Below are 56,145 nucleotides of genomic sequence, written 5' to 3'. Positions count from 1 at the left end.
ACGGCGTGTGCCAGCACCTCCCGGCGCTGGTGGTGGTCGACCTTCTTCGGCATGGTGACATCGTGCCACAGGGCTCCCGCCGAACTTGCCGGACAGCTCGGCGTGCTCAGTCCCCGCGGCGGGCCGCCACGCCCGCCAGGAGGCGCCGGGCGGTGGGGGAGTCCACGCCGGGGGCGAGGCCCAGATAGTGCGGCGCCAGGTGATCTGAGGTTCCGCCGTCGCCGGAGGCGTCGTCGGCCCCGTCGGGCAGTCCCACGTAGGTGCCGCCGGCGCGGCGGAGGATGTGCATCCCCGCCGCCACGTCCCAGGGGCAGGTGTCCACGCCGAGGACGACGTCGGCCCAGCCGGCGGCCGCATGGCAGAGCTCCAATGCCCCGGACACCAGCCGGCGCACCGTCGCGAAGGTCGTCACCGCTTCGGCGAAGGTCACCAGGGCCGCCTGGCCGTCACGCTGCAGCGCCTCGGCGGAGGGGTAGCTGGTCACCAGGTTCAGCCGACGGTCGTCGGGGCCGAGAGCTCCCTGGGTGCTCTGCCGGCCGGTGAGGGCGCGTTCGACGCCGGCCGGGCCGCCCTCACGCAGCCAGGCGCCGTCGTCGTCGGCGGAGAAGGTCACCTGATTGACCGGATCATGGACCACTCCGGCGACCACGACGCCGTCGACGGCCGCTGCGATGGACACGGAGAACATCGCGAATCCATGGGCGAAGTTCGAGGTGCCGTCGATCGGGTCCACGATCCACTCCACCGCGCCGGAGCCCTGGGAGCCGCCCTCCTCGCCGGTGATCCGCGAATCCGGCACGGCTGCTGTCAGCAGCTCCACCAGCCGGACCTCCGTGGCGGAGTCGTAGTGGGTGACCAGGTCGTGGGCGCTGGTCTTCTCCTGGGTCTCCACGGCCGTGCGGAAGGCCGCGGCCAGGGCCGGGCCGACGTCGTCGGCGGCGCGCATCGCCGCATGGCGCAGCAGCGCGGGGGTCAGGCGCGAGTCGCCGTCGCGGTGCGCGGCGGTCGCATCGGCAGAGGAATCAGGGCGGGGGGAGGAGTGCGTCACGGCGTTCAGCCTAGCTCTCCCCGCCGCGCCTGTTCGTCCGACGTGTCCGGGGCGGCAGATCAGCCGGTGTGGTGCACCTCCGCCTGCCCGTACACCGGGGTGTCGATCTGCTCGTACCTGGCCTTGAGCTGCAGCGCCAGGTACAGGGAGTAGTGCCGGGACTGGTGCAGGTTTCCGCCGTGGAACCACAGGGCCTCCTGCGCGGTCGGCTTCCACATGTTCCGCTGCTCGCCCTCCCAGGGCCCCGGATCCTTGGCGGTGTCCGAGCCCAGGCCCCAGCATTTCCCGACTCGATCGGCCACCTCTGGGGAGATCAGGTCCGCTGCCCACCCGTTCATGGAGCCGTACCCGGTCGCGTAGACGATCAGATCCGCCGGCAGAGCGGTTCCGTCGGCCAGCACCACCGAGTCCTCGGTGAGGTGACTGACCTCCCCGTGGGCGAGGCCCACCTTCCCGTCGGCCACCAGCTCGGCGGCGCCGACGTCGATGTAATAGCCGGAGGCCCGGCGCAGGTACTTCATGAACAGTCCGGAGCCGTCCTCTCCGAAGTCCAGCTGGAACCCGGCAGCCTCCAGCCGCTGGTAGAAGTCCCGGTCCTTCTCGCGGATCCGGTCGTAGAGGGGGATCTGGAACTCGTGCATGATGCGGTACGGGATGGAGGCGAAGATCAGATCCGCCTTCTCCGTGGTGACCCCGGCGGCCAGGGCCCGCTCTGAGTACAGGTCGCCGAGTCCGATCTCCATCAGGCTGTCCGACTTCACGATGTGGGTCGAGGAGCGCTGCACCATGGTGACGTCAGCGCCGGTCTCCCAGAGGGCCCCGCAGATGTCGAAGGCGGAGTTGTTGGACCCGATGACCACCACGCGCTTGCCCGCATAGGCGTCCGGGCCAGGGTGCTCGGACGAATGCTGCTGCTCGCCAGCGAAGACCTCCATCCCTGGGATCTCGGGGACGTTGGGCTTCCCCGACATCCCGGTGGCCAGCACCAGCTGGGTGGGCCTCAACGTGACTGCTCGCCCGTCACGGACCGCCTGCACCGTCCACCGACCCTCGGCCTCGTCGAAGGCCGCGTCGCGCACCTCGGTTCCGCCCCACCAGGGCACCTCCATGATGGAGGTGTAGGCCTCCAGCCAGTCGGCGATCTTGTCCTTCGGGGCGAAGACCGGCCAGTTGTCCGGGAACTTCAGGTAGGGCAGGTGGTCGTACCAGACGGGATCGTGGAGGCACAGCGACTTGTACCTGCTGCGCCACTGGTCGCCGGGCCGGGCATGCTTGTCGACCACCAGGCTCGGCACGCCCAGCTGCCGGAGCCGGGCTCCCAGCGCGATGCCGCCCTGCCCTCCGCCGACCACCAGCACGTAGGGCTGCTGCGACTCGCCCAGCTCACGCCGCTCCTGCTCGCGCCGCTCCGACCAGGTCTGCCGATCCGGATTGATCCCGTGCTCCGCTCCCTTCGGCCGACGTGTCCCGCGCGGCTCCTCATGACCCCGGAGCTCCTGCAGCGCGGTCATCATCGTCCAGCACCGCAGCTCGTCCCCCTGGCCGCGCAGCCGGGCCAGGCCCTTGCCGCGACCCGCCGCGGTCTCGAAGGTGAACCAGGCGGTGACGACGTCGCCGTCGTCCTCGGCCGGTTCGGCGAGCCTGAAGCCGCCCGGTGCTGTGGTGGACACCGCGTGACGGAGCATGTCGGCCACTCCGTCGGGGTTCTCCACCGTGGCCATGTTCCAGGTGAGGGAGACCAGGTCACGCCAGAAGCTGCGAGTCTCGAAGAGACCTGCGGCGGTCTCGGCGTCTCTGGCCCGCAGGGCGGCGTTGAGCTGGTCGAACCAACGCTGGGCGCGTCCGCTGGGGTCGCTGGTCCCGGACGGTGCGGCGACGTCCGGGCGGTTGATCGTCTCGGTCATGGTGTCCTCCTGGGCTGATTCTCAGGATCTGCAGGTTGCTGCCGATAGGATTGTGGTGACCATCACACCGCGCGCCGTGGGGGTGCACTACCGTTGCAGGAGGTTGCACATGTCGGACCTTCGGCCGGAGATCGCTGCCTCATGGCGCCGGCTTCAGCACCTCGGTCTCGACCGTGACGGTCCTGCCGTGCTGCGGCACCTCTCTCAGGAAGAGGTGGCGGAGCGGCGTTCCCGTCACCCTTTCGCCTCCTGTCTGGAGCAGTTCGCCGAGCTGTTCCGGCCGGTGGTGGACTGTGGTCATCTCGTCGTCCTCTCCGACGCGGAGGGGCGCGTCCTGTGGCAGTACGGGCATTCCGGTGTGCGCAGCCGGGCAGACAGGCTGGGATTCGTGGGTGGTGCCGACTGGACCGAGACCAGTGTGGGGACCAATGCCATCGGTACTGCCCTGCAGCTGGGCCGGCCGGTCACCATCCGCGGCGGCGAGCATTTCGTCGCCGCGCACGCCGCCTGGGACTGCACTGCCGCTCCCGTCTGTGATCCCGACACCGGTCAGACGCTCGGAGTCCTGGACGTCAGTGCGCACAGCCCAGGCCGCCATGCCGTCCATCCGGCGGAGGCCTCTCTGGTCCAGGCTGCCGCTCGGATGGTCACCATGGAGCTCGCTCAGGCCCGCAGCCATCGCCTCGAGAGACTCCGCGCTCAGGCTTCGCCGCTGTTGGCGCGAGTGGGTGGACGTGCGCTTGTCACCGATCCGGACGGCCGGGTGGCCGCAGTCGTCGGGATGCCCGCCCCCGCCGCTGTGTCGCTGCCTTCGGTGCCGGCTCATGGAGTGGCGCAGCTGCCCGGCCACGGGCTCGCTGCACTGGAGCCGGTGCCGGGAGGGTGGCTGATCCGTCTCGACGCCGATGGCTCCGCTCCTGCCGCGCCCTCAGCTGTGGTGCTGGATCTGCGGGGTGCGCCGCGACTGTGCGTGCGTGACGGAGAGGCTCCGTGGGAGCACGACCTGACCCCTCGGCACGCGGAGCTTCTGTTGGCTCTGGCTCAGTCCGGCCCCGAAGGGTGTACAGCGGAGGAGCTGTCCTGCGCGGTCTTCGACGAGCCCTCATCGCGCGTGACCGTGCGGGCCGAGATGTCCCGGCTCCGTCGGGTGCTGGGACCGCTGGTGCTCTCCCGGCCCTATCGACTGGCAGTGCCCTGCGAGATCACGTGGCCCGCAGATCGGGCGTTGCTGCTGCCCCGCTCGGTGGCGCCGGTGGTCCGGGAGCTGCGTGGCCGGACCTGAGCCGCCTGCGCAGATCTGAACTTCTGATATTGGCGCTTCCGCCCCGCGGCGACTAAGCTCGTTGACGGATGCAACTAAAGTCAGCGAGTTCCCGTCCCCGACGGCGCCCGCCGCAGACCACGCCAGAGGGCATGTCGCGGCGCGATGTCGGCTGGGCGATCGCGGGGATCCTGATCGTGTTCTTCGCCGCGATGCTGGCGATGAACATCGTGGTCACGGCGCTGCCGGTGATCGTCGGGGACCTCGACGGCACCCAGATCCAGTACAGCTGGGTGGTCGCCGCGACCCTGCTGGCCAACGCCTCCTCCACCCCGGTGTGGGGGAAGCTCGCCGACATGGTCTCCAAGAAGCGGCTCTTCCAGCTGAGCAACATCATCTTCGTGCTCAGCTCGCTGGCCGCAGGGTTCGCCGTCTCCATGGAGATGCTCATCGCGGCACGCTTCGTCCAGGGCATCGGTCTCGGCGGCCTCGGAGCGCTCGCCATGGCCATCATGGCCTCGATCGTCTCGCCGCGGGAGCGGGGCCGCTACGCCGGATACATCGGTGCGGTGCTCACCACCGCCACGGCGGCAGGGCCGCTCATCGGCGGCCTGACCGTGGACACCATCGGCTGGCGCTGGTGCTTCTTCGTCGGCGTCCCGCTCTCCCTGGTGGCCCTGGTGCTGGTGCACCGGACGCTGAAGCTGCCCCATGTGCGCCGGAAGGTGCGCATGGACTACGTCGGGGCGCTGCTTCTGGTCACTGCGTCCTCGCTGCTGCTGATGTGGCTCTCCTTCGCCGGGACCCCGGAGTTCTTCGACTGGGTGTCCTGGGAGTCCGGGCTGCTGCTGGCCGGCGTCGCGGTCATTCTCACGGCCTTCGTCCTGGTGGAGCGGCGCAGCGGCGAACCCGTGGTGGCCCTGCGCATGCTCATCAGCCGCACCACGCTGCTGGCGGTGATCTCCTCGGCCTCCATTGCGGTGTGCCTGTTCGGCATGCCGGCCTTCCTGGGGCAGTACTTCCAGATCGGCCGCGGGCTGAGCCCCACCGCCTCCGGGATGATGATCCTGCCCCTGGTGGTCGGCAACCTCATCGGCTCGCTGACCTCCGGGCGACTCATCACTCGCTACGGGCGCTGGAAGATCTACCTCGTCATCGGCTCGCTGCTGCTCTCCTCGGCCATGTTCGGGCTCTCCACGGTGGACTCGCACACCGATCTGCGCCTCGTCATGGGGATCATCTTCATCGTCGGGCTGGGCTTCGGGGCGCAGATGCAGAACCTCATGCTGGCGGTGCAGAACACCGTGGCGGTCACCCGTGTCGGTCAGGCCAGCGCCCTGGTGGCGTTCTTCCGAGTCTTCGGCGGCGCCGCCGGGACCGCCATCCTGGGCTCGGTGATGGCCCTGCAGGTGGCCGGCATCTCGGTGGGGCAGGTCAACGAAGCGGCGGGCACCGCCACCCCTGAGTTCGCCGACGGGTCCGGGACGATGTTCCTCGTGGCCGCCTGTATGACCCTGCCGGCCGTGGTCGCGAACCTGCTGATCCGCGAGACGCCGCTGCGGACCACCATCTGAGGAGGAGGGGCCGCCAGTGCACCGCGCTGGTCGGGCAGGGCTGCCTGCAGCGCCCGGGGCGTGGTGGACGGAGCGCTGTGCCGGGGAGGGGTGGGCCTCCTGCGGCACTGGTGCGCGTTGGTTCGGGGGCCCGCGCCGACCATGGCAGGATGGGAGTGTGACCGAGGTGGCCCAGAACGACGATGCCGTGCGCCGTCAATACTCCGACCCGCACCGGAACCCGGCCATGAAGGCCGAGGACCGGTGGCATCGGTTCCGCCTCCGGATGGCCCAGCGCCGTCGGCAGCACGTCACGGTCCTCTCCCTGACCGGGTACGGCACCCAGCGCTGGGTGCGGGTCTTCTCGCGCGTCGTGATGGCCCCGGACTCGCACTTCGAGAACGGCCGCCGCGTGGCCAAGGTGATCGCCGACGGCGTGCGCGGCTGGCGGAACTTCATCTCCGCCCCGGTGCCCTTCGCCGAGGTCAGCATCACCGTGGGAGGCCAGACGGTCGACGTCGTCGCCGACCGAGGCGGGATCGTCGACGCCGTCATCGACGTCGACCTCGAGCCCGGCTGGCAGCCTGTCACGCTGCGGGCCCACGGCGCCCAGCCCACCCGCGCCGAGGTGCAGATCATCGCCGAGACCGCCCGCACCGGGGTGGTGTGCGACATCGACGACACCGTGGTGGTCACCAAACTGCCCCGTCCGGTGCTCGCCGCCTGGAACTCCTTCGTGCTCGATGAGCACGCACGCACCCCGACCCCCGGCATGGCGGTGATGATGGAGCGGCTGCTCCACCGGCACCCGGGGGCGCCGGTCATCTACATCTCCACCGGTGCCTGGAACGTCGCCCAGACGCTCACCCGGTTCCTCACCCGCAATCTGTACCCGCACGGGCCGCTGCTGCTCACCGACTGGGGCCCCACCGAGGACCGCTGGTTCCGGTCCGGCAAGCAGCACAAGGAGGAGCAGCTCGAGCGCCTCGCCCAGGACTTCCCCGACGTCTCCTGGGTCCTGATCGGCGACGACGGCCAGCACGACCCCACCATCTACGCCGACTTCGCCCGTCGCCACCCGCAGGCGGTCACCGCGGTGATCATCCGGCAGCTCACCTACTCGGAGGCTCTGCTGGCCGGTGGACGCGCCAACGACCCGGACAGTGAGACGCTGCTCGGGGCCGGCGGAACCCACCCGCCGACCGGCTACCAGGAGGTGGAGGGGCGCAGCATCCCGTGGATCTACGGCCCTGACGGCAAGGACATCGTCGCCAAGCTGCAGGCCCACGGGCTGATGGACTGATCAGCCCCGGTTCTTCGGCGCTCCCAGCGACGGCGGGGTCGCGGCCGGGGTCTGCCGCAGCCGCTCCAACGCCTCGGCCACCGCACGGTCCAGCTGCGGATCGTCCTCGGAGAACCAGACGCTCGGGTCGTGGACGACTTCGATGTCCGGGTCCACGCCGTGGTTCTCCACGCCCCAGCCGTAGCCGTCGATCCAGAACGAGTACTTCGGCTGGGTGACCGTGGTGCCGTCCACCAGGGTGAACCGGCCGTCGATCCCGATCACCCCGCCCCAGGTGCGCTCGCCGATCACCGGACCGAGGTCCATGGCCTGGGCGGCGGCGTTGACGATGTCCCCGTCGGAGCCCGACCATCGGTTGGCCACGAACACCACGGGGCCGCGCGGCGCCGAGGACGGGTAGGGCTCCACGCCGGTCTCCCAGCGGGCGGTGGCCCAGGCCACCAGCTGTTTGGAGAGCCGCTGCAGCACCATCTGCGAGGTGTGGCCGCCGCGGTTGTAGCGCACATCCACCACGATGCCCTCATGCTCCGCGGCCAGACGCAGGTCCCGGTGAAGCTGCGCCCACCCGGGGGAGGACATGTCCGGCACATGCACATAGCCCAGCCGCCCCTGGGACGCCTGCGCCACATACTCCCGGCGGGAGCGCACCCAGTCCTGGTAGCGCAGCTCCTCCTCGCTGGCCAGCGGCACGACGACGACGCGGCGGGTCACCCCGCCGGCGGCTCCGACCGCACCGTCCTCGCCCGAGCCGCGTCGCAGGTCCAGCAGCACCGGCTTGCCCGCGGCCCCGGCCAGCTGCGCGTTCGGCCCGGCCACCGGGTCCACCGGGCGGCCGTCCACCGCGGTGATCAGGTCCCCTTCGCGGGCGTCCACGCCGGGGGCGCGCAGCGGGCAGCGCGCCTCGGGCTCGCTGGACTCCGAGGGCAGGATGCGGGTGATGCGCCAGCCCTGCGCTCCGGCGGGCTCGAGGTCCGCCCCCAGCAGTCCCAGCTTCCGTGCGGAGCCGGGGGCGTCGCCCTCGGCCGGCATCACATAGGCGTGGGAGGTGTTCAGCTCTCCCACGGTCTCCCAGAGGACGTCGTGCAGGTCGTCGTCCGTGCGGACCTTCGCCACCACGGGGCGCCAGCGGTCCACCACGGCATCCCAGTCGACGCCGTCCATGTCCTCGCGCCAGAACTGCTGACTCATCAGCCGGCAGGTCTCCTCGAACATCTGGGCCCATTCGGCGGAGCGGTCCACGGTGAGCCGCAGTCGCTCCAGGTCGACGGTGACGCTCTCGGCGTCGTCGTCCTTCTCCACCTTCCGGGTGGACGGCACCGCGGTCACCTTCTCCCCGGCGCGGACCACCAGCCGGGATCCGTCGCCGGAGACCGCATAGGAGTCCACCTTGTCCACCAGGGTGGTGGCCTTCCGGGCGGCGACGTCCCACCGGATCAGCTCGTCCCCGGCGGCCTCCCCGGAGACCCCGGCCCGCCGGGTGCCCAGCTCGCCGGTCTCCTGGGCTGATCTGATCCACAGCACGCCGCCTTGGGCTGTCCGCAGGTCGCGGTATGAGGCTGACGGCACGGGGAACGGCACGATGCGCTGTTCGGCGTGCTCGGCGTCCAGATCCGGGCTGGCCGGGGCGTCCGTGCCGCCGGTGCCCGCCGTGGCTGAGTCTGCGGCGTCGCCGGTGCGTCCTCCGGAGACCGGCCAGCCCTCAGCGCTGGGGCCGAACGGCGCCGGCTCCGCGGCCGAGAGCGGCAGCAGCCAGGGCCGCACCGACCCGGCGAAGGACAGGTTGAACTCGTGGTCGTCATAGTGCGGATCCAGCGTCCGGGTGGACAGGAACGCGATGTGCTTCCCGTCCGCGGTGAACGCCGGGGAGGAGTCATGGAAGACCCCTCCGGTCAGGGCCACCGGCTCGGACTCTCGGGACGTGTCAAGCACCATCAGCTGATGGACCTGCGACTCCACCACCGTCGGGGACGTCCACAGCAGGTAGCGGCCGTCCGGGGAGAATGACGGCGAAAGCATCTCCCCGTGCTCGGAGCGGTGGATCTGCCGCACCTGCGGCGAGGCGTCGCCTGCCGCGCCGTCCCCGCCCCAGGTGACCAGCCGCAGCGAACCGTCATGGGAGATCACGGCCAGGCGCTCGCCGGCCGGGTCCGAGGCCAGGTGGAGCACTCGCCCCAGCTGCCCGCCCAGCACCCGCCGGGGCCCGCCGTCGATCGGGATGATCTCCAGTGCATCCTCGCCCTCGGCATCGGTGGCCACAGCCACCCGCCCGGTGCGGCCCAGCAGCACCGGCTCCCGGGTACGCACACCGGAGACGGCGGCCAGCGCGCGGGCCGGGCCCTCCCGGTGGGTGAGCCAGAACGTCGCGCCCCGCCAGGAGACCACCGAGGCGTCGCCGGTGTGGTCCGGGACGACGGCGTCCAGATTCTGCGTCGGTGAGACGGTCAGCGGCGCCGCGGAGGCACCCGGCAGGGTGACCTCCAGGCGGCGCGGCTCGGCGTCGAGGGAGTTGAGCACATGGATCTCCCCACGCGAGTGCCAGGTGATGCGGGTGCCGTCCGTGGTGGCGTCGCGGACGTAGCCGGCGCCCTCGCCCTGGAATGTGAGCTGCCGGGGCTCAGCCTCGCCGGTGGGGGCGTCGTCGTAGATCCACAGGTTGGCCTGCTCCCGGGTGCGGTCCGGGAACGACGCCGCCCGGTCCGAGGAGAACACGAGTTTCCCGTCCACCCACATCGGGTCCAGCAGGCCCGCGTCGTCGTCGGGCAGGAGGCGCTGCCAGTCGCCGGCGGTCCCCGGGCCGTCGACGCTCTCGGTGCCGAGCCACAGCATCCCGGCGACTCCTCCGCGGTACCGCTTCCAGTGCCCGGCCGGGCGGGTGGGTGGAGTCGCCAGCGCCACCGCACCGGTGGCGCTGATCGCCAGCCCGCCGGCGGATCCGTAGCGCAGCCGTTCGGTGCCGCCGTCGAGGGAGACCGCGTGGACCACCTGCTCGCGGATGCTCGCCTCCACGGCGTGCGTGGCCACCAGCAGCCGGCCGTCCGGGGCCCAGCCGAGGACGGCCGCCTTGGAGGCGCCCCACCAGGTGAGCCGCCGGACCTCACCGGAGTCGATCGTGGCGGCGTACACCTCGGGGTGCCCGTCGCGGGTGGAGATGAACGCCACCTGAGTGCCGTCGGGGGAGAGGCGCGGGGTGCGCACCGGTGTGCCGTCGCGGGTGAGCCGCCAGGCCCGGCCGCCGTCCGCGGGGGCGAGCCAGACGTCGTCGGCGGCCGTGAACGTGATGAGGTCACCCTGCAGGTGGGGGTGCCGCAGATATGGAGTGATGGAGGTCATGACTCCACCCTAGGGAGGTTGCCTCAGGCAAGCATCAGCTCCGGATCGGCTGTCAGCGTAATCCTCCCGCGAGCCACGCCTGCTGCCGGATGAAATCCTTGGCCTGCTGGCGCTGGAGGCGCTCGGTGACGTCGATCGCTCGGGCATAGTGGCCGATCAGCTGATTGCAGATCGCCTCCCACGTGCGGCCCTGCACCGAGGCGGCCGCGTCCCGGGCGAACCGGGCGCGGGCGTCGTCGTCGGACACCAGGTGCGCGACCGCCGAACGCATACGGGCCAGGTCCCCGGGGCGGTAAAGCCACCCGGTGCGGCCCTCGTCCACCAGGTCCAACGGGCCGCCCCGCCCGACGGCGACCACCGGCACGGCGGCGGCCATCGCCTCCTGGATGGTCTGGCAGAAGGTCTCCGCCTCGCCCGGGTGGACGAAGACGTCCAGGCTGGCCACGTGCCGGCCGAGGTCGTCGCCGCTGCGGAACCCGGCGAAGTGGGCGCCCGGCAGGCGGCGGCGCAGCTGCTCCTCCGCCGGCCCGGAGCCGATGATCACCAGCCGACTGTCCGGCAGGCTGTTCAGCGCGGCCAGGTCCTCCACCTGCTTCTCCGCGGCCAGCCGGCCGACGAAACCGATCAGCCTCTGCCCGCCCGGGGCCAGCTCATGGCGCAGCGTCTCGTCCCGGCGCGCAGGGGAGAAGCGCCGGAGGTCGACGCCGCGCCGCCAGGTCTTCAGCCGCCGGATGCCCCGGCGGCTCAGCTGGTCCTTGCAGAAGCGGGACGGCACCAGGGTCAGGGTGGAGGAGGTGTGCATGCGGTCCACGTGCTGCCACAGCAGCTCCTCCGCCCAGGGCAGGCGGTAGCGGGACGCATAGGTGGGCACCTCGGTCTGGTAGACGGAGACGGTCGGCAGGCCCAGCGACCGGGCCGCCTGGATGGCCCGCCAGCCCAGCACGAACGGAGAGGCCACGTGGACGACGTCGGGCCGGAGCTCCGCCAGCAGGTGCCGGATGCGCGGCACGAAGCCTGCCGCCACCCGCACCTTCGGGTAGTCCGGGAACGGCAGGGAGGGCACCCGCACCACCGGGAAGCCCTCGCACAGCTCGGCGTCCTGCCCGGCGTCCAGCAGGGAGGAGGACGGGGCGATCACCGTCACCTCGTCTCCGCGCCGGCGCAGGTGGGCGAGCACATGCAGCACGGAGTTCGTCACCCCGTTCATGTGCGGGAGGAATGATTCTGCGACCACCACGACCTTCACGGCACCAGCGTGGCGGCTGAAGGTGCCCTGGCGCCGTCGTGGTCATGGAGGGCAGGTGAACCCCCGAAGAACCCTGCCGGAGCGGGTCATCCGCGGGGTGAGACGGCAGTCACTGCATTCTGCAGGACTGTGGACCGCGGCGTAGAGTCTGCTGGTGGTCCTGGCAGCCGCGCGCGCGGCTGAGCGGAGGGGAGGAGCAGCATGGGCATCGCGATGGCCGTCGGCGTGGTGGCATTCGTGCTGCTGGCTGCCACCATCCAGCGGATCGCCGGGCTCGGCTTCGGCATGATCCTGGCGCCGTTCCTCGTGGTGCTCATCGGTGCCCACGAGGGCGTCATGCTGGTCAACTTCCTCTCCATCATCGCCCCGGTGCTGGTGCTGCCGCGCATCTGGGACGACATCGAATGGCGCAAGGTCCTGTGGCTGGGCATCCCTGCGGTGCTGGTGATGCCGGCCGCCGCCTGGGTGTCCGTCGTCTCCCCGGCGGGCCCGCTGTACGTGGTGGTGGCCGCCCTGGTGCTCTTCGGGCTGATCACCTCCATGCTGCTGAGCCGGATCAGCTCCGCCGTCGACGGCGACGGCCGCACAGCCCAGATCCTCACCGGCCTCGGCTCCGGAGTGGGCACTGTGCTCGGCGGGGTCGGGGGACCGGCGATGACCATCTACGCGGTGGTCTCCCGGTGGCCCGTGATGCGCATGGTCGCCACCCTGCAGCCGCTGTGGATCCTCATCTCCGCCTTCTCCTTCGGCATCAAATGGGCCTTCGACGACGGTCAGATGCCGGACATGCCCTGGTGGGCCTGGGCCGGGTGCGTGGTCTCCATCGTGCTGGGCATCTGGGTCGGCGAGTGGATCCAGCGCCGGGTGGACGACGCCACCGTCCGGAAGTTCGTGATCGCGCTGGCCATCCTGGGATCCCTGCTGGCGCTGGGCACCGGCATCCGGCTGCTGATCGGAACCTGAGAGTTCCGTGGACGCCGGTCTGTTGCGGCGCTGATCCGTGCCCCCGGCTGGCACGATGGACCCGATGACCCCCTCCGAAGCCGACACCCGCACCCCCGGCGACCCCGGAAGCGCCGACGACGGCGGCGACCGCCCTCGTCGCCGGTTCCGCCTGCCCGCTCCGCCCCTGTGGCTGCTGGGCCTGCTGGAGGCGGTGCAGGCGCTGCTGGCCACCGTGCTGCTGGTGGCGCTGCCGGTGCTCGCCGTGGGGCTGGCCGGAGGGTTCACCCGGATCGACCTGGAGTTCGTGGCGAGGTTCTCCGCCCAGGTGTGGCTCATCCTGCATGGAACCCCGGCGGAGCTCGCGGTGCCGGTGCCCGGGGACGTGCTCGGCGAGGGCGTGACGCTGGCGGAGGGCTGGCTCCACCTGCTGCCCATGGGGCTGACTCTGGTGCCCCTGGCCTTGGGGTGGCGGGCCGGAGGGCGGCTTGCCCGCGGCGCCTGGTCCGATCAGCTCTGGCAGGGACTGCTCGCCCTCATGGTGGTCTACGCGGGCGCCGGCGTCGGGATCGCGCACCTGGGGCAGGCGGAGGGTTTCACCGCGCAGCTGCACTGGGCGGGGCTGTGCGCCGCCGGGGTCATGGCGGTCGGGGCGCTGGCCGGCAGCTATGCGGAGGCCCGCTCGTGGGCCCGGCTCATCGGGGTGGACCTGGAGGACCGGGTGGAGCGGCTCTCCCAGCGGCTGAAATGGGCGGGAAGCTACCTGTGGGGTGTGCTGCGTGGCGGGCTGATCGCCGTCGTCGCCGCCGTGGGCCTCTCCGCCGTGCTGCTGGCTGTTCAGCTGGGGGTCTCCTGGATGGAGATCGCCAACACGTACCAGCAGCTGGACCCCGGGGTGTGGGGAGTGGTCGGCCTGACGCTGCTTCACTTGGGGCTGCTGCCCAACATGGTGCTGTGGACGCTGTCCTACACCACCGGTGCCGGGTTCGCACTGGGCACCGGCACCACCGTGGCCCCGCAGGCCGTGGAGCTCGGACCGGTGCCGGCCCTGCCCGTGCTCGGCGCGCTGCCGAGCGGCGCCGGGGAGGCCTTCCTCGCGGTGCTGGCCGTGCCGCTGCTGGCCGGGATCATCGCCGGCTGGTGGCTCATGCGGGAAGGGGAGAACCACCTGGACGATTGGTTCGTCCTGCGCATCTCCTGGCGCCCGATCTCCCTGACGCTCTCCACCCTGGTCCTCGGGCTGCTCACCGGAGTGGTGGCTGCCGGCGTCGCCGTGCTGCCGCTGTGGCTCTCGCACATCTCCCTGGGCATCGGCCGGCTCACCGACATCGGCCCGCATGCGCTGCTGGCGGCCGGGCTGCTGGGCGCGTGGGTGTGCGTCGGGACGATCCTCGGCTATCTGATCGCCCCGGCGGCGCATTCGGCGCGCCGCCGACGGTCCGCGGAGGACCCTGCGGAGCCGGGGGAGGGGCCGGACGGTACCGAGGAGTGAGGGCCGTGGCGGGACTTCCGCTCTCCGCGCCCCGGGGTGCCGTTCAGCACTTCGCGTCGCGCGTCGAGGAGTCATTGTCCCGTGCATCATCCCGAGCTGAAGCGCATCACCCGAGGAGAGATGTGCCGGAGAATGACTCCTCGATGCGGGGTTCCAGGGAGCGGGTGCCGACGCCTGGGGCAGCCGCTCAGGCGGACCGCAGCTCCGCCAGCTCGGCGGTGAGGTTCGCCCGGGCGGCGCTCTCCCAGAGCTGCTGCCCCGCGGGGGTGTGGAACAGGCGGGGCCGTTCCAAGAGGGTGGCCAGCACGCGGGCCCGGCCCTCGCGAAACAGGGGCTCGGGCACGTGGTCGAAGTCCCTGCGCACCTGGGCGGTATAGCGCCGGTAGGCCGCCGGGGCACGCCCCAGCACCTCCAGATCGGCGTCCACCAGGACGGCGCCTGCGGCATCCCCGGGCTCCGGGGCATGGGTGGCGGTCAGGCGCACCAGGCGGGCCACCTCGGTGACCTCCTCGGCGGGGAGCAGGCCAGCCAGTCGCTCCTCCGCCAGTCGGGCGCTGTCCTCCTCGTCCTGGCCCGCGGCCCCGGCGTAGACGGCGTCGTGGAACCAGGCGGCCAAGCGGGCCGGGCGGCGCCGCTCGGCCGGCAGCTCTCCGGCGCGTTCCAGCACGCCCACGGCGTTGAGCACCGCGGCCAGATGGGCGGGCGAGTGGTAGTGGCGGTGCGGCTCCGCCCAGCGATCCAACAGTTCCTCGCCCAGCACGGCGGCGTCGGATGTGTCCAGCAGCCGCTCCCAGGCGCGCAGCAGCCGGGCACGGACCTTCGTCGGGCGCTCGACGCTGCGCACCCTCAGCCCGCAGGAGGCCAGGATCCTGGCCAGCTCGGTGCCGCTGACCGGTGTGGCGCCGGCGGCGATGAGGTCACGGTGCCGGTGCTCCGGGACGTCGTAGTGGTCCTCGTCGAAGGCCTGGCGCCGGATGCCGGTCCGCGCGGCGAAAGTATGCAGCTCTTCCAAGGAGGAGTCGGAGATCAGGTGCGCGAACACCGTCCCATGGGCGGGCCACACGGGCGGGTCGATGTAGATGGTCACGAGGCGGCGTTCACGAGCTCGGCAGTCCGATCCGGCCGTCGGCGATGCCGGCGATGGTCTCCACGAGCAGTCGGCGCTCCTCGACCTTGATCCGCTCGTGCAGCGTGTCGACGTCGTCATCCGGCAGCACCCGCACCGCCTCCTGCGCGAGGATCGGACCGGTGTCCACCCCGGCGTCCACCTGGTGCACAGTGCAGCCGGTGATCTTCACCCCGTGCTCGACGGCGTCACGGACCGCGTGAGCCCCGGGGAAGCTGGGCAGCAGCGCCGGGTGGGTGTTGATGATCGGGACCCCGACGCCGTCGAGGAACTCCGCGCCGAGGATCCGCATGAAACCGCTGGAGACCACCAGGGCCGGGCTGAAGCCGCGGACCTCGTCCCGCAGCCGGGAGTTCCATGCGGCACGATCGCCCCCGCGCGCCAGCGGCACCGCGAAGGTCGGGATCCCGGCCCGCTCGGCCCGTTCCAGGCCGCCGCAGCCGGGGACGTCGGAACCGACGGCGGCGATCTCCACGGGCAGGGAGCCGGCGGAGACGGCGTCGATGACGGCTTGGAGATTCGTCCCCGAGCCGGAGACCAGAACCACGATGCGCATGGACTCCACCCTACTTCCCCGGGCGGGGCCCGCGCCGCGTAGGCTGGTGGGCTATGAGCGTCACTCCACCTCAGCAGCAGCCCCCGCAGAACGGGTCCGCGAGCGGCGGGCCCGACGGCGGCAAGCCGGGCCGCCGTCGGGCCGTGGATCTGGAGCCGGAGACCTTCCGTCGGTACGCCCGCTTCACCGGGTGGCTGGTGCTCGCGCTGATCGTGTCCTATATCGGACTGCAGACGCCGCTGCCCTACCGGCTGCTGGCCGTGGTGGCTGGACTCGTCGGGACGACGGGCGGGGTGATCCTTCTGGTGCAGGCCATCCGGAAGAAGCTGCCGGCCCTCATGCATGTCAGTGCGGCGGCGGCGATCGTGTGCTGCGGTCTCTTCGCGGTCACAGCCACCGCCCAGGCGCTGTTCTGGGGTGCCACCGTCGAGTTCGACCAGTGCCGCACCCACGCGCTCACGGAGCGCTCCATGACGCAGTGCTACCTCGATTACGAGGACGACATGCTGACCACCATCCCCGGACTCCCGGGAAGCCGCTGACCGTTCAGAGGCCGGGAGGCTGCTGGATGGTCTGACCCAGGTTGCTGGACGGCACCCGGGGATTGGACATCGCGTGGGCCGGGCTCCGGTCGCCACGTGCCGCGGCGCGATGCGACCGCACATAGGCCGACGCCGAGCGCGTCCACAGGGACGACGACGGCCGGCCCGGCGCCTTCGAACAGGCGCCCGGCCGGCCGTCGTGACAGGTGGTTCTCCCGGCTCAGGAGGAGTAGGGTCCACCCGGCTGCTGACCCGGCTGTCCGGGGTGCTGACCGGGCTGCTGGCCGTAACCGCCCTGGGGAGGCTGACCGTAGGGATTCTGCCCGTAGGGATCGGGCTGCTGACCCGGCTGACCCGGCTGACCCGGCTGACCCGGCTGCTGCCCGGGCTGGACGTACCCGCCGGTGCCGTATCCGCCCGTGCCATACGTCCCTGGTCCCTGGCCCGGAGCGCCCGATCCCTGCTTCGCCCCGCGCACCTGCTGCACATAGGTGTTGCTGGCGGGCAGCCACAGCAGCACCAGGGCCACCAGGCTGGGCAGGACGACCAGCAGCAGGTTCAGCAGGCCGAAGAACACGGAGAAGATGCTCAGCGCCAGGTAGATCGTGGCCAGGATGCGGCCCACCTGGGAGCCCCGGGTGCTCAGGAAAGCCAGGGCGAAGTACGGGAGGGCCAGGACCACGGCACCGATGATGAGGGCGACGCCGAAGATCGCCATGAACTCCTGCGCCTCAGCGATGGAGACGTCCGCAATCTCCTGCCACTCCTGCTCAGGCAGCAGCTGGGTGGGGTGGGCTCCCATGATCCTCACGCCGGAGATCACCCCGGCGACCGCCAGCAGGAGCCCGGCCAGCAGCTGGAAGACCATGGACAGCGTCATCGTCAGTGGACGGGTCGGCTTCTCTGTCGTGACCGTCGGCTGACCGGTCGGGCCCGGCCCGGCAGGCGGCTGGCCGGGCGCCCCGTAGGGGCTCTGACCTGCCGGCTCATAGGGGCTCTGCTGCCCGTACTGGCTCTGCTGCCCGTACTGGCTCTGCTGCCCGTACTGGCTCTGCTGCCCGTACTGGCTCTGCTGGCCGTACTGGGGCGGCTGTCCATAGCCGGCGCCATAGGCCGGAGCGCCGGGCGCAGACCCGGCGGAGGGCGCCGAGCCGTGCTGGCCCTGCTGCTGGCCCTGCTGCTGCCCGTACTGCTGCCCGTGCTGGGGCTCCTGCGGTGGCTGGCCCTGCGGCTGCTGCGCCCCGTCAGGATCCTGCGGCCCGCCCTGGTTCTCATCACCGGTGGTGCTCATCGTCGTCGATACCTCTCGCCGTCGGGGTCGTTCAGCGCTCGTTGACAGAACCCTATCGCTCTGAGCGGGGGAAAGGCAGGGTGCGGCTCCGTGACTCTGCGACACTGGTGCCCATGGCATCCAGCACCACCGCGCAGACCACGGCCACCGTCCACCTCGTCCGTCACGGGGAGGTCCACAATCCTGAGAAGGTCCTCTACGGCCGCCTGCCGGGGTTCGGGCTCTCCGAGCTCGGCCATCGCATGGCCGCCGGCATCGCGGACCATTTCGCCGCGCGGGCGGAGGCCGGGCATCCGGTCCACCTGCTCGCGGCCTCGCCGCTGCAGCGCGCGCAGGAGACCGTCGCCCCGCTGGCCGAACGGCTGGACATGCCGGTGCTCACCGAGGAGCGGGTCCTGGAGGCCGAGAACGCCTTCGAAGGACTCTCCCGCGTCAAGCAGCAGCTGCGCAGTCCCCGCTGGTGGCCCCTGCTGGTCAACCCCCTGCGCCCCTCCTGGGGCGAGCCGTACGCCCAGCAGGTCAGCAGGATGCTCGCCGCGGCCAAGGACCTCTCCGAGCTGGCCGTCGCCGAGCATGGCGACGGCGCTGAGGTCGTCGTGATCTCCCACCAGCTGCCCATCTGGGTCACCCGTCTGTGGGCTGAGGATCGCCCGCTGTGGCACGATCCGCGACGCCGCGAATGCTCCCTGACCTCCATCACCAGCCTGCACATCGGTCCCGACGGGGTGGAGTCGGTCAGCTACGCGGAGCCCAACAAGGAGCTCCTCAAGGACGCCATCGCCCTGCCCGGCGCCTGATCAGGCGGACGCCCAGGTTCGGCTGATACCTTTCCCGACGGCGCCGGACCGTTCCCGGCGTCGGCCCGCAGGGTCGGTGCGGGTGGCGTGGTCATATGACGACGCCGCCAGCGACCAGGATTACTACACGCTGTAGAATTATGCCGACGTCCGCGTCAGCGCCCCTGCGCGCCGCCGAACAAGCGACACCACCACGCGTCACCCCGTAAGGACCGCCCCATGAGTTCACCTGACTCCGCCGCGCATCAGCCGGACCGTCTCCGGCCGGTGATGGGACGCCGTGCCCTGATCGGTGCCTCCGGGCTGATGGCGGGGCTGCTCGCGCTGACCGCCTGCAGCTCCGAGAACGACCGGCTCGCCGAGCAGGCCGCCAACGACGGCAGCAACTACGTGGCCGGCGACGGATCCGTCCAGGAGTTCGCCCCCGAGGAACGCGGCGAACCCGTGCACTTCGAGTCCACCCTCTTCGACGGCTCCACGGTGGAGCCCTCCCGCTGGGAAGGTGAGGTGGCCGTCATCAACTTCTGGTACGCCGCCTGCGCACCCTGCCGCGTGGAGGCCCCCGACCTCGCCGAGATCCACGAGGAGTTCGCCGACGACGGCGTCCAGTTCTACGGCGTCAACACCCGCGACACCCAGCCCACCGCGGAGGCCTTCGAGCGACGCTTCGGCATCGGCTACCCGTCCATGGAGGACCGGGACGGGCAGGTCATGCTGGCCATGACCGACTATGTCCCGCCGTCGGCGGTGCCCACCACCCTCGTGCTGGACCGCGAGGGTCGGGTCTCCGCACGCATCCTCGGCATCGCCGAGCCGGGCACCCTGCGCGCCCTGATCACCACCGCGCTGGAGGAGTCCGCGGAGGCATGATCGCCGACGTCGGGCACGCGACCCTCAGCGCGGCCAACCCTCTGGGTGCGGTCAACAACCGGTTCGCGGAGATCGTCTTCGACGGCTCTCTGCTGATCTCTGCCCCGGTGGCGCTGCTCGCCGGGCTGGTCTCCTTCCTCTCGCCCTGCGTGCTGCCCCTGGTGCCCGGCTATCTGGGCTACGTCACCGGGCTCTCCGGGGTGGACCTGGCCGCCCGGCGTCGATCCCGCATGGTGCTGGGCGCGACCCTGTTCGTGCTCGGCTTCTCCGTGATCTTCGTGCTCATCGGCGTCCTGTTCACCCAGGCCACCGTGTGGCTGCGGGTGGAGGGAGGCTGGCTGACCCAGCTGCTCGGCGCCGTCGTCGTGCTCATGGGCCTGATCTTCATGGGCGCGTTCAGCATCTTCCAGCGGGAGCGGAAGATCGAGCGCCGCCCGCCCGACGGTCTGCTCGGCGCCCCGCTGCTGGGCGCGACCTTCGGCATCGGCTGGGCTCCCTGCATCGGTCCCACCTTGGCCGCGGTGCTCGCCCTCTCCACCCCGGTGGGCGGGGACCCCGCCCGCGGTGCCCTGCTGATGCTGGTCTACTCCCTCGGCCTGGGCATCCCCTTCATCCTCATCAGCTTCGGCATTCAACGGGGCATGAAGGCGGTGTCCTTCTTCCGGAAGCACCGGGTGGCCGTCATGCGCATCGGCGGCGGTGTGCTGATCGTCGTCGGGCTGCTGATGCTCTCCGGCGTGTGGAACATGTGGGTCTACGCGCTCCAGGACTGGTTCGCCAATGAGGTGAGGATGCCGATCTGATGACTCAGCCCCCTCAGCCGTCCGCACACCGGGACAACGCCCGGGAGGACGCACTCCACGAGGCCACCGGGGACGCGCCCCGCCAGGAGGTCGCCCCGCCGGCCCTGGGGCTCACCGGCATGCTGCGCTGGGCCTGGACCCAGCTGACCAGCATGCGCACCGCGCTGATGCTGCTGCTCCTGCTCGCGGTGGCGGCCGTGCCCGGCTCGCTCTTCCCGCAGCGGGTCCAGGACGCCTTCGCCGTGCAGACCTGGATCGACGACAACCCCACTGTGGGTCCGATCCTGGACACGTTCCAGGTCTTCGACGTCTACTCGTCGGTCTGGTTCTCGTCCATCTACCTGCTGCTGTTCATCTCCCTGATCGGCTGCATCATTCCGCGGGCCCGCAAGCACATCCAGCAGATGCGCTCGGCCCCGCCGCGCACCCCCGCCCGGTTGGAGCGGCTGCCGGAGTACGGAGCCCTGGAGCTCGACGACGGCGGCCCCACCCCGGAGCGGGCCCTGGAGGACGCCGCGGACGTGCTGCGGAAGCGCCGCTACCGCGTAGACGTGCGGGAGGCCGGTGAGGACTCCCGCGGGCGTCCTCGGCGGGCGTCGATCGGCGCGGAGAAGGGGTACCTGAAGGAGATCGGGAACCTCCTGTTCCACGTGGCGCTGGTGGGTGTGCTGATCTGTGTGGCGCTGGGGTCGATGCTCAGCTACCGCGGGCAGAAGGTGATCATCGAGGACGAAGCCTTCGTGAACTCGCTGGTGGCCTACGACAACTTCTACCCGGGCACGTGGTTCGACGAGTCTCGGCTGCACCCGTTCTCCATCCGCTTGGACAGCTTCGAACGGGTCTTCGACCGCGACTCCGCCACTCACTACGGCCAGGCCCTGGACTTCACCGCCGACGTCACCACCCAGGAGGGTGCCGACGGCGAGCCGCAGTCCGATGAGCTGAAGGTCAACCACCCGCTGACCCTGGGCGGGGCCCGGGTGTTCCTGGTGGGCAACGGCTACGCCCCGGTGGTGACCATCCGCGACGGCGAGGGGGAGGTGGCCTTCTCCGGCCCGGTGATCTCCCGTCCGGACGACCAGGTCTACACCTCCATGGCCGTCATCAAGGCACCGGACGCCCAGCCCGAGCAGCTCGGCTTCGTCGGGCTCTTCCTGCCGACCGCCCATGAGGCGGAGGACGGCGGACCCGCGATCTCGGTGGACCCCGAGCTGTACAACCCGCAGCTGCAGCTCAACTCCTACTACGGGGACCTCGGCCTGGATGAGGGCATCCCACAGAACGTCTACGTCCTGGACACCGACAGCCTCGAGGTGCTGAACTCCCGGGAGGTCGACGCCGGTGGCATCGTCCTCGACCCGGGGGAGACGCAGGAGCTCCCCGAGGGGATGGGGTCCATCACCTTCGAGGAGGTCCAGGACTACATCGCGATCGACATCCACTACAATCCCGCCCAGGGCGGGGTGCTCGTCTTCGCGCTGATCGCGCTGGGCGGACTCATCCTGTCCCTGTTCCTGCGCCGCCGTCGCGCCTGGGTGACCGTGGAGACCACGGAGGCCGGACGCACTCTGGTGCGCTACGGCCTGCTGTCCCGGGGCGAGGACTTCCGCCTGCGGGATGAGAACATCGCCCTGCGCGACCAGCTGGAGAGCCGGTGGCCGGTGCGGGCGCCTGAGAAGGAGGACTGATGAATCCGGTCAATGAGGAGCTGGCGCAGTACAGCGACCTGTTCATGCTCATCGCGGCCCTGATCTACACCGCCGCGTTCATCGTCTTCGCGGTGGACATGGTCCGCAGCTCGGCGACCATCCGCCGCCTGGAGGCCGAACTCGCTGAGGAGGCGCAGGAGGAGCTGGCCCGCGCGCGGAAGGGCGCGCTGGTGTCGGCCTCCGGAGTGCGGGACGAGGCTGGGGGCGAGACCGGGGGCGAGACCGGGGGCGAGGCCGAGGGCGATGGTGCCTCCGAGGGCGATGGTGCCTCCGAGGGCACGGCGCCGGCCGCCGCGGCCGAGGACCTCGTCGACGACGACATGGCCTACGTGGGCACCCGTCGTCCGTTCGCGAACGTCGCGGTGGCGCTGACCATCCTCGCCGCCGCCTCACACGCCTTCGCCGTCATCGCGCGCGGGGTGGCCGCCGGGCGGGCCCCTTGGGCGAACATGTACGAGTTCCTCACCACCGGGGCCCTGATCGTCTCGGTGGTGTTCCTTCTGGCGCTGGTCCGTCGGGACCTCCGATTCCTCGGCACCTTCGCCATCGGCCTGGTGGTGGTCATGATGACCGCGGCCACGATCGGATTCCCGACGCCGGTGGGCAACGTGCAGCCCGCCCTGCAGTCGCCCTGGCTGGCCGTCCACGTGACCCTCGCGGTGACGGCCATGGGTCTGTTCACCCTGACGTTCGCGATGAACATCCTGCAGCTGGTCCAGCACCGGCGCGAGCTGAAGGTGGCCGCCGGGGACCTGCGCGGCACGGGCGGCTGGCAGTTCATGCGGATGGTGCCGTCGTCGACGTCGCTGGAGAACTGGGCGTACCGGATGAACGCCGTCGGATTCGTGCTCTGGACCCTCGGCCCGCTGATCACCGGTGCCATCTGGGCAGAGGAGGCGTGGGGCCGCTATTGGGGCTGGGACGTCAAGGAGGTCTGGAGCTTCGTGATCTGGGTGGTCTACGCGGGCTACCTGCACGCCCGTGCCACCCGCGGCTGGTCCGGGAACCGGGCCGCGTGGCTGTCGATCATCGGCTTCGCCTGCATCATCTTCAACTACTCAGTGGTCAACGTGTACTTCCCGGGTCTGCACTCCTACGCCGGCCTGCCGGAGTGAGGCTCCGCTGCAGCTGACCCCCACTGCCTCGAGTGGCCACGAATCCCGGCATCTTCCTGATGACACGCCGCGACACGGGCTGAGATGCCGGGATTCGTGGCCAGTGGTTCCAGGAGGGCACTCCTCCACAGCCCGACGCCGTCTGGCTCCGACACGCGCATCCCTCCCCAAGTGACCCGGTGCCGCAGCGGACTCGTCCGCCGTCCCGCTGGGATGGGCGCATGGAGTTCCCTCAGCACGACCGCCGCCGGAGGATTCCCCGGCCCGCGCCTGCCGGTGCCCACCGCATGCATGAGCTGCTGGACCTGGGGTGGGAGGAGGCGGATGTCCGCCGGTCCCTCGACTACAGCACCCTGCAACGGGTGGACCACGGGATCTATGGCGCCCTGACGACGGAGGTGGAGGCACGATCCCTCACCCTGCTGCAGGCGCTCACGGCCTCAGGCGACCAGGTGGCTAGCCACACCACCGCCGCCGCACTGCTCGGCGTCCCGGGGTTCCGACTGGTCCCGCCGCTGCACATCACCAGCCCCGTTGCCGGCGGGCGGATCCGGCGCGGGCAGGTGCGGGCGCACCGTTCTGACGTCCCTGAAGAGGACATCACCGTGCTGGGCGGGGTCCGGCTCACCCGGCCCGGCCGGACCTGGGTGGACCTGGCGCTCGGACGCACCCTGACCGACGCGGTCATCCTGGCTGACCGGATGCTGCGTCCGCCGCGGCACGAGTTCGGCGAGCACGGGGACGCGGTGATGCGGTGCGAGGAGATGCGCGCCGCCGTCGCGCGACGCCGGGGGAGTCGGGGCATCCGGAGGGTGCGCCTGGCCGCCGACCTGGCTCGGGTGGGGGCCGACTCGCCGCAGGAGACGCGGCTGCGGCTCGCCATGTGGAGGGATGGGCTGCCCGAGCCTCGGGTGAATCCCCAGATCCTGGATGAGGCGGGGCGTGTGGTGCTCGAGCCGGACCTGGCGATCGACGAGTATCGGATCGCGATCGAGTACGACGGCGTCGAGGTGCACTCCGAGCCGGGCCAGGTGCTCCGAGACGTCCGGCGCGCGGATCGGGCCGAGGCGATGGGATGGTGGGAGTTGAGGATCACCAAGGACCACAGCCGGGAGCAGTGGCGGCCGGGTCTGCTCAAGATCCGCCGTGCTCTGCGAGCGCGTGGATGGGTGGACAGCTGAGCTCCGTGCATCCACTGGTCACGAACCCCGGGTTCTCAGGCCGTGTCGCGGCGCGTCATCGGGGAGATGCCGGGATTCGTGGCCACTGGATATGAGGCGGGGATCAGCGAGGTGTGTCTCCCTGGCGAGTCCCTGGGTCTCCGTCCTGGTCAGTCCCCGAGTCTCCGTCCTGCTCAGCCTCGCCCGGCGAGGAGTCCCGGCGCCGTTCGTCCTGCTGCCGGTGGAAGTCCTCGGCCAGCGCGTCCTCGGCGTCGTTGTCCTGCTGTTCTCCGGCGCCCAGTCGCCGGGCGCCCCCGAATCGGCGGGCCAGTGCCTCGCCGGCCTCGACGCGGAGGCTGTTGAAGAACAGGTAGCCGACCGCCCAGGACCCCAGCAGTCCCACGATGAGCGCGAAGATCATGCCCAGGTCCAGCAGCAGGCATGCGGCGAAGAGGATGAAGAAGGTCGCCAGGCGGATCAGGGAGTACTTGAGAACGGCCATCACTCGATTCTACGTCCTGTAGAGGTGGCAGTGCCGGCCCGGTGTCGGCGCGGTGTCCGCCCGGAGCTGACCAGGAGGTCTCGGCGTGATCCCGCGGCGCCCTATGAACTACCCTGGAAGATATGTTGAAGGTGATCATCCCGCTGGGAATTGTGGGTGCCGGGCTGATGATCTACAGCCTGATCGAATGCATCCAGACCCCGCGCCACCGCGTGCGGGTGCTCGGCAAGAGTGCCTGGCTCGCGGTGATCGTGCTGGTGCCGATCATCGGCGCCGGGCTGTGGCTGGCGTTCGGCCGCGGCCGGGTGGCGGCTCCCGGAGCCGCGCCCAAGCGCCCGTCCGCCCCCGATGATGACCCCAACTTCCTGCGGAACCTGGAGATCCAGCGCATGCAGAAGCAGCGCGAGGAGGAGCTCCGTCGCAAGGAGGCCGAGCTCGAGGCCCGGCAGAAGGGTCAGACCCCGCAGAAGAAGCCCGACGACGGCGCCGCGACGGACACACCGTCCGACGGTTCCGGCGCCCCTGGCGCGGACAAGGACGGCGACGGCAGCCGCAACGGCAACGGCCGTCCGCCTCGGCGCCCCGAGGACTCGGCCGGCGACGCCGCCGAAGACACCGACGTCGACGACCCGCGCAGTACCTGATCAGCCCAGTACCGGATCAGCACAGCACCTGATCAGCCCAGCAGCATCGCCGCGGCCATCGTGGCCGCGAACGCCAGGCTCACCTGGCCCGTCAGCTGCAGCACCGTGATCAGTGCACGCCCGGTGTGCCGGCGCGAGAGCATGATCCGCACGGGGCCGGCGCACAGCGGCCACACCAACAGCACCAGCAGGAACCACAGGTTCTGCGCCACCAGCGCCAGCGGCAGCAGCACCGCCACCCCGATCATCAGCACGTAGCTGATCCGCGCCTTCCGCTCCCCGAGCCGCACTGCCAGCGTCATCTTCCCGGACTCGCGGTCCGTGGGGATGTCCCGCACGTTGTTGGCCATCAGCAGCCCCGAGGCGATCAGCCCGGCGCCCACCGCACCCACCCAGGCGGCGGGGCTCAGCTGGGCGGCCATGACCCAGGTGGTCCCCAGGGTGGCGACCAGCCCGAAGAAGATGAACACCATCACCTCACCGAGCCCCAGGTACCCATAGGGGCGCGAGCCGCCGGTGTACCACCAGGCGGCCAGCACGCACACCGCGCCGACGGCGAGGAACCACCACATCCCTGACAGGGCCACGATCACTACACCGGAGGCACCGGCGATGCCGAAGGAGATGAACGCGGCGGCCTTCACCGCACCCGGGGACGCAGCCCCCGAGGCGGTCAGCCGCATGGGCCCCACCCGGGAGTCATCGGTGCCGCGCACACCGTCGGAGTAGTCGTTGGCGTAGTTGACGCCCACCTGCAGGGTCAGCGCCACGATCATCGCCAGCGCGCCGATCAACAGGTCGAAGGAGCCCAGCCCGGCGGCCGCGGCGGTGCCGATCACCACCGGGGCCACCGCCATCGGGAGCGTGCGGGGGCGGGAACCTGCGATCCATTCTGCGGTGGTGGCCACGGGACTCCTTCGATGGGGGACGGATGGGGGTGGGTCGGGTGCGCGTCCGGTCAGCAGGTCAGCCGGAGAACATCTGGAGCAATTCTCGCCGATCCGGCTTCCCGGATGTCAGCAGGGGCAGGGCGGCCAGCACGTGCAGGTCCTTCGGCACGGCCGCGGGGCCCAGCGTCTCCCGCACCGCCTCCCGCAGGTCGCCCAGGGTGTCGTCGGTGCGGGTGACGGCGGAGAGCACGACGGCGGCGCAGACTCGCTGCCCCCAGTCCGGGTCCGGGGCGGCGCCGACGAACGCGTCGCGCACTCCGGGATGGTCCAGCAGCACCGCGCGCACCCGCTCCGCGGAGACCTTGACCCCGCCGGTGTTGATGACGTCGTCGGCGCGGCCGGAGATGCTCAGCTCAGGCGTGGCGCCTGGGGTCTCGGCAGGCGTCAGCTCCCCGAGATCGTCGGTGAGGTAGCGGCGGTGCCCCATGAGCGGCTCCACGTCGAAATGCTCGGTGGTGAGCTCCGGGTCGTCAAGATAGCCCAGGGCGACCATGGGACCGGCCAGTCGGACCCGGCCGGCGTCGTCGGTGTCCACGGTGACGCCGGGAAGGGGATGGCCGTCATAGACGCACCCCCCGCAGGTCTCGCTCATGCCATAGGTGCGGACCACATGCAGGCCGGCCTGATCGGCTCGGCGCAGCAGCGGCGCCGGGGAGGCGCCGCCTCCGAGCAGGATCGTGTCCATGCTCCGCAGCGCGGACAGCGTCCGGGGATCTCCGGCCTCCAGGAGCCTGCCCAGCTGGGTGGGCACCAGGGAGACGAAGCGAGGCTCAGCGGTCAGCTGCTCGGCGGCGCCCGCGAACGCCGCGGGATCGGTGGTCCCTGTCAGCAGCGGCACCGGGACGGTGCCGGCCACCAGGCTGCGGGAGAGCACGGCCAGGCCCGCCACATAGCTGGGCTGCAGGGTCAGCAGCCAGTGCCCGTGTCCGCCGAGTGCCGCCGCCGTCGCGTCGGCGGAAGCCTGCAGCGCGGCGGCGGAGAGCAGGGTCTGCTTCGCCGTCCCGGTGGAGCCGGAGGTGCGCACGACGACGGCGGGGGCCTCACCGTCGCGGCCATGGTCCGTCGCGTCGGGGCGGTGCACCCAGCGGGGGGCGTCGTCGTCGGCCGGAAGGAATTCGATCGGGGGCGTCGCGCCACGGAGGGCGGCGTCGAGCGCCTCCAGGGCGGGCTCGATCCAGGAGTGACCGGTGCGGCTCATCGGGCGGTGGATGGGTCGGGGGTCGCTGTGACGACTGTGGGCATGATCCGCTGACCCGCTCAGCCTCGGGCCCCGAACTGTTCCGCCACCTGCTCGCCGATGGTGCCGATGATGTCCCGATCGGCCGCGCCCAGTCGTTCTCCGGCCATATCCGCCTGGTGCCAGTGCGGGTACATGATCTCCGGCCGGCCGACGCGGTCGATCGTGGTCCGGTCCTCCTCGGTGAGCTCGAGCGCGGCATAGCCCAGCAGGTCCTCCAGCTGGTCGAGGTTCCGGGCCGCGACGGCGGTGTTGTGCACTCCGGGACGGGTCAGCGTCCACGCCAGCGCCACCTGCGGGATGGTGGCGCCGTGCCTGCCCGCCACCTCCTTCAGGGCGTCGACGACGTCGTAGAGGCGGTCCCAGTCCGGCACGCGCATCTCCTGACCGGTGCCGTCCTTGAGGCGGGCAGGGCCGTCGGGCTGCTGTCCCCGGCGCCACTTTCCGGTGAGCAGGCCCATGTTCAGCGGACTCCACGGCTGAGTGGAGATCCCCGCGTCCAGGGCGGCGGGGATCTGTTCGTACTCCGCGGTGCGGGTGTAGGCGGAGTAGAGGATCTGCTGGGCGACCGGCTTGACGAAGCCGTGGGCCTCGCAGACTCGCAGGGCCTTCTGCAGCTGCCAGCCCATGTAGTTGGAGACCCCGTAGTAGCGGATCTTGCCCGACCGGACCAGAGTGTCCATGGTCTCCAGCGTCTCTTCCAGCGGAGTCTGGCCGTCCCACTGGTGCAGGTAGAACAGGTCGATGTGGTCCCGGTCCAGCCGGGCCAGGGAACGGTCGACCTCTCGCAGCAGGTGCCAGCGAGAGGCGCCGCCGTCATTGGGACCGTCACCGATGACCATGCGGGCCTTGGTGGTGATCAGGAAGTCCTCGGCATGGTCGAGCTTCTTCAGCGCCGCGGCGACGACCTCCTCGGCCACTCCGCGGCCGTAGAGGTTGGCGGTGTCGATCAGGTTGATCCCGGCCTCGTGCGCGCGGGACAGCATCTCTGCGGCACGGTCGGCGTCGAGGTCGCCCATGTGCGTGAGCTCCTCACCACGGCCGAAGGTCAGCGTGCCGAGGGCGATGGGGGAGACCCGGAGGCCGCAGGTGGGGGAGAGCTGGCGGTAGAACGGCGTGGAACCAGTGGGGGCGTCTGGGGTGCTCACAGTGTGTCCTCCTTAGACGGGACGGCTGACGTTGCCTCCGGACGCGTGGTCGCTAAACGTCGCGTCAGTGCGCTCAGAGCGACCATATCTCCGGAGTCAACGTCAGGGTCTCAGAAGTAGTACGGGTAGCTGGACCAGTCCGGGTCCCGCTTCTGCAGGAACGCGTCTCGGCCTTCGACCGCCTCGTCGGTCATGTACCCCATGCGGGTCGCCTCCCCGGCGAAGACCTGCTGACCGGCCATGCCGTCGTCCACCGCGTTGAAGGCGAACTTCAGCATCCGCACCGCCTGCGGGGACTGGGCGGCGATGTCGGCGCACCATTCGAGCGCCACCTGCTCCAGCTGCTCATGGTCCACCGCCTCGTTGACGGCCCCGGCGGCGACCATGTCGTCGGCCGAGTGCTCACGGGCCAGGAAGAAGATCTCTCGGGCCTTCTTCTGGCCCACCTGACGGGCCAGCAGGGCGGAGCCGTAGCCGGCGTCGAAGGAGCCCACCGTGGCATCGGTCTGCTTGAACCTCCCGTGCTGCTTCGACGCGAGGGTGAGGTCGGCGACCACGTGCAGAGAGTGCCCGCCGCCGGCGGCCCAGCCGTTGACCACGGCGATGACGACCTTCGGCATGGTGCGGATCAGCCGCTGCACCTCCAGGATGTGCAGCCGGCCGGCCTGGGCGAGGTCCACCGTCTCGGCGGTCTCGCCCGAGGCGTAGCGGTAGCCGTCCCGACCGCGGATGCGCTGGTCCCCACCGGAGCAGAAGCTGTGCCCGCCGTCCTTCGGGGAGGGGCCGTTTCCGGTGAGGATCACCGCGCCGACGTCGGGCGTCATGCGCGCATGGTCCAGGGTGCGGTAGAGCTCGTCCACCGTGCCGGGGCGGAACGCGTTGCGGACCTCCGGCCGGTCGAAGGCGATGCGCACCGCGGGCAGATCACGCAGGATCCGCCCGTCCGCGTCCCGCTCCACGCGCCGGTGGTAGGTGATGTCGGTCAGCTCGAAGCCCTCCACCGGGCGCCACTGCCAGGGGTCGAAGACGTCGGAGACCTTCTCGGGAAGCTGCGGTGCGTCAGCGAGGGGTGCGTCAGAGTTCAGTGCGTCGGTCACGCCCAGAGTCTACCGACAGGCGGGAGGCCCGCGCGGCGCCGATCAGTCCAGCTCGCGGCGCAGCTCTCAGTGCAGCTCCACACCGGTGGCCTCGCGCACCTGCTCCTCGCTCACCCCCGGTGCGGTCTCCACCAGCTGCAGGCGCGGCTCGGCCTCGGTGCCGACGACGTCGATCACCGCCAGGTCCGTGATGATCCGGTCCACCACGCCCTTGCCGGTCAGCGGCAGGGTGCAGGCGGGCAGGATCTTCGGGGAGCCGTCCTTGGCCACGTGGTCCATCAGGCAGATGACCCGCTCGGCCCCGTGCACCAGATCCATGGCGCCGCCCATTCCCTTGACCATCTTGCCCGGCACCATCCAGTTGGCGAGGTCACCGTTGGCGGCCACCTGCATCCCGCCCAGCACGGCGACGTCGATCTTGCCGCCGCGGATCATCCCGAAGCTGGTGGAGGAGTCGAAGAACGCCGCGCCCGGCAGGACGGTGACGGTCTCCTTGCCGGCGTTGATCAGATCGGGGTCCACCGCATCCTCGGTGGGGTAGGGGCCCACCCCGAGGATCCCGTTCTCTGACTGCAGCACCACGGTGCGCTCGGCGGGGATGTGGTTCGGGATCAGGGTGGGCATGCCGATGCCCAGGTTCACGTAGGAGCCGTCGGGCAGCTCGTCGGCGGCGCGCGCGGCCATCTGGTCACGGGTCCAGCCCGCGCGGGTCTCGGTGCTGAAGTCGCTGCTCATGGCAGGGTCACTCCTTCTCGTCGCTGCGGACGGTGCGCTTCTCGATGGGCTTCTCGATCTCCGTGCCGACCTCCACGACGCGGTGCACGAAGACCCCGGGGAGGTGGACGGTGTCGGGGTCGATCTCGCCCGGCTCCACCAGCTCCTCCACCTGGGCGATGCAGATGCGGCCGGCCATGGCCGCGTCCGGGCTGAACTGGCGGGCCGCCTTGTTGAACACCAGGTTGCCGTGCCGGTCGCCCTTCGCGGCGTGCACCAGGGAGAAGTCGGTGACGATCGACTCCTCCAGCACGAACTCCAGCTCGCGTCCGTCATGGACGGTGAAGGGACGCACCTCCTTCGGGGGAGATTCCTGTGCGACTCCGCCGGCGCCGTCGTACTTCATCGGGATGCCGCCCTCGGCCACCTGGGTGCCGACGCCGGAGCGGGTGTAGAACGCCGGGATCCCGGCACCGCCGGCGCGCATCTTCTCCGCCAGGGTCCCCTGCGGGACCAGCTCCAGCTCCAGCTCGCCCTCCAGGTACTGGCGGGCGAATTCCTTGTTCTCGCCCACGTACGAGGACGTCATCTTCGCGATGCGCCCGGCGGACAGGAGGATGCCCAGTCCCCAGTCGTCCACGCCGCAGTTGTTGGAGGCCACCGAGAGCCCGGAGGCCCCCTGCTCCAGCAGCGCCTCGATGAGCTGGATGGGGTTGCCGGAGAGGCCGAAGCCGCCGACGGCGAGCGAGGCGCCGTCGGGGATGTCGGCGACGGCCTCGGCGGCGGTCGCCACGGACTTGTCGATGGTCATGGGTCCTCCTCGGGGACTCGGTGGCTCTGGATCGGTGCAGGTCTGTGTGGGTCTGTGTGGGTCGTGGTGGTCGGTGCGGATCTCTGGTGGGGAGGCCGGCGTCGGTGGGAGCGGCCCGTCAGCTCGCGGTCCACCCTCCGTCGATGGCGTAGGACGTGCCGGTCACCATGCCGGCGGCGTCGGAGGCCAGCCAGGTGGCCAGGGAGGCGACCTCCTCGGGCTCAACCAGTCGCTTCACCGCGGACTCGGTGAGCATGATGCGCTCCACCACCTCGTCCTCACCGATGCCGTGGAGGCGGGCCTGGTCGGCGATCTGCTTCTCCACCAGCGGGGTGCGCACATAGGCCGGGTTGAGACAGTTGGAGGTCACGCCGTGGTCGGCGCCCTCCAGGGCTGTGACCTTGGACAGGCCCTCCAGCGCGTGCTTGGCGGCCACATAGGCGGATTTGTAGGCGCTGGCGCGCAGCCCATGGACCGAGGAGATGTTGAGGATCCGGCCGAAGCCGCGCTGGTACATCCCGGGAAGCGCGGCGCGGATGAGCAGGAACGGGGACTCCACCATGAGGCGGTGCATGAAGCGCCAGGCCTCGGGGTCGAACTCATGCAGCGGGGACACCCGCTGGACGCCGGCGTTGTTGACCAGGATGTCGGCGTCAGGCACGCCGGTCTCCTCACTCAGCTCCTCCAGCGCGGAGGTCTCGGCCAGGTCCACGGTCCATGCCCGGCCGCCCACCTCGGAGGCCAGGGCCGTGGCGGCGTCGCCGTCGCGGTCGCAGACCGTGACCTCCGCGCCGGCGGCGGCGAAGGCCCGCACGCAGGCCGCCCCGATGCCGGAGGCCCCTCCGGTGACGACGGCGCGTCGACCGGCCAGCGCGTCGGCAGGGATCGGCGGGGTCCGGGTGGGCTGGGGGTCCATGGATCTCCTCCTGGGGAACGGGGGTGAGGTTGGGGCGATCAGCTGTCGGGGCGGGCAGGTCTCGGGACTGGCAGGTGCGGATCAGAAGCCGCCGACGGCAGAGACCAGGGCGATCAGCGCGGCCACGACCAGCACCGGGATGACAAGCGTCACCATACCGATGTCCTTGTACGACTGGCGATGGGTGAGCCCGCACACGATCAGCAGGGTGACCACCGCGCCGGAGTGCGGCAGGGTGTCGAGTCCGCCGGCGGCCATGGCCGTCAGACGGTGCATCATCTCCAGGCTCATCCCCTCCGCCTCAGCCATGGCGCGCAGGTCCCCGCCGAGGGCGTTGAGCGCGATCGTCATGCCGCCCGAGGAAGAGCCGGTGAGACCGGCGGTGATGGAGGTGGTGACCACCGAGGTCACCAGCGCGTTGGCGCCCATGCCGAACACCGAGTCGCGGACCACGGCGAAGGCGGCCACGGAGGCGACGACGGCCCCGTAGCCCACCTCGGAGGCGGTGGAGAAGATCGGCAGCATGGAGCGCTTGACGCCGTCGCTGAACCCGACCTTCAGAGTGCTCCACTGGCCGAAGTTCATGGCCACGATCAGCAGCACCGCGGCCACGATGGCGACCAGCACGGCCCACAGGCCGGCCCGGGAGTCGTAGGCGATGGACCCGAAGGTCTCCTCCTGCAGGTAGGACCAGTCCAGGGCGGGGAAGATGACCAGGGTGCAGGCGAAGTTCACGGCGAAGACCATCAGCAGCGGCAGGAACGGCACGATCCGGTTCGGCGGGGCCAGGGTGATGGTGACCTGCGAGCCGTCGTCGGCGGAGCCTCCGATGACCTTCTTGGACTCCGGGGACTCGAAATGCTCGCCCTTGGTGATGAGGCTGCGACGCCGGTGCTCCAGCCACAGCAGGCCGAGGCCGAAGATCAGCACACCGCCGAGGATGCCGACGCCGGGGCCTGCATAGGCTCCGGTGTCGAAGAACTGCCCGGGGATGATGTTCTGCACCTGCGGGGAGCCCGGCAGGGCCGTCATGGTGAAGGTGAAGATGCCCAGCGCGATGGTGCCCGGGATGAGCCGACGGGGGATGTCCGCCACACGGAACAGCTCGCGGGCCAGCGGGTACATCACGAAGGCGACCACGAACAGGCTGATGCCGCCGTAGGTCATCAGGGCGGAGGTGATCACCGTGGCGGCGATGGCGCTGCGGCTGCCGATCCAGCCGGTCACCGTGCGGGCGATGGACTCCGCGTATCCGGTGACGGTCATCAGGATCCCGAAGATGGCCCCGACCAGGAAGATCGGGAACCAGCTGCCCACGAACCCGGCCATCGCGGGCATGAACACCTCGGTGTAGGAGGCCAGGATCGGGGCCCCGGAGAACACCAGGCAGACGACGGCGGAGATGGGGGCGGCCAGGATGACCGGCACGCCCCGGTAGGCGAGCGTGATCAGCAGCAGCAGGGACACGATGATGCCGATGATGCCCAGGATCATGAGGTCTCCTCTTCGGAGGTGGTGGTCGGGCGACGGGATCTCGTCGCCGTGGACCAGCATGCTCCGCGGACTGTGATCTGGGCTACATCGACATGTTCAACGCTGGGGCGCGGATCTTGTGTCCAGCTACGAAGCACCGCCACGAGGTGGGCCGGACCGTCGGGACGCCAGCGCCCATGAGATCTCGATCAGGGTGTCCAGGTCGCCCAGATCTGCCCCGGCGATCTCGCCGAAGCGCTGGAGCCGGTAGCGCAGCGTGTTGACGTGCACGGGGATGCTGCGGGCTGCCAGGGGGATGCTCAGCCGGTGGGTCAGGTACGCCTCCAGGGCCTCGAGCACATGCTCGCCGAAGCTGCCGGTGTCCTCCAGCGGCGCCAGGTAGCGCTCCCTCAGCAGAGCGGTGACCTCCGGAGAGGCGTGCACCCCGGCCCGCCAGGACAGGCTCTCCAGATCCACCAGCCCGGTGCGGCCCACCGCCCCGGCGGCGCGCAGGGCCGCAGAGGCGGATTCGAAGGATCGTGGCAGCTCGTCCAGCGCGACGGCGGGGCCCAGCGCCGCGGTGAGCCGGGCCGGGTGGATTCCGGGAGTGGGTTCTCCGATGACGATCCCCACCAGCGAGGAGGCGCGGACTGCGGTCAGGATCCTCACTCCGGCCCGCTCTGCCCAGTCGTCGAGGGCGCGCTGGCGGTCGACGTCGGCCTCCGGGTGGGAGTCGGCGGCCAGGGCGCGCAGCGGCGCGGAGGTGGGGACGTCGTAGAGGGCCGCGCCCCGGGCCAGCTCCGCGGGCTCCATCCACGTGGCGACGGCGTCGCCGATCCATGCCGCCCGGCGTGTGGAGTCGGCCAGAGCTCGGGCGAGGTCCTTGTCCTGGTAGACGAGCACCGCCCGGGAGGAGAAGGCGTCTCCCAATGCCCAGAGGATGGTGGAGGAGGCCAGCACCTGGTCGGCGGGAATGCGGTGGGCCGGGGCGTGCTCCAGCAGCCGGTGCAGGATCACGGACATGCACACTCGGAAGCCCGCCAGCACGCTGCCCACGGGCACGCCTTGGGCATAGCGCTCCGAGGCCAGCGCGTCGGCCTCGCTGACGTCCTGCGGGGAGGGCTCGAACCCGGCACGCACTGTCCGGATGCTCAGGGCGATGTTGCGCCGCACGGAGGACTCCAGGGCGGAGTCGGGGACGTCGTCGTAGCCCGGTACGGTGGCGCGGATGTCACGGATCGTCTGCTCCAGGATCGTGTCGTCCTGCTCCAGGGCGGTGAGGAGCCGCTCCCAGTGCTCATCCGCTGTCATGGGTGTCACGATACCGCCGCCGTCGCGGGGTGCAGAGGACCAGTCTCAGACGCCGAACGGTGCGGGGTACCGGATCGTCCCCGTCGGCAGTGGGCAACCGGTGAGGCTGAGTGCCATCAGAGCCTCGTCAGGGACGTCGAAGCCGACCCTGATCCCGTGGGAGGAGGCTCGTTCGAAGCCGAACCGGGGGTAGTACTCAGGGTGGCCCAGCACGACGACGGCGTCCTCGCCCAAGTCCCGGGCGGCGTCGAGGCCGGCGCGGGTGGCGGCCGATCCCGCTCCGGTGCGTTGGTGAACCGGGACGACCGAGCAGGGAGCCAGGGCCAGGGCCGGCATCTCACCGATGTGGCAGCGGGTCAGCAAGGCGTGGCCCACCGGCTCACCCTCCGGTGTCAGCGCCAGCATGGAGAGCCCGGGGATCCAGGCAGGGTCCTGCCGGAGAGCGTCCACCAGATCTGCCTCGGCGCTGGTCTCGAAGGCGGCGCGCGTGATGCGGCGCACGGCGGCCGCATCGGCGGGATCCGTCGGCGATTCGGGGCGTGTGCGCCACCCGGACGCTCGGGCCGCGTGACTGGTCATGCGGCTCACGATACCGCCGCCGTCGTGGGTTCCGGCCGTTCTGCACCCCGAAATCACGTCTGCCTCACCAGATATGGCGGTGCGATCGTGATTCCGGGGTGCAGAGTCTCGGCCTGGGGTCAGGGCCTGCGCATCACGGGGCGGTGTGGACCGTCACGGACGAGCTGCCGGAGGACTGGTAGCCCTCGGTGGCCATGACCTGGTAGTCGTGGCTGCCCAGCGGCATGCCGGCCTGCTCCCACGCGTGGAAGTGGTTCGCCGTGGTGATCGACCCGCTGGTGCGCGTGTCATGCCGGACGCTCCAGTACTGCTGGAACGTCTGGGTGCCGTCGATCGACGGCTCCTCGACCCGAGTGGTCTCGTAGATGTCGTAGTAGCTGCCGTCCGACCAGAAGGTGCCCTTGTAGTCACCGGTGGGACGGTAGGTGCCGTAGTCCTCGATGATGTAGTACTCCACGAGCGGGCCACGGGTCCAGCCGTAGAGGGCCAGGTAGCCGTTGCCCGACGGGTTGAACGTCGCGGAGTAGTCCACGGTCCGGGACGTACCGGTGGACCAGCCCTTTCCGACGACGAAGTTCCCGGTGTCGCCCCACTGCGTGGAGTAGCTGCCGCCCGGTTCCAGGTTCATGGTGATGGTCCCGGGGGCGTCGGTCCAGAACGTGTAGAAGTAGCCGTCGTGGTATCCCTGGGTGTCCTCGTAGACGGGCTGGGCCGAGGCTGGGGTGGCCAGAACGGCCCCGCACAGCATGGCCAGCGCAGCAGCGACGGCGACGGCGCGGCGGTGCAGAAGTCGGCGGATGCGGCCGGTGGACGGGGGTCGTGTCGCCGTCCGGGCGGGCGGCGTCTGAGCGGTGGTCATGGGAATGTCATCACCTTTCGTAGGAATGTTCATGTTCCGGCGAGGAAGGTGATCAGGCTTCCGTGGCCGGTTCGGAGCTGTGTACCGGGTTGCGGCACCGAGGGTGCGGCGGGAGATCGGCGGGTGAGCTCATTTTGTTCTCCCGATGAACGAAAATGTAGTGCACGTCACATCTCCTGGCAAGTGTTCACCTCTCTCGGGGTGAGTCTTCGTGACGGACTGTGGGGCCGAGACCGCTTCACACGTACAGTGGAGATGTGAGCCCTGTGATCGCCGCCGCCGCACCTGAGGTCTTCGGCGGGCGCCATCTGGCTCTGCTGGGACTGGCGGCCGTGCTGGGCGTGGTGGTCGTCTGGGGCGCCCGACGGCTGCGAGGCCATCCGGCTGAGCACCGTGTGACCTGCCTGGCGGGCTGGCTGCTGCTGGCGGCGTCGTTGGCCTGGATGGGCTGGTGGATGCTCCCGGAGAACTGGGACATCGGGCGCTCACTGCCGCTGCATTACTCGGACGTGCTGCGCATCATCGCGGCCGTCGCGCTGATCCGGCGCTCCCGCTGGGCGGTGGCCATCACCTGGTACTGGGGCCTGACGCTCAACACCCAGGCGCTGCTGACCCCGCATCCCAGTCAGCTGCGGTTCTCACCGGTGGAGTTTCCCTTCTACTGGGGGCTGCACATCGCGGTGCTGCTGGTGGCGCTCGTCGTCGTCTGGGGACTGGGCCACCGGCCGGGATGGCGAGACTTCCGCATCGCCTACGCGGCCGTGCTGGGGTGGGCGGCGATCGTCATGGTCCTCAACTCCTGGCTGGGCACCAACTACGGCTTCCTCAACGAGCTTCCCCCAGGCGACTCGATCCTGGATCTGCTGGGCCCGTGGCCGATCTACATCCTCTGGGAGATCGTGCTCGTTGCTGCGGTATGGGCGCTGATGACGCTGCCCTGGACACGACCGCGGCCCGGAACACTGACCACGCGGACGGCCCGTCAGCGCAGCGCGGGCGGCAGCGGACGGGGCCGGTACCGCGCCACGAAGAAGCCGCGCCAGAGCCGGGGCACCGAACCCGGAGCCCCGGACTGATACGGCGACGACGGCGCGTCCCCCTCGCGCTGCCGGAGCACCACCGCGCTGTGAGCCGGGGCGCCCGGATCGTAGGGGTGGTTGGGGTCGTAGAGCAGCAGTTCCAGCTCGCCCGCCGGGGAGCGCCGGTACCCGTGGCAAACCGCCTGGTGGTTGCGACCCAGCGCCGAGGGGCGCAGCGAGTGGACGCTCACCAGCCCGAGGACCACGGGGACGCCGTCGTCGAGCGAGGCCAGGGCGCGCCGAACCTCCCTCCGGGTGAGCCCGATCAGCCACCCGGTGGGCATCGCGCTCCACGTCAGGTACCGAAGTCCGTTCAGGGCGCCGTGCCAGCCGCTGAGCATGCTGTGGCGTTGGCGGGCCCGAATGTGATCGGCCAGCGGATGCCCGTCCGGCGGGACGCCCGGAGACGTCCCGTCTGCGGTGCGGAAGTCCTCAGACGTCGACGGCGGCACCTTCGCCTCGGCGTGGAGGTGGTCCAGCGCGGAGAACGCCATCCCGCCGCATCGCCCGCGTCCGGTCCAGGTGACCTTCCGGCCCACCACCGGGGGCAGTCGGCCGGAGAAGAGCACGTCCACGAAGCGGTTCGGGAACCGGAAGGCATGGCGCCGGGGATCGAAACCGGTGCGGCGGCCGAGGTCCGCCGAGGCGGGGGACTCCGGGATGCGCTCCATGGGTTCACCGTACCGGAGGGTCCTTCCGCGGATGCTGAGCTGGCCGTAGGGTGTGGGTATGCGGGAGATCACACACGACGGCGACCTGGACCACCTGCGCGAGTTCTACCGGCATTTCGGGCACGTCGAGGCGGCCCCGGTGTCGGTGCTCTACGAGGACTGGGCCCTGGGGGTCGCTGAGGACACCGAGGTGCTCGACCGCCTGCTGGCCCTGCCTCCGGAGAAGCGCCAGCCGAACCTGCTCTTCGCCGCCGCGCGGCTGCACGGCACTCCGCTCAAGGCCTGGGCGGACGCCCGCCCGCAGATCCTCGCCCACTGGGAGGACATCACCACTACGATGCGGGAACGGCGCACCCAGACCAATGAGCCCGGGCGCAGCGCGGTGCTGAACCTCGCCCTGTCCCGGATCGAGGGCCCGGTCGCCCTCATCGAAGTGGGAGCCTCCGCCGGCCTGCTGCTCTACCCCGACTGCTGGGAGATCCGCTACGGCACGGCTGCGGGCCCCGTCACCCTGGAACCGACAGGCCCGGTGCGCGCCGAGGTGGAGCTGGACTGCGGGCTGGAAGGCATCGAGCCGCCGTCATCGCTGCCGGAGATCGCCTGGCGCGCCGGCGTGGACCTGAACCCGCTGGACCTTCGCCGGGAGGAGGACCGGGAGTGGCTGGAGCATCTGGTGTGGCCGGGCATGGAGTATCGGCTGGACCGCATCCACGCCGGCGCCCAGCTGGTGGCCGCCCAGCCGCCGTCGATCGTGCGCGGGGACCTGAACGGGATGCTGCCCCAGCTGCTGGACCAGGTGCCCTACGGGGTCACCCCGGTGGTGTTCCATTCGGCGGTGCTCGCCTACCTGCCGCTGGAGGACCGCGAGTCCTTCGCGCGCCAGGTGCGGGCCTCCCACGCCCGGTGGATCTCCAACGAGGGCTCCCGGGTGCTGCCCGAGATCACCGAGAAGCTGCCGCAGGGTGGCGACACCCCGGACTTCGTGCTGGCCCTCGACGGCGAGCCGATCGCCCGCACCGGCCCCCACGGGCAGTACGCCCAGGCACTGTGACTCTCAGGGACCGCGCTCGGCTGGCGGAGGCGCAGCGGCTGCTGGACGGGCTCGGACTTGACGACATCTCCGGCGTCGAGGGCTGGGCGCTGGCCGGGACGCTGCCCATCGGCGTCGACATCGAGGACTCCGATCTGGATGTGGCCCTTCTGGACGACGACGTCGTCAGCGCGTGGTGCCGCTGAAGCCGTCGGAATCGCCAGAGTCGCCGGGGTGGCCAGAGTCGCCGTGGTCGGGTTCGTCGCTGTCCGGTTCGTCGGTGGACTGCTGCTCGAGGCTCTCGAGCCGGGCCTCCAGCATGTCCAGGCGCCACCGGTCCTCGGCGGTGAGGTTCTCCTCGGCCCGGGTCGGGATGTGCGGCTCCTCCAGCTCCGGAGCGGCAGGACGCCTCTCCAGCTCGGAGAGGCGCCTCTTGAGCTGCTCGAGCTCCTCACGGTCGCCCGGTGCCCCGATCCCGCGCTCTGTCCGCGCCGTGACCACGGCGACGATCCCGCCGACGATGATGGCGGTGAGGACGATCCAGGCGAACCACGGCATGGCCTCACGGTAGCAGGGGGTCAGGCGAGCGCCCTACGAATTCTTGACCGAGACATCGCCGATTCATAGGGCGTTCATAAGATCGTGCCCTTCCATGGGGACTCGACACGTCATCGAGAACCCCAGGAGAACCCCATGGAACACCTCTGGATGGTCATGGTCGACGCCGCAGCGATCCTGCTGCTGACCTTCGGCCTGTACTTCCGCCGTCACCACCGCCGGGACCTGGTCACCGCGTTCGTGGTGGTCAACATCGGCGTCTTCGCCGTCGCCGCGGTGCTGTCCTCCCTGGAGATCGGCATCGGGGTGGGCCTCGGCCTCTTCGGCGTGCTGTCCATCATCCGGCTGCGCTCCTCCGAGATCTCCCAGCATGAGGTGGCCTACTACTTCGCCTCGCTGGCCATCGGCCTGATCGCCGGCTTCGACGGGATCGACCCCGCCCTGGGCGTCGCCCTGATCGCCCTGATCCTGCTGGCCGTGGCCCTGGTGGACTCCTGGAAGGTGCTGGGCCGGTCCCGTCAGCAGACCCTGCGCCTCGACGGCGCGGACCTCGACCTGGACACGGTGCGCGCCCGGCTCGAGCCCCTCATCGGCGCGCCGGTGCGCTCCGTGAGCATCACCCGAGTGGACCTCGTGGACGACACCATGACGGTCAACGTGCGGTGGTCCGATGCGCGCCCCCAGGACCTCCGCACCGAGGCGGACCTGGCGGGTCCGTCCGCGGCAGAGCATCCTGTGGCCGAGGGGCTGGAGCGTCGGGCATGAGCCTGCCCCACGCGACCCCGCCCGGGCGCATGGTCGAGTCCCTCGCGGCCGGATTCGCCCCCATCACGCTGGACCAGCTCAACGCGCAGGCTGCGCTGCAGACCCGCGTGGACCGCAAATACGTGGTCCATGGTCCCCAGGTGGAGGCGCTGCTGCGTCACCTCCAGGAGGACCCAGCCCGGGTCCTGGAGATCTCCGGGGCACGGGCCATGCGGTACCGGTCCCTGTACTTCGACACCCCGGACCGGGTCTCCTACCTGCAGTCCACGCTGCGCCGGCGGCGTCGCTTCAAGCTGCGCACCCGCCAGTATGTGGACACCGGCCAGGCCTACCTGGAGATCAAACGCTCAGGGTCCCGCGGGGAGACGGTCAAGGAACGCACCAGCCACCCCTATGTCCAGCTGGACCGCTTCCGCGGGACCGCCGACGACGACGTCGCCGCCGCCCTGTCCTCCACCGGAGTGGACCCGGCGCGGATCGAGGAGCTGGTGCCGTCGCTGGGCACCGCCTACCGGCGCACCACGGTGCTGCTTCCTGCCGCGGAGCCGGGGGAGCCGCCGTCGCGGATGACGATCGACACCGACCTCCAGTGGACCCGGCATGTCAGCACCGCCGAGGCCGGCTCCACACCCGCACGCAGCGAGTCCCTGACCACCCCGGGCCTCGCCGTCGTCGAGACGAAGTCGGCCTCGGGCGCGGGCCAGGCGGACCGGATCCTGTGGCAGCTGGGCGTGCGGCCGACCCGGCTGTCCAAGTACTGCACCGGCCTGGCGGCGCTGTGCCCGGAGCTTCCGGCGACCCCCTGGAAGCGCACGCTGCGCCGGCACTTCGCCTCGGGGATCCACCATGGTGAGAGCCTGCCCAGCCGGTAGGGTGCTCCCATGGGGAGTCAGGAGCATACGTTGACCCGCCTGGACGGCAGTCCGATCCGGGCGCTGGTGGTGGACGACGACCCGATGCTCAGCGAAGTCCTGGCCATGGCGCTCAGTGCCGAGGGCTGGGAGCCTCACCGGGTGGGCAACGGCCAGGCCGCACTGGCCGCGGTGCGGGAGCTCCGCCCCGACGTCGTCGTGCTGGACGTGATGATGCCCGGCATCGACGGCTTCGAGGTGGTCCGCCGGTTGCGGGCCTCCGGAGAGGATGTGCCGGTGCTGTTCCTCACCGCCAAGGACGACGTCGCCGATCGGATCGCCGGACTGACCTCCGGCGGGGACGACTACGTGACCAAGCCCTTCTCCGTGGAGGAAGTGGTGGTGCGGCTGCGCGGCATGGTGCGCCGGCACGTGCGGCATGTGGCGGAGGAGTCCTCGGTGCTGGTGGTCGGAGACCTCGTCCTGGACGAGGACACCTATGAGGTCACCCGGGCCGGGGCGCCGGTGGAGCTCACCGCCACCGAGTTCTCCCTGCTGCGGTACCTGATGGAGAACCAGCGCAAGGTGCTGTCCAAGGCTCAGATCCTGGACGCGGTGTGGCAGTACGACGTCGGGGGCCGCTCCTCGGTGGTGGAGCTCTACATCTCCTACCTGCGGCGCAAGATCGACGCGCTCGGCCCGCCGATGATCCACACGCTGCGCGGGGTCGGCTATTCGATCAGGGCCGCCGATGAGTGAGCGGACCCTGGCCCGGCTGAGTCGCTGGCCGTTGCGCCGCCAGCTGGTGGCCGGGATCGTGATGCTGCTGGTGGTGGCTACCGTCGTGATCGGGGTGGTGACGGTGGCGGTGCAGCGGCACACCGTGCTGGACCGGGTGGACGACCAGCTCGAGACCGTGCTGGAGGCGCAACGCTCCGCTGTGGAGGACGAGGCCCAGGAGATCCCCCGGATGCGGGCCCGCTCCGTGGTGGTCATCGAGGCCGACGGCGTCGAAGAGGTCGCCGAACTCACCGATGAGTCCGGGGTGGTGTCGCCGCTCTCGGACGCGGAACGGCATCAGCTGCTCGACGGTGCGGGCCGGGAGCCCTACGCCGAGACGGTCCAGCTGAGCGATCACGGCTCCTACCGGGTCACCTCGGCCGCCCTCGACGGCGGCGGACAGGTGGTGGTGGGGCAGTCCCTGTCCGAGGTGGACCAGACCATCCGGGACATGACCCTGTCCTTCACCGTGGTGGGGCTGCTGGGGGTCACCCTGGCGGCCCTGGGCGGGCGCTGGATCATCCGGCTGGGGCTGCGCCCGCTGGAACGGCTGGCCCGCACGGCCTCCCAGGTGTCGCAGACCCCGCTGGCCGAGGGCACCGTCTCCATGCCCAGCCGGGTGCAGGACCAGGACACCTCACCGGGCACCGAGGTGGGGCAGGTGGGTGCGGCGCTGAATCGCATGCTGGACCATGTGGAAGACGCCATCGGCCGGCGGCAGAGCAGCGAGGACCAGCTGCGCCGGTTCATCGCCGACGCCGGCCACGAGCTGCGCACCCCACTGGCGGCGATCAGCGCCCACGCCCAGCTGATGGAGCGCCGCCGGACGGAGATGCCGGAGGAGCTGGGGCATTCCTCCCAGCGGATCCGCTCCGAATCGCAGCGGATGGGGCTGCTGGTGGAGGACCTGCTGCTGCTGGCCCGCCTGGACTCCGGGGTGCCGCTGGCCGAGGAACCCGTGGAACTGGCCCGCATCCTGGTGGACGTCTCCGCGGACGCCCAGCTGACCGCTCCGGGGCATCAGTGGCACATCGACCTGCCCGAGGGCGCTGCGGATCTGACGGTCCGCGGGGACGCCGCCCGGCTGCACCAGGTGGTGTCCAACCTGGTCAACAATGCGAAGGACCACACCCCGGAGGGCACCTCGGTGATCCTGCGCCTGCGTGCGGACCGTGCAGATGCCGTGGAGGTGACCGTCGAGGACGACGGCCCCGGCATCCCGGAGGAGCTGCAGCCCCGCATCTTCGACCGGTTCGTGCGCGGCGACGGCGCTCGCAGCCGCGGCGATGCCGAGGCCGGTCAGGGCAACACCGGCCTGGGGATGGCGATCTGCGCGGCGATCGTCCACGCCCACCGGGGGACTATCCGCTGTGAGTCCCGGCCGGGCCGCACCCGGTTCGTCATTCGGCTGCCTGCGGCTCCTCACTCGGCGGGTCCGGCAGCTTCTGCGCGAGGATGATGATCTCGGGGGAGTCCTCGGCGAGTTCCTCCCGGTCCCAGTCTCCCCAGACCTCGGCGACCACGAAACCGGCCTGCCCCAGGGACTCCACCAGCGTGGCCAGGCTCCGGTAGCGCAGGGTCTCGTGGACCACCAGGTGTCGTCCGTCGGGCAGCACCGTGTGGCCGCGGTGGGTGATCAGCGGGCCGTCGTCGGCGGCGTCAGCCGAGGTCGCATCCACCCCGGCGAGCTCCACCCAGGAGGTGAACTCGCCGCCGTCGGGATGCGGCTGGGTCTCCCGGGTGTGCTCGGCGTCCCAGGCGTCCAGATCCAGGGCCTCCGGGTTCCGGGACTCGAAGGCCAGCCAGCCGCCGTCGGCCAGGTTCCGGTGGGCGTGGGCCAGCACCTCGTCCCAGGCCGCGCGGGGTAGGAAGTACTGGGCTACGTGGCCCTCCATGACGGCGACGTCGGCCGCCGCCGTCGGCAGCTGCTCCGCGGTGCCATGGATCCAGGTGACGGCATCGCCGCCCGGCCGGGTGCGGGCGACCTCGATCATCGCCTCCGAGGGGTCCACTCCGGTGACCTGCAACCCTCGACGAGCCAGCTCCACTCCGAGCACCCCGGTGCCGCAGCCGATGTCGGTGACCCGCCGAGCGTCCTTCTGCTCGATCAGCGCGGTGTAGAACTCGTGGTCCCAGCCGCCGGAGTTCTCGACGTCGTAGACGCGCACCATCTCCGGGTGTTCCGTCCACGGGCCCTCGACGGTGACGGTCTCGCCCATCAGAACCGCCGCTCGGCCGCGCCCAGGTGGTGCGCCAGGAAGGCGTAGTCCCAGGCGCGCTCCTTCCAGGACTCGTAGCGGCCGGAGGCGCCGCCGTGGCCGCCGTCCATCTCGATCTTCAGCACCACCGGCGCCTCGCCCTGCTGATGCTCGCGCAGCCGCTGCACCCATTTGGCGGGCTCCACGTACAGCACCCGGGTGTCATGCAGACTGGTGACCGCGGCGATGGCCGGGTAGCGGGTGTCCCGGACGTTCTCATAGGGGGAGTAGGACTTCATGTAGGCGTAGACCTCGGCGTCCTGGATCGGGTTGCCCCATTCCTCCCACTCCAGGGCGGACAGCGGCAGGTCCGGGTCCAGGATGGAGGTCAGGTTGTCCACGAACGGCACCTGCGCGACGATCGCGGTGTACTTCTCCGGGGCCATGTTCGCGATCGCGCCCATCAGCAGTCCGCCGGCGGATCCGCCGAGGGCCGCGATGCGCGCCGGGTCCGCCCAGTCGGCCTCCACCAGCTGGTCGGTGGCGGAGAGGAAGTCACTGAACGTGTGGGTCTTGGTCAGCTTCTTGCCGTCCTCGTACCACCAGCGTCCCAGCTCCCCGCCGCCGCGCACATGGGCGATGGCGAACACGATCCCACGGTCCAGCAGGGACAGGCGGGGGATCCCGAAGGACGGGTCCATGCTCATCTCATAGGAGCCGTAGCCGTAGACCAGAGTCGGGTTGGTGCCGTCCGGGGCGACGTCGCGGTGGTGCATCACGGTGACCGGGACCTGCACCGGGGAGCCGTCCGGCGCGGTGCCGTCCCCGGGTGCCCAGATCCGGGTGGCGCGGTAGGCAGAGAGGTCGACGTCGTGGACCGGGGTCTCGCGGCGCAGGATCGGGGTGGGCGCAGCGGCGTCCCCGCCGTCGTCGGAGGGGGCGGCATGCGGGATGTCATAGATGCGCGGCGGCGTGAACCAGGAGGTGTACAGCACCCGGAACAGGGGGGCCTCATGCTCGGCGGAGGTCACCGCGCAGGTGAACAGCTCCTCCTCGAACCCCGGCCCGGGAAGCGACGACGTCGGCACCGCCGCGCCGCCGTCGCGGACGTTGCGCAGTGCGTCCAGGGAGAGCAGCTGCACGGACTCCACGGTGTCGCGCCGGGCGCTGACCAGCACCTGGGCGGCCGTGACGGTGACGCCTTCGAGTTTGACGGTGTCCTCGTGAGGGAGCACGGTGGTGCCCAGGTCCAGGGGGTCTTCGGACCGCTGGGCGGCCAGCGCCTCTGCGGTGGTCAGGCTCAGCGCATTGTTCGGGCCCCCGGCATTGTGGGTGACCAGCAGCTTCCGCTCGCCGTCGAGCTCGATCGGGTCCACGCTGTGCAGCAGCCGGCGGTCCGCGGAGATCAGCAGCACCGGCTCGGCGTCGGGGTCGGTGAGGTCCAGCAGGCGGGACTCGTCATACTCGGAATTGCCGGAGAGGATGATCAGCTCGCGCTTGTCCGAGGAGACCCCGAACCCGCTCCAGAGCTGCTCGTCGGTGATCTCCAGCAGCAGCCGATCCTCGGAGGCGTCGGTGCCCAGAGTATGGACGTAGAGACGCCAGGGCCTCCAGGACTCGTCGGCCACCATGTAGTAGGCGCGCGACCCGGTGGGGTCCAGGACGGCGGCGCCGTGGACGTCCTCGACGGTCTCTGGCAGGTTCTCCCCGGTGGTGAGGTCCCGGAAGCGCAGGGTGTGCCGTTCGTCCCCGGTGGTGTCCTCGCAGTAGGCGAGCAGCCGGCCGGACTCGTCGATGCTCATCCCGCCGAGCTGGTAGAAGGCGTGGGGCTTCGCCTCGGCGTTGGTGTCGAAGTAGGTGACCTCACCGTCGAGCGGCTCCCCGGGCTGCACCTCGGGTGGGGTCCAGGCGTCCAGGGATCGGGACTCGGGAGCTTCTGACTCCGGGGCGCTCACCGGCACACGGCAGTAGATCGGGTGCTGCTCGCCCTCGATGGTGCGGGTGAAGTACCAGAACCCGCCGCGCCGGGAGGGCACCGTGAGGTCGGTCTCCACGGTGCGGTGCTTGATCTCGGAGAAGATCGCCTCACGCAGCGGCTCCTGGTCCGCGGTGACGGCGTCGGTGTAGCGGTTCTCCGCGTGCAGGTGCTCCAGGACCTCCTGGGACTCCTTGTCCCGCAGCCACTCATAGGGATCGGTGACAGTGTCCCCGTGGTGGACACGGATGGTGGGGACCTTCTTCGCCTCCGGGGGAGCGGGAATCGTGGTGGTCTCAGACATGGGCACCATTCAACCAGAGGGCGGTGTCACGGCTGTCTCGTCAGGCCCGGCCGTTCAGATCCAGGCGGGCCTGGGCGACGATGACGGCCAGCTGGGCGCTGGTGTCCGCCCCGATCTTGGCCCGCGCGCTGGCCAGGGTGCTCTTGACGGTGCTCGGCGAGATGAACAGCTCACTTGCGATGTCTTCATAGGTGTTGCCGTCACCGATCAGCCGGGCCACGGCGATCTCGCGCTCAGCGAGTCGGCTCACGCGTCGACGGGCCGACTCGCAGACCGGCTCCGTCCGCGGGCCGACGTAGCTGGCGATCAGCCGGGAGGTCATCGCCGGTGAGATCATCGGGTCGCCGTCGTGGGCCATGCGCAGGGCGGTGGCGAGGAATTCGGTAGCGTCCTCCTTCAGGAGGAAGCCGGTGGCCCCGGCGTCGAGGGCGCCATGCAGGTGGGTGTCCGTGCCGAAGGCGGTCACCGCCAGGACGGCGGGCGGGGCCAGCTGCTCGCGGAGCCGGCGGATGGCCTCGACGCCGTCCATGCCTGCACCCAGGTGCAGGTCCATCACGACGACGTCGGGCCGGTGGGTGCGGACGGCGTCGATCGCCTCGGCACCCGACGGGGCGGTGGCGACGACGGCGATGTCCTCCTCGCCGCTCAGGATGTTCTGCAACGAGCCCAGGACCAGGGCGTCGTCGTCGACCATCACCACAGAGAGCATCACGCGGGAAGTCTACCAACTGGGGGCTGACGCGACGGGGGAGCCCCAGGTCAGAGGCGGGGGACGGGCCGCGGCTCAGCCGGGCGGCTCGGCGGCCTCGGGCGGAGGCCAGGGCAGCCGGACGGTGAGGATGAAGCGGCCCTCGTGCTGATGAGTCTCCACTGTGCCGCCGAGCGCCCGGGCCCGTTCCTCCAGGCCGACCAGACCCGTGCCGGAGCCGGCGGTGAAGCGGGGATGCTCGGGGAGCCGGTTGGTGACCCGCAGATCGATCCCCTGGCCCTCGCCGCCGGTCAGGCTGATCTCCGCGGTGCGGTCGCTGCTGTGCCGCAGCACGTTGGTCAGGGCTTCCTGGAGGATGCGGCGGACCGCGTGCTGCAGGGCGTCAGGGGCTGAGGAGAAGCCGTCGACGAGCACGAAGGGACGCACGTCCACGCCGCCGGCCGCGGCCTCGGCGAACAGGGCCTGCAGGTCGGTGACCCCGCGCGGGGAGGGTGCCGGGGCGGCGTCGCTGGCGTCGCCTTCACGCAGGGAGGTCAGCAGGGTGCGCAGATTGGTCAGTGCCCGGTCCGCATAGTGCCGGGTGGTGCGCAGCTCGTCACCGAGGCGTGGGTCACCGGAGTGCTGCGCGGCCTTCTCCAGCCCGCCCACGTGCAGGGAGAGCCCGGAGAGGTCGGAGGCCAACGTGTCGTGGACCTCCCGGGCCAGGATCTGCCGCTCCTGCTGACGGGTCAGCTGCTCGGTGAGCGCCTCGTTGCTGTGCTCGGCGGCGCGGGCGTGGGCCTCGGCGGTGCGGGCGGACCGGCGCTGCCGCACGCCCAGGGAGATCCCCAGCACCAGGCCCAGGCACAGGACCGTGACGACCGCGACCAGGATCTGCCCGGTGCGCTGGTAGTCCGGATCCGGCCAGCCGGTGAGGGCGTACAGATGCAGGCCCGTGCAGATCAGGATGACGGCGAATCCGGCGGCGGCGACCGCCCAGTGCCAGCGACGCTCGGCCCGGACCACCCACACGGTCAGCCCCACGGCCAGGACGAAGGGGTCCAGGCGCAGCAGCAGTGCGACGACGGTGCCGGCGATCATCGGCACCAGCGGAGCGCGCCGGTAGAAAGGCAGTGTGAGCAGGGCCAGCATCGCCGCCCCGATCATGATGGCGCCGAGAGTGGTCGGTTCGTCCGTCGCCGGGTCGATGTACCCCGGGTTCGTCATCGCCGTCGACACCGTCACCAGGAGCCCGGTGCTCATCATCACCAGCACGACGATGCCGGAGAGGATGACGCGCACGGCCCGGGGCCACGATCGGGGGAACATGCCGTCAGTGTACTGAGGCGCTCTGACATGCGGACACGGCGGATCGGGCACCCCGATGTGCCCGATCGGGCAGTGCGGTCTGCCTGATCAGCGGTGCCGAGGCGGTGCGGATTTCGACAGGCTCGAATCAGCACATCGTGCAGCACTCGCAGACTGATGAAGAAAGCAGGTTTGAGCCATGACTTCCACCTATCCCGGGCCCGTCGCCGTCGAGGCGGCGCCGAGCCGGAACGTCCTCGGGATCATCGCCCTGATCACCGCGATCCTCGGCACGATCTTCGCCTGCGTGCCGGGCGCGCTGATCCTGGGATGGGTGCTGCTGCCCATCGCCTTCGTCCTGGCGCTGGTGTCCCTGTTCCTGAAGGGGAAGAAGCGCGGAGCCGGGATCGCCGGGCTGATCGTCTCCGTGGTGGGCACCGTCATCGGCGTCATCGTGTTCTTCGCCGTGGTGGCCGACGCCTTCGACGACGCCTTCAGCGACGAGACCACCGTCTCCGCGCCTGAGGAGGATGAGGGCGGCGACGACGAGGACGCCTCTGGGGCCGAGGACGAGGCGGCCACTGAGGAGGAGGCCGACGTCGCCGCGTCGTCTGATGACGACGAGGCCCCCGCTGAAGGGACGGACGCCGACGCCGAGCAGGGCACCCGCCCGAACCCCTACCCGCTGGGCTCGGAGATCACCACCTCTGACTGGACGGTGACGGTCAACAGCGTGGACCTGGACGCCACTGACGCCGTCCTGGCGGAGAACCCTTTCAACGAGGACCCGGAGGAGGGCCACGCCTACATCCTGGTGGACCTCAGCGTCCAGTACATCGGTGATGACCCCGCCGGGGACACCCCGATGGTCAGCGTCGACTATGTCTCCGCGGAGGGGAACACCTTCCGGGCCTCAGACATGCTCACGGTCGCGCCGGACAGCTTCGACTCCATGAGCACCCTGTATGAGGGCGCCACGACCACCGGCAACATCGCGATCCACGTCCCGGCCGACGGCGTGGAGGACGGCGTGCTGAAGGTGTCACCGGGATTCTTCGCCGACGACGTGTTCGTGGCGGTGGACTGAGAAACTGAGACAGGAGGGGCGGACGCCGAATACGGCGCCCGCCCCTCCGGCGAAGCGGAGTCAGCTGAACCAGGACAGGACCAGCCGCCCGCTCATCGCGAGGAGCACCAGAATCCCCACCACACCGGCTGACTTCATTGCGACACCATTGACGAGCCTCCCCATCAGGGCCCGACGACTGGCGAGCAGCACGACGACCAGCCCTACATAGGGCGCCACGAGAACGATCAGGGCCTGCGCCGTGACAATCAGCTGGATGGGGTTCCCGCCGGCCACAATCATCACTGTCGCGCCGAAGATCAATGGGATCAGGATGAAGGTCTTCACCGGAGCCGAGGCGAGTTTGTCTCCCAGCCCCAACGCGTCAGAGAGCACAGTGCCGCTGGCCACAGCATTCGCCGTCATGGATGAGAAGGCCGCGGCGAAGAACCCGAGGGAGAACAGCGTCGAGGCGATCGGCCCGGCCACCGGCTCAAGTGCCTGGCCCAGCTCCTGCAGGGTGTTGGCTTCCAACCCATGGCGCGACGTGGCCACGGCGGCGACGATCACGAATACGGCCATCAGCCCTGGTGCCGCGATGCCTGGTACGGTGTCCCGCCAGCGCACCTCGCGGAACTGCTGTTCCGTCAGCTTGCGCTCGCGGATCGCGTAGCTGACGTAGAACGCGGCATTGATGGAGAAGTTAGTCCCCACCAGGGCGACCACCAGCAGCTCAGCTCCAGCTGGAACTGTCGGCAGGACCAGGCCCGTCGCGACTGAGCTCCAGGCTGGGTCGGTCATCAATGCGCTGATGACGAATCCGAGTGCCATCACCGCAACCATGGCGATCAGCAGGCGTTCGATGATGCGATAGACGTTCTTGGCGAAGACCACGAACGCGACCGCCGCCGAGGCGATGATCGTCCAGACCATCGGCGGACCGCCGAAAAGTCCTGCCAGGCCCAGTCCGGTGCCGACGGCGTTGCCGACGCTGAAGATCAGGGTGATGAGGAAGACTCCGACGCCGGAAAGGGCACCCCACGCAGTGCCGAAGGTGTCCTTTGCTGTCTGGATGATCGAGGTCCCGCTCCGCAGCCCGATCCGTGCGCTCATGTCAGTGAACACGATGGCGAGGACGGTGGACAGGACGATGACCCACAGCAGGTGATAGCCGAACTGGTTCCCAGCCTGCACCGCCGTGGTCAGGGCCCCGGGGCCGAACTGCCAGGCCCCGGCGATGAAGGCCGGTCCCATGATGGCCAGGCTCGTGATGACCCGCCGCGGCCATGTTGGCCGTTCAGACGTTCCGCGGCTCATAGCGCTGGTCACCGCCTTGTCACTCATGTCAGCTCCGCGGCCCTCAACGCCTCGGCGATCTCGGCGCGGGCCTGGTCCGGGAGATCCAGCAGGGGACTCCGGACCGCGGCCCGGGGGATGATGCCCCGTTCCACGAGACCGAGCTTCAGAGCCACCGTTCCCTCCATGTGAGAGCCGCGGTGGTACACGTTCTTCGTCACCGGGAGGAGCCTGTCGTGGATGGCGCGGGCTGCGGGGTAGTCCTTTGCCTTGCCCGCCCGGATGAGCTCGATCAACGGTTCCGGGGCGAGCCCTCCATAGCCCACCAGTGCGCCGTCGACGTCGAACATTGTATGGAGCAGGTACTCATCGTGGCAGGTGAGGATCTGCAGGTCAGGATTCTCCGCCCGAAGGACCGGGATCTCGGTGTCCCAACGGCGCATGTTGCGGACGCCGTTCTTCGTGGCGATGACGCCGGGCTGAGCCGCGATCTCCAACTGGGTGTCGAGATTGTAGGTGGCCTTGGTGACGTCGGGGTACTGGAAGAGGATCGACTGCAGTCCGGAGGCCTCGTAGATCGCACGGTAGCGCTCCTGCGGCGCACCGTCCTGATATCCGAAGCGCAGCCACCCGTGGGAGGGGTAGACGAGCGCGCCGGTCGCTCCAGCTTCGGCGGCGCGGACTGCCTCCTCGGCTGCGACCTGGGTCCCCTCGCCGGTGATCCCGGCGATGATCGGGATACGCCCGTCAACGGCTTCGACCAGGGTCCTGATCAGGTCGGTCTGCTCCTGGGCGGTGAGGAACGTCCCCTCACCTGCATGGCCGAGACACACCAGTGACTTCACCTCGTCGAATGAGGCCAGCCACTGGGCGTACTTGGCGTTCGCCGCGTGGTCGACGTCGCCGTCCTCGCCGAACACGGTCACGGGTGCGGGGTTGAGGCCCCTGAGATCCATCGTCTCCATCATTGCGTCACTCCTAGAATCGATTGCGGGAACGTTCCCACTATGACGGGAGTCACAGTTGGCGTCAAGGGGCTCGGTCGCAGAATCTTCGGCGTCTTGCCTCTAGAGTGGTCGACAGCGGGAGGTGGCGAGCACATGGAGCAGCAGAGCGGCAGAGGCCGTAGGGTCACAATCTTGGACGTGGCGCGCGCCGCCGGGGTCAGCAAGTCGACTGTGTCGCGCATACTCGACGACCGGCTTCCCCATTCGGGCTCTCCGAATGCCCAGAAGGTGAGACGCATTGCGGAAGAACTGGGCTACACCCGTGACGTCTTCGCCTCTGGTCTGCGTCAGGGGCGGACCAACACCGTCGGCGTCATCGTTCCCCGGCTCACCGACACGGCCATGGCGGTGTTTTTCGAAGCGATCTCCCATGCCAGCGACCGCAGGGGCAGGCTGGCCGTCGTGGCCACCACGGATCATGAGCCGGACGGGGCCAGACGTGCCGTGCAGAATCTGGTCAAGCGGCGCGTCGACGGGATCATCTTCGCCGCGGACCGGCGCGACGACCCCGCGCACAGCTGGCTGGAAGAATCTGAGGTGCCGTACGTGCTGGCACTTCGCAGTGAAGGAGACGGGGATGCTGCAGTCGGCGACGACGTGCTGGGCGGATACCTCGCCACCCGACACCTGCTGGATCTGGGACACAGCTCCATCGCTCTGCTGACCGGCCCAGAGTTCGCCTCCAACGCCCGGCTCCGCCAGCAGGGATTTCGTGAAGCCATGGAAGAGCAGGGTGCGGAGATCGACCCCGTGCTGGTGAGGACCACTGACTTCACAATGGACTCCGCCGCGGAAGCGGTCCACGAGATGCTGGACGCTGGACACGGGTTCTCGGCCCTCTTTGCCGCGACCGACAATCTTGCTATCGGTGCCATGTCTGCTTTGTCGCGACGGGGGTTGACTGTGCCCGACGACGTGTCCGTGGTCGGTTACAACGACATCCCGCTCAGCGCGCATCTCCCGATTCCGTTGACGAGCGTGAGAGTCCCCTTTGAAGAGATCGCAGCCAATGCCCTGGAGCTGCTGGAGGCAAAGATCGATCACCGTGAGGTGGCCAGGGGTGTGAAGGTTTCGACGCCGAGCCTCATCCCCCGGCGGTCCACTCGCCGCGTCCCATGACGTGACTCGGCGACGGCTGCGGATCTGACGAGCCTATTCCCCCGCCCGCACCAGTCCGGACTCATACGCCGTCACCACGATCTGCGCCCGGTCGCGCAGGCCCAGCTTGGTGAGGATCCGCGAGACGTGGGTCTTCACGGTCTGCTCGGCCAGGTGCAGCTCGGCGGCGATCTCCGCGTTCGCCAGGCCTCGGGCCACCTGCGTCATCACCTCCCGCTCCCGGTCGGTGAGTTCGGCCAGCAGGTGGGTCCGGGGCCGCGACGTGGGGCGGGAGGCGTAGTCGGCGATCAGGGTGCGGGTCACCTTGGGGGAGAGCAGCGCCTCACCTTCGGCCACCACGCGGACCGCGTGCACCAGCTCCTCCGGGGTCGCGTCCTTGAGCAGGAAGCCGCTGGCCCCGGCGCGCAGCGCGTCGAAGACGTACTCGTCGGCGTCGAAGGTGGTCAGCATGAGGATCCGCGGCGGGGTGCCCGGCATCTGGGCGATCTGCTTCGTGGCGTCCAGACCGTTGACCACAGGCATGCGGATGTCCATCAGCACCACATCCGGCCGGGTCCGTCGCACGACGTCGACGATCCCGTCCCCGTCCTCGGCGGTCCCGACGACGGCCAGGTCCTGCTGGGCGTCGAGCAGTGCGGCGAAGCCGGCGCGGATCATCGACTGGTCGTCCACGATCAGCACACGAACCGCGGCGGAGGGGGTCTCAGGCATGGCCCCACGGTACCCCTCCGGTATGCCCCGCACATCGCTCTGTGGTGTGATGTGACCATCACAGCTCCTCGTCAAGGATCGATGTCATGATCCGCCGCCTGCTGCGCGACTGCGCCTATGTGCTGCCCGGACTGCCCATCGCGGTCTTCGGGTTCAGCCTGCTGGTCACGCTGACCGCCGCCGCCATCGTCACCGCCCCGCTCTGGATCGGGGCGCTGCTGCTGCCGGCCACCCTGACTGTGGCCTCCGGCTTCGCGGAGCTCTCCCGCCGGCGGCTGCGTCTGTGGGGCGCGGTCCCGGAGCCTGTGGTGTACCGGAGGCGGGGGGCCGGTGTCGCCGGGGTGATGCGCCTGCTGGGCGACCCGCGGCGCTGGCTGGATCTCATCTTCGAGGCGATCATCGCCCTTCCGGTCCGGCTGGTGACGTTCGTGATCGCGGTGCTGTGGATCGCCCTGGGGCCGGCCGCCATCACCTACTTCTTCTGGTCCCGCTTCATCCCGGGGGAGCGCGGCCTGATCCAGCTGCTGGACCTGATCGCCCCCGCGCTGGTGCCTGCCACCGACACCGGCCGGTACCTGCTGGACTCCGGCGTGTTCTTCACCGTAGGTGTGATCGTCCTGGTCACCCTGCCGGCCGTGATGCACGGCCTGGCGTGGATGGACGCGCTGCTGGCCACAAGCCTGCTCGGCTCCGGCGGCCGGGGCAGGCTTCCCGACGGAGGCATTGTCGCCCCAGGGATCGAGCCGGCGGTCGATCCTGTCGTCGGGCCCGAGGCCGCCTCCGGTGCCCCGGCGGAGCGGGCTTCCGGAGCGTCCTTCAGCGCCCAGGCGTGGTCCTGGATGGGGGCGGTGTTCGCCGCCGTCGTGCTGCTGGCCGTGGGCTGGCCGGTCACCGCCGCCGTCTATGAGGTCAATGTGGCGATCGCCATGATTCTCACTGTGGCGCACAGCGGCGCCCTGGTGCTCACACTGCGTCACTCCTGGTCCGGCATCGGTCTCTCCGTCGTGGCTTCGGCAGCCATGATGGGGGCCACCGCCGAGTCCGAGGTGAGCGTCTGGCCCTGGCCGGTGACCGCGATGCTCGCCCAGTGCGGGGTGCTGCTGGTCGCAGCACTGCGTCAGCGCTGGTATGTGGCGGCCAGCGGCTGGGCGGCCAGTGCGCTGCTGACCGGCGCTGCCGTGGTCGCGACCGCCCCTGAGGTGCCGGGCGGGGTGCTCTCTACGGCGATCGTCTTCGCCTCGGTCAGTGCAGGAGTGGTGCTGCTCGGAGCACTGACCCGTCAGTGGATCCTCAACGCCGGGCGCCTGCAGGCCTCCGAGCAGGCCAGCGCCCAGCAGACCCGGCGCCGCCGTGAGCTGGAGGAGCGCAACCGCATCGCCCGGGAGCTGCATGACGTCGTGGCGCACAGCATGTCGGTGATCAGCGTCCAGTCCGCCACGGCTGCGTATCGCGTCCCCGACATCGGGAAGGAGGCACAGCGAGAGTTCGAGGAGATCGCGCGTTCCTCCCGGCAGGCGCTGGGGGAGATGCGGATGCTGCTGGGCATCCTGCGCGGCGACGACGACGTCCCCACTGCGCCGACGCCCGGGCTCGGGGACATCGAGCAGTTGGTGGAGGACACCCGCGCCTCGGGCGTGACGATCCACGTCGACGGGTTCGCCGAGCTGCCTGAGGTCCCCTCCGCCGCTGGGCTGGCCGCCTACCGGCTGGTACAGGAGGCGCTGAGCAACGCCCTGCGCCATGCGCCCGGCTCAACGGTGGCGGTCACGGCATCGGTGGAGGCGGGAGAGCTGCAGCTGACCGTGAGCAACACCGCCCCGCCGGCGAGCGACGCCGCACCGTCTCCGGGCGCCGGGCTGGGGCTCGAGGGCATCGAGGAACGGGTCAGTGCGGTGGGCGGCGTCGTCGAGTCGGGCCCGACGCCGGAGGGCGGGTTCTGTGTGGAGGCGCGCCTGCCGCTGGAGTGATGGCGCTGTTTCTGGGATGCACGGGCCGTTCCAGTGGCATGCCGGGTGCCTGCGCTGCCGAAGAGTCATTCTCCCGTGCATCTCTCCCCAAATGACGCGGGCGGGGTCTATCGGTGGTTGCACCGGCCTGTTCATCAGGAGCCGCAGTGGAGCCCACTGAACCTAGTCCTCGAGTCTTTCGTCATGGCGATGATGTCTTCGACAGAGTCATCGCTCTGCTCAAGCAGGGCATGAGCCTCCGTTGTGCGGCGGTTGCATGCGGGGTCTCACTTTCGACCGTGAAGCGTTGGGTACGGAAATCCCGTACTGGAGATCGGCATGGACCCCATGGCGCACCCCGACATCCCGGTCGGGAACAGTTTCATCAGCTGCGCCAACAAGGCCGCTCTGTACGTGCAGCGGCGATAGCTGTGGGAGCCTCTGCGACCAGCGGGTACACCTGGGATCGAGAGATCCGTGGTGGCGCCGGCGCGCTGCCCGCCC

At 70.4% G+C, this 56,145-nt stretch carries 53 protein-coding genes (1 of these 53 only partly in view); 24 read left to right on the top strand and 29 right to left on the bottom strand.

Going from position 1 to position 56,145, the window contains the following annotated elements:
- The 3 genes in view from SD455_RS12120 to SD455_RS12110 are tightly spaced (at most 59 nt apart) and all read right to left on the bottom strand, a layout consistent with a single transcriptional unit that may run on beyond the window.
- Positions 1–53: the beginning of a TetR/AcrR family transcriptional regulator gene (locus SD455_RS12120; RefSeq protein WP_445508245.1), read on the bottom strand. The gene continues 556 nt to the left of window position 1, outside the view; only the first 53 of its 609 coding nucleotides appear in the window; it begins with the start codon at positions 51–53; its stop codon lies off the left edge, out of view.
- Between the two features lie 53 nt (positions 54–106).
- Entirely contained in the window at positions 107–1,048 is a 942-nt protein-coding gene (locus SD455_RS12115; RefSeq protein ID WP_445508244.1) for an inositol monophosphatase family protein, read from the bottom strand.
- Positions 1,049–1,107: 59 nt separating this feature from the next.
- A complete protein-coding gene (locus SD455_RS12110) occupies positions 1,108–2,952 on the bottom strand; it encodes a flavin-containing monooxygenase (RefSeq protein ID WP_445508243.1) in 1,845 nt (614 codons plus the stop codon).
- Between the two features lie 109 nt (positions 2,953–3,061).
- Here SD455_RS12110 and SD455_RS12105 point away from each other — a divergent pair, with 109 nt between their 5' ends.
- The 3 genes from SD455_RS12105 to SD455_RS12095 all read left to right on the top strand — a co-directional run bounded on the left by SD455_RS12105 (position 3,062) and on the right by SD455_RS12095 (position 7,069).
- On the top strand, positions 3,062–4,234 hold the full coding sequence (locus tag SD455_RS12105) for a transcriptional regulator (protein WP_445508242.1): 1,173 nt from the start codon (positions 3,062–3,064) through the stop codon (positions 4,232–4,234).
- A 131-nt stretch (positions 4,235–4,365) separates the two neighbouring features.
- Positions 4,366–5,787: an MFS transporter gene (locus SD455_RS12100; protein WP_445508241.1), complete on the top strand. Its 1,422-nt coding sequence runs from the start codon at positions 4,366–4,368 to the stop codon at positions 5,785–5,787.
- Between the two features lie 157 nt (positions 5,788–5,944).
- Positions 5,945–7,069: an App1 family protein gene (locus SD455_RS12095; protein ID WP_237089899.1), complete on the top strand. Its 1,125-nt coding sequence runs from the start codon at positions 5,945–5,947 to the stop codon at positions 7,067–7,069.
- On the opposite strand, the gene SD455_RS12090 is transcribed toward SD455_RS12095, so the two are convergent.
- Positions 7,070–10,399, bottom strand: a complete 3,330-nt coding sequence (locus tag SD455_RS12090) for a S41 family peptidase (RefSeq protein WP_445508240.1) — start codon at positions 10,397–10,399, stop codon at positions 7,070–7,072.
- Positions 10,400–10,451: 52 nt separating this feature from the next.
- Positions 10,452–11,645 (bottom strand): glycosyltransferase family 4 protein, encoded by a 1,194-nt coding sequence (locus SD455_RS12085; protein ID WP_311024615.1) that lies wholly within the window; start codon positions 11,643–11,645, stop codon positions 10,452–10,454.
- A gap of 201 nt (positions 11,646–11,846) precedes the next feature.
- Between SD455_RS12085 and SD455_RS12080 the strand changes: the two genes are divergently transcribed.
- Both SD455_RS12080 and SD455_RS12075 read left to right on the top strand, forming a co-directional pair.
- A complete protein-coding gene (locus SD455_RS12080; protein WP_311024614.1) occupies positions 11,847–12,608 on the top strand; it encodes a sulfite exporter TauE/SafE family protein in 762 nt (253 codons plus the stop codon).
- A 64-nt stretch (positions 12,609–12,672) separates the two neighbouring features.
- On the top strand, positions 12,673–14,079 hold the full coding sequence (locus SD455_RS12075; protein WP_445508239.1) for a cell division protein PerM: 1,407 nt from the start codon (positions 12,673–12,675) through the stop codon (positions 14,077–14,079).
- A 187-nt stretch (positions 14,080–14,266) separates the two neighbouring features.
- On the opposite strand, the gene SD455_RS12070 is transcribed toward SD455_RS12075, so the two are convergent.
- Together SD455_RS12070 and purN are read right to left on the bottom strand one after the other, a co-directional pair.
- Positions 14,267–15,166 (bottom strand): DUF4031 domain-containing protein, encoded by a 900-nt coding sequence (locus SD455_RS12070; protein WP_070160717.1) that lies wholly within the window; start codon positions 15,164–15,166, stop codon positions 14,267–14,269.
- A gap of 10 nt (positions 15,167–15,176) precedes the next feature.
- Positions 15,177–15,761 (bottom strand): phosphoribosylglycinamide formyltransferase, encoded by a 585-nt coding sequence (gene purN, locus SD455_RS12065; protein WP_070160719.1) that lies wholly within the window; start codon positions 15,759–15,761, stop codon positions 15,177–15,179.
- A 53-nt stretch (positions 15,762–15,814) separates the two neighbouring features.
- Between purN and SD455_RS12060 the strand changes: the two genes are divergently transcribed.
- On the top strand, positions 15,815–16,303 hold the full coding sequence (locus tag SD455_RS12060; RefSeq protein WP_445508238.1) for a hypothetical protein: 489 nt from the start codon (positions 15,815–15,817) through the stop codon (positions 16,301–16,303).
- Positions 16,304–16,523: 220 nt separating this feature from the next.
- On the opposite strand, the gene SD455_RS12055 is transcribed toward SD455_RS12060, so the two are convergent.
- Complete coding sequence (locus SD455_RS12055; RefSeq protein ID WP_445508237.1) at positions 16,524–17,594, bottom strand: hypothetical protein; 1,071 nt, start codon at positions 17,592–17,594, stop codon at positions 16,524–16,526.
- A gap of 113 nt (positions 17,595–17,707) precedes the next feature.
- Between SD455_RS12055 and SD455_RS12050 the strand changes: the two genes are divergently transcribed.
- From SD455_RS12050 to SD455_RS12025, 6 genes are all read left to right on the top strand, one after another.
- Positions 17,708–18,391: a histidine phosphatase family protein gene (locus tag SD455_RS12050; protein ID WP_311024609.1), complete on the top strand. Its 684-nt coding sequence runs from the start codon at positions 17,708–17,710 to the stop codon at positions 18,389–18,391.
- Between the two features lie 219 nt (positions 18,392–18,610).
- The gene (locus SD455_RS12045) at positions 18,611–19,261 is read left to right on the top strand and encodes a TlpA family protein disulfide reductase (protein ID WP_083277572.1); all 651 of its coding nucleotides are present in this window, start codon (positions 18,611–18,613) and stop codon (positions 19,259–19,261) included.
- Entirely contained in the window at positions 19,258–20,064 is an 807-nt protein-coding gene (locus SD455_RS12040) for a cytochrome c biogenesis CcdA family protein (protein ID WP_070160725.1), read from the top strand. Before SD455_RS12045 ends, SD455_RS12040 begins: the two co-directional genes overlap by 4 nt.
- The gene (gene resB, locus SD455_RS12035) at positions 20,064–21,752 is read left to right on the top strand and encodes a cytochrome c biogenesis protein ResB (protein WP_445508236.1); all 1,689 of its coding nucleotides are present in this window, start codon (positions 20,064–20,066) and stop codon (positions 21,750–21,752) included. The genes SD455_RS12040 and resB overlap by 1 nt, the downstream gene beginning before the upstream one ends.
- On the top strand, positions 21,752–22,888 hold the full coding sequence (ccsB, locus tag SD455_RS12030; RefSeq protein ID WP_070160727.1) for a c-type cytochrome biogenesis protein CcsB: 1,137 nt from the start codon (positions 21,752–21,754) through the stop codon (positions 22,886–22,888). The genes resB and ccsB overlap by 1 nt, the downstream gene beginning before the upstream one ends.
- A gap of 221 nt (positions 22,889–23,109) precedes the next feature.
- Positions 23,110–24,069, top strand: a complete 960-nt coding sequence (locus tag SD455_RS12025) for an endonuclease domain-containing protein (RefSeq protein ID WP_311024605.1) — start codon at positions 23,110–23,112, stop codon at positions 24,067–24,069.
- A gap of 103 nt (positions 24,070–24,172) precedes the next feature.
- On the opposite strand, the gene SD455_RS12020 is transcribed toward SD455_RS12025, so the two are convergent.
- Positions 24,173–24,550 carry a DUF4229 domain-containing protein gene (locus SD455_RS12020; protein WP_070160731.1) on the bottom strand — a complete coding sequence of 126 codons (378 nt, stop codon included), beginning with the start codon at positions 24,548–24,550 and terminating at the stop codon, positions 24,173–24,175.
- Between the two features lie 122 nt (positions 24,551–24,672).
- On the opposite strand from SD455_RS12020, the gene SD455_RS12015 reads away from it, so the two are divergent.
- Positions 24,673–25,194 carry a PLD nuclease N-terminal domain-containing protein gene (locus SD455_RS12015; RefSeq protein WP_085437071.1) on the top strand — a complete coding sequence of 174 codons (522 nt, stop codon included), beginning with the start codon at positions 24,673–24,675 and terminating at the stop codon, positions 25,192–25,194.
- 32 nt (positions 25,195–25,226) lie between these two features.
- Here the strand turns inward: SD455_RS12015 and SD455_RS12010 are convergent, their stop codons facing one another.
- The 11 genes from SD455_RS12010 to SD455_RS11960 form a co-directional block, all read right to left on the bottom strand.
- Positions 25,227–26,102: a 1,4-dihydroxy-2-naphthoate polyprenyltransferase gene (locus tag SD455_RS12010; protein WP_083277573.1), complete on the bottom strand. Its 876-nt coding sequence runs from the start codon at positions 26,100–26,102 to the stop codon at positions 25,227–25,229.
- Positions 26,103–26,160: 58 nt separating this feature from the next.
- Positions 26,161–27,342, bottom strand: coding sequence for an AMP-binding protein (locus SD455_RS12005; protein WP_070160734.1), 1,182 nt, complete (start codon positions 27,340–27,342; stop codon positions 26,161–26,163).
- A gap of 59 nt (positions 27,343–27,401) precedes the next feature.
- Complete coding sequence (locus SD455_RS12000) at positions 27,402–28,529, bottom strand: aldo/keto reductase (RefSeq protein ID WP_083277574.1); 1,128 nt, start codon at positions 28,527–28,529, stop codon at positions 27,402–27,404.
- A 110-nt stretch (positions 28,530–28,639) separates the two neighbouring features.
- On the bottom strand, positions 28,640–29,626 hold the full coding sequence (locus SD455_RS11995) for a 1,4-dihydroxy-2-naphthoyl-CoA synthase (RefSeq protein WP_445508235.1): 987 nt from the start codon (positions 29,624–29,626) through the stop codon (positions 28,640–28,642).
- A 66-nt stretch (positions 29,627–29,692) separates the two neighbouring features.
- A complete protein-coding gene (locus SD455_RS11990; protein ID WP_085437072.1) occupies positions 29,693–30,361 on the bottom strand; it encodes a CoA transferase subunit B in 669 nt (222 codons plus the stop codon).
- Positions 30,362–30,368: 7 nt separating this feature from the next.
- Positions 30,369–31,151, bottom strand: coding sequence for a CoA transferase subunit A (locus SD455_RS11985; protein WP_070160736.1), 783 nt, complete (start codon positions 31,149–31,151; stop codon positions 30,369–30,371).
- Between the two features lie 118 nt (positions 31,152–31,269).
- Positions 31,270–32,067, bottom strand: a complete 798-nt coding sequence (locus SD455_RS11980; RefSeq protein ID WP_344682018.1) for a 3-hydroxybutyrate dehydrogenase — start codon at positions 32,065–32,067, stop codon at positions 31,270–31,272.
- Positions 32,068–32,148: 81 nt separating this feature from the next.
- Positions 32,149–33,561 (bottom strand): GntP family permease, encoded by a 1,413-nt coding sequence (locus SD455_RS11975; RefSeq protein ID WP_085437079.1) that lies wholly within the window; start codon positions 33,559–33,561, stop codon positions 32,149–32,151.
- A gap of 126 nt (positions 33,562–33,687) precedes the next feature.
- On the bottom strand, positions 33,688–34,851 hold the full coding sequence (locus SD455_RS11970) for a PucR family transcriptional regulator (RefSeq protein WP_445508234.1): 1,164 nt from the start codon (positions 34,849–34,851) through the stop codon (positions 33,688–33,690).
- A gap of 45 nt (positions 34,852–34,896) precedes the next feature.
- On the bottom strand, positions 34,897–35,430 hold the full coding sequence (locus tag SD455_RS11965) for a GNAT family N-acetyltransferase (protein WP_070158852.1): 534 nt from the start codon (positions 35,428–35,430) through the stop codon (positions 34,897–34,899).
- 133 nt (positions 35,431–35,563) lie between these two features.
- Positions 35,564–36,289 carry a glycoside hydrolase family 11 protein gene (locus tag SD455_RS11960; RefSeq protein WP_070158853.1) on the bottom strand — a complete coding sequence of 242 codons (726 nt, stop codon included), beginning with the start codon at positions 36,287–36,289 and terminating at the stop codon, positions 35,564–35,566.
- A gap of 257 nt (positions 36,290–36,546) precedes the next feature.
- Between SD455_RS11960 and SD455_RS11955 the strand changes: the two genes are divergently transcribed.
- Positions 36,547–37,365 (top strand): YwaF family protein, encoded by an 819-nt coding sequence (locus SD455_RS11955; RefSeq protein WP_445508233.1) that lies wholly within the window; start codon positions 36,547–36,549, stop codon positions 37,363–37,365.
- Here SD455_RS11955 and SD455_RS11950 read toward each other — a convergent pair.
- Positions 37,272–38,039 carry a hypothetical protein gene (locus SD455_RS11950; protein ID WP_070158855.1) on the bottom strand — a complete coding sequence of 256 codons (768 nt, stop codon included), beginning with the start codon at positions 38,037–38,039 and terminating at the stop codon, positions 37,272–37,274. The two genes, SD455_RS11955 and SD455_RS11950, sit on opposite strands and share 94 nt — an antisense overlap.
- A 58-nt stretch (positions 38,040–38,097) precedes the next feature.
- Here SD455_RS11950 and SD455_RS11945 point away from each other — a divergent pair, with 58 nt between their 5' ends.
- Together SD455_RS11945 and SD455_RS11940 are read left to right on the top strand one after the other, a co-directional pair.
- Positions 38,098–39,090 carry a DUF2332 domain-containing protein gene (locus SD455_RS11945; RefSeq protein ID WP_070158856.1) on the top strand — a complete coding sequence of 331 codons (993 nt, stop codon included), beginning with the start codon at positions 38,098–38,100 and terminating at the stop codon, positions 39,088–39,090.
- A complete protein-coding gene (locus SD455_RS11940) occupies positions 39,087–39,275 on the top strand; it encodes a hypothetical protein (RefSeq protein WP_070158857.1) in 189 nt (62 codons plus the stop codon). The genes SD455_RS11945 and SD455_RS11940 overlap by 4 nt, the downstream gene beginning before the upstream one ends.
- On the opposite strand, the gene SD455_RS11935 is transcribed toward SD455_RS11940, so the two are convergent.
- A complete protein-coding gene (locus SD455_RS11935) occupies positions 39,256–39,627 on the bottom strand; it encodes a hypothetical protein (RefSeq protein ID WP_070158858.1) in 372 nt (123 codons plus the stop codon). The two genes, SD455_RS11940 and SD455_RS11935, sit on opposite strands and share 20 nt — an antisense overlap.
- Positions 39,628–39,762: 135 nt before the next feature.
- Between SD455_RS11935 and SD455_RS11930 the strand changes: the two genes are divergently transcribed.
- Genes SD455_RS11930 through SD455_RS11915 form a run of 4 tightly spaced genes read left to right on the top strand, consistent with a single transcriptional unit; the run spans position 39,763 to position 43,482 of the window.
- Positions 39,763–40,392 (top strand): DUF4956 domain-containing protein, encoded by a 630-nt coding sequence (locus SD455_RS11930; protein WP_445508232.1) that lies wholly within the window; start codon positions 39,763–39,765, stop codon positions 40,390–40,392.
- The gene (locus SD455_RS11925) at positions 40,389–41,264 is read left to right on the top strand and encodes a polyphosphate polymerase domain-containing protein (protein ID WP_237089905.1); all 876 of its coding nucleotides are present in this window, start codon (positions 40,389–40,391) and stop codon (positions 41,262–41,264) included. The genes SD455_RS11930 and SD455_RS11925 overlap by 4 nt, the downstream gene beginning before the upstream one ends.
- Positions 41,265–41,273: 9 nt before the next feature.
- Positions 41,274–42,002, top strand: coding sequence for a response regulator transcription factor (locus SD455_RS11920; protein WP_070158859.1), 729 nt, complete (start codon positions 41,274–41,276; stop codon positions 42,000–42,002).
- A complete protein-coding gene (locus tag SD455_RS11915) occupies positions 41,995–43,482 on the top strand; it encodes a sensor histidine kinase (RefSeq protein WP_139827558.1) in 1,488 nt (495 codons plus the stop codon). Before SD455_RS11920 ends, SD455_RS11915 begins: the two co-directional genes overlap by 8 nt.
- On the opposite strand, the gene SD455_RS11910 is transcribed toward SD455_RS11915, so the two are convergent.
- The 4 genes from SD455_RS11910 to SD455_RS11895 all read right to left on the bottom strand — a co-directional run bounded on the left by SD455_RS11910 (position 43,424) and on the right by SD455_RS11895 (position 48,517).
- Positions 43,424–44,242, bottom strand: a complete 819-nt coding sequence (locus SD455_RS11910) for a class I SAM-dependent methyltransferase (RefSeq protein WP_445508231.1) — start codon at positions 44,240–44,242, stop codon at positions 43,424–43,426. The two genes, SD455_RS11915 and SD455_RS11910, sit on opposite strands and share 59 nt — an antisense overlap.
- On the bottom strand, positions 44,242–46,500 hold the full coding sequence (locus tag SD455_RS11905) for a S9 family peptidase (protein WP_070158880.1): 2,259 nt from the start codon (positions 46,498–46,500) through the stop codon (positions 44,242–44,244). The genes SD455_RS11910 and SD455_RS11905 overlap by 1 nt, the downstream gene beginning before the upstream one ends.
- A 40-nt stretch (positions 46,501–46,540) precedes the next feature.
- Positions 46,541–47,209, bottom strand: a complete 669-nt coding sequence (locus SD455_RS11900; RefSeq protein WP_445508250.1) for a response regulator transcription factor — start codon at positions 47,207–47,209, stop codon at positions 46,541–46,543.
- 75 nt (positions 47,210–47,284) lie between these two features.
- Complete coding sequence (locus SD455_RS11895; RefSeq protein WP_445508230.1) at positions 47,285–48,517, bottom strand: sensor histidine kinase; 1,233 nt, start codon at positions 48,515–48,517, stop codon at positions 47,285–47,287.
- Positions 48,518–48,695: 178 nt separating this feature from the next.
- Here SD455_RS11895 and SD455_RS11890 point away from each other — a divergent pair, with 178 nt between their 5' ends.
- Complete coding sequence (locus tag SD455_RS11890) at positions 48,696–49,583, top strand: hypothetical protein (RefSeq protein WP_445508229.1); 888 nt, start codon at positions 48,696–48,698, stop codon at positions 49,581–49,583.
- Between the two features lie 60 nt (positions 49,584–49,643).
- On the opposite strand, the gene SD455_RS11885 is transcribed toward SD455_RS11890, so the two are convergent.
- Together SD455_RS11885 and SD455_RS11880 are read right to left on the bottom strand one after the other, a co-directional pair.
- Entirely contained in the window at positions 49,644–50,879 is a 1,236-nt protein-coding gene (locus tag SD455_RS11885; protein WP_445508249.1) for an Nramp family divalent metal transporter, read from the bottom strand.
- A 23-nt stretch (positions 50,880–50,902) separates the two neighbouring features.
- Positions 50,903–51,826, bottom strand: a complete 924-nt coding sequence (locus tag SD455_RS11880; protein ID WP_445508228.1) for a dihydrodipicolinate synthase family protein — start codon at positions 51,824–51,826, stop codon at positions 50,903–50,905.
- 177 nt (positions 51,827–52,003) lie between these two features.
- Between SD455_RS11880 and SD455_RS11875 the strand changes: the two genes are divergently transcribed.
- The gene (locus SD455_RS11875; RefSeq protein ID WP_445508227.1) at positions 52,004–52,984 is read left to right on the top strand and encodes a LacI family DNA-binding transcriptional regulator; all 981 of its coding nucleotides are present in this window, start codon (positions 52,004–52,006) and stop codon (positions 52,982–52,984) included.
- Positions 52,985–53,017: 33 nt separating this feature from the next.
- Here the strand turns inward: SD455_RS11875 and SD455_RS11870 are convergent, their stop codons facing one another.
- Positions 53,018–53,695 (bottom strand): response regulator, encoded by a 678-nt coding sequence (locus tag SD455_RS11870; protein ID WP_445508226.1) that lies wholly within the window; start codon positions 53,693–53,695, stop codon positions 53,018–53,020.
- 86 nt (positions 53,696–53,781) lie between these two features.
- Here SD455_RS11870 and SD455_RS11865 point away from each other — a divergent pair, with 86 nt between their 5' ends.
- Complete coding sequence (locus SD455_RS11865) at positions 53,782–55,662, top strand: sensor histidine kinase (protein WP_445508225.1); 1,881 nt, start codon at positions 53,782–53,784, stop codon at positions 55,660–55,662.
- Between the two features lie 113 nt (positions 55,663–55,775).
- Positions 55,776–56,145 (top strand): helix-turn-helix domain-containing protein (locus tag SD455_RS11860; RefSeq protein ID WP_445508224.1); only part of this gene is annotated, 370 nt, incomplete at its 3' end.

The organism is Nesterenkonia sp. K-15-9-6 (genome assembly GCF_052656005.1).
Note: the sequence above shows the minus strand (reverse complement) of the source record. Positions and strands in the feature narration are given on the sequence as shown.

Coding starts and splice junctions, on each gene's coding strand:
- SD455_RS12110 (WP_445508243.1), bottom strand. CDS start 2,952: ATGACCGAGACGATCAACCGCCCGGACGTCGCCGCACCGTCCGGGACC.
- SD455_RS12105 (WP_445508242.1), top strand. CDS start 3,062: ATGTCGGACCTTCGGCCGGAGATCGCTGCCTCATGGCGCCGGCTTCAG.
- SD455_RS12100 (WP_445508241.1), top strand. CDS start 4,366: ATGTCGCGGCGCGATGTCGGCTGGGCGATCGCGGGGATCCTGATCGTG.
- SD455_RS12090 (WP_445508240.1), bottom strand. CDS start 10,399: ATGACCTCCATCACTCCATATCTGCGGCACCCCCACCTGCAGGGTGAC.
- SD455_RS12080 (WP_311024614.1), top strand. CDS start 11,847: ATGGGCATCGCGATGGCCGTCGGCGTGGTGGCATTCGTGCTGCTGGCT.
- SD455_RS12075 (WP_445508239.1), top strand. CDS start 12,673: ATGACCCCCTCCGAAGCCGACACCCGCACCCCCGGCGACCCCGGAAGC.
- purN (WP_070160719.1), bottom strand. CDS start 15,761: ATGCGCATCGTGGTTCTGGTCTCCGGCTCGGGGACGAATCTCCAAGCC.
- SD455_RS12060 (WP_445508238.1), top strand. CDS start 15,815: ATGAGCGTCACTCCACCTCAGCAGCAGCCCCCGCAGAACGGGTCCGCG.
- SD455_RS12055 (WP_445508237.1), bottom strand. CDS start 17,594: ATGAGCACCACCGGTGATGAGAACCAGGGCGGGCCGCAGGATCCTGAC.
- SD455_RS12050 (WP_311024609.1), top strand. CDS start 17,708: ATGGCATCCAGCACCACCGCGCAGACCACGGCCACCGTCCACCTCGTC.
- SD455_RS12045 (WP_083277572.1), top strand. CDS start 18,611: ATGAGTTCACCTGACTCCGCCGCGCATCAGCCGGACCGTCTCCGGCCG.
- SD455_RS12040 (WP_070160725.1), top strand. CDS start 19,258: ATGATCGCCGACGTCGGGCACGCGACCCTCAGCGCGGCCAACCCTCTG.
- resB (WP_445508236.1), top strand. CDS start 20,064: ATGACTCAGCCCCCTCAGCCGTCCGCACACCGGGACAACGCCCGGGAG.
- ccsB (WP_070160727.1), top strand. CDS start 21,752: ATGAATCCGGTCAATGAGGAGCTGGCGCAGTACAGCGACCTGTTCATG.
- SD455_RS12025 (WP_311024605.1), top strand. CDS start 23,110: ATGGAGTTCCCTCAGCACGACCGCCGCCGGAGGATTCCCCGGCCCGCG.
- SD455_RS12020 (WP_070160731.1), bottom strand. CDS start 24,550: ATGGCCGTTCTCAAGTACTCCCTGATCCGCCTGGCGACCTTCTTCATC.
- SD455_RS12015 (WP_085437071.1), top strand. CDS start 24,673: ATGTTGAAGGTGATCATCCCGCTGGGAATTGTGGGTGCCGGGCTGATG.
- SD455_RS12005 (WP_070160734.1), bottom strand. CDS start 27,342: ATGAGCCGCACCGGTCACTCCTGGATCGAGCCCGCCCTGGAGGCGCTC.
- SD455_RS11990 (WP_085437072.1), bottom strand. CDS start 30,361: ATGAGCAGCGACTTCAGCACCGAGACCCGCGCGGGCTGGACCCGTGAC.
- SD455_RS11985 (WP_070160736.1), bottom strand. CDS start 31,151: ATGACCATCGACAAGTCCGTGGCGACCGCCGCCGAGGCCGTCGCCGAC.
- SD455_RS11980 (WP_344682018.1), bottom strand. CDS start 32,067: ATGGACCCCCAGCCCACCCGGACCCCGCCGATCCCTGCCGACGCGCTG.
- SD455_RS11975 (WP_085437079.1), bottom strand. CDS start 33,561: ATGATCCTGGGCATCATCGGCATCATCGTGTCCCTGCTGCTGCTGATC.
- SD455_RS11970 (WP_445508234.1), bottom strand. CDS start 34,851: ATGACAGCGGATGAGCACTGGGAGCGGCTCCTCACCGCCCTGGAGCAG.
- SD455_RS11965 (WP_070158852.1), bottom strand. CDS start 35,430: ATGACCAGTCACGCGGCCCGAGCGTCCGGGTGGCGCACACGCCCCGAA.
- SD455_RS11960 (WP_070158853.1), bottom strand. CDS start 36,289: ATGACCACCGCTCAGACGCCGCCCGCCCGGACGGCGACACGACCCCCG.
- SD455_RS11950 (WP_070158855.1), bottom strand. CDS start 38,039: ATGGAGCGCATCCCGGAGTCCCCCGCCTCGGCGGACCTCGGCCGCCGC.
- SD455_RS11945 (WP_070158856.1), top strand. CDS start 38,098: ATGCGGGAGATCACACACGACGGCGACCTGGACCACCTGCGCGAGTTC.
- SD455_RS11935 (WP_070158858.1), bottom strand. CDS start 39,627: ATGCCGTGGTTCGCCTGGATCGTCCTCACCGCCATCATCGTCGGCGGG.
- SD455_RS11930 (WP_445508232.1), top strand. CDS start 39,763: ATGGAACACCTCTGGATGGTCATGGTCGACGCCGCAGCGATCCTGCTG.
- SD455_RS11925 (WP_237089905.1), top strand. CDS start 40,389: ATGAGCCTGCCCCACGCGACCCCGCCCGGGCGCATGGTCGAGTCCCTC.
- SD455_RS11920 (WP_070158859.1), top strand. CDS start 41,274: ATGGGGAGTCAGGAGCATACGTTGACCCGCCTGGACGGCAGTCCGATC.
- SD455_RS11915 (WP_139827558.1), top strand. CDS start 41,995: ATGAGTGAGCGGACCCTGGCCCGGCTGAGTCGCTGGCCGTTGCGCCGC.
- SD455_RS11910 (WP_445508231.1), bottom strand. CDS start 44,242: ATGGGCGAGACCGTCACCGTCGAGGGCCCGTGGACGGAACACCCGGAG.
- SD455_RS11905 (WP_070158880.1), bottom strand. CDS start 46,500: ATGTCTGAGACCACCACGATTCCCGCTCCCCCGGAGGCGAAGAAGGTC.
- SD455_RS11900 (WP_445508250.1), bottom strand. CDS start 47,209: ATGCTCTCTGTGGTGATGGTCGACGACGACGCCCTGGTCCTGGGCTCG.
- SD455_RS11895 (WP_445508230.1), bottom strand. CDS start 48,517: ATGTTCCCCCGATCGTGGCCCCGGGCCGTGCGCGTCATCCTCTCCGGC.
- SD455_RS11890 (WP_445508229.1), top strand. CDS start 48,696: ATGACTTCCACCTATCCCGGGCCCGTCGCCGTCGAGGCGGCGCCGAGC.
- SD455_RS11885 (WP_445508249.1), bottom strand. CDS start 50,879: ATGAGCCGCGGAACGTCTGAACGGCCAACATGGCCGCGGCGGGTCATC.
- SD455_RS11880 (WP_445508228.1), bottom strand. CDS start 51,826: ATGATGGAGACGATGGATCTCAGGGGCCTCAACCCCGCACCCGTGACC.
- SD455_RS11870 (WP_445508226.1), bottom strand. CDS start 53,695: ATGCCTGAGACCCCCTCCGCCGCGGTTCGTGTGCTGATCGTGGACGAC.
- SD455_RS11865 (WP_445508225.1), top strand. CDS start 53,782: ATGATCCGCCGCCTGCTGCGCGACTGCGCCTATGTGCTGCCCGGACTG.